At 59.6% G+C, this 56,763-nt stretch carries 56 protein-coding genes and 1 tRNA gene (1 of these 57 running past the window's edge); 33 read left to right on the forward strand and 24 right to left on the reverse strand.

Annotated elements, in window-relative coordinates:
• Positions 1–429, reverse strand: partial view of a permease gene (locus tag INR99_RS13700; RefSeq protein WP_194116928.1) — the beginning only. The gene continues 1,020 nt to the left of window position 1, outside the view; the window shows 429 of its 1,449 coding nt (coding positions 1–429); it begins with the start codon at positions 427–429; its stop codon lies beyond the left edge, outside the window.
• Between the two features lie 206 nt (positions 430–635).
• Here INR99_RS13700 and miaA point away from each other — a divergent pair, with 206 nt between their 5' ends.
• Complete coding sequence (gene miaA / locus INR99_RS13705) at positions 636–1,571, forward strand: tRNA (adenosine(37)-N6)-dimethylallyltransferase MiaA (protein WP_194116930.1); 936 nt, start codon at positions 636–638, stop codon at positions 1,569–1,571.
• Positions 1,572–1,830: 259 nt separating this feature from the next.
• Here the strand turns inward: miaA and INR99_RS13710 are convergent, their stop codons facing one another.
• Both INR99_RS13710 and INR99_RS13715 read right to left on the reverse strand, forming a co-directional pair.
• Entirely contained in the window at positions 1,831–2,517 is a 687-nt protein-coding gene (locus INR99_RS13710; protein WP_194116931.1) for a MarC family NAAT transporter, read from the reverse strand.
• A 408-nt stretch (positions 2,518–2,925) separates the two neighbouring features.
• The gene (locus tag INR99_RS13715; RefSeq protein ID WP_194116933.1) at positions 2,926–3,666 is read right to left on the reverse strand and encodes an alpha/beta hydrolase; all 741 of its coding nucleotides are present in this window, start codon (positions 3,664–3,666) and stop codon (positions 2,926–2,928) included.
• Between the two features lie 163 nt (positions 3,667–3,829).
• Here INR99_RS13715 and INR99_RS13720 point away from each other — a divergent pair, with 163 nt between their 5' ends.
• Positions 3,830–5,143, forward strand: a complete 1,314-nt coding sequence (locus INR99_RS13720) for a Na+/H+ antiporter family protein (protein WP_308431497.1) — start codon at positions 3,830–3,832, stop codon at positions 5,141–5,143.
• 169 nt (positions 5,144–5,312) lie between these two features.
• The gene (locus INR99_RS13725; RefSeq protein WP_194116936.1) at positions 5,313–5,555 is read left to right on the forward strand and encodes a hypothetical protein; all 243 of its coding nucleotides are present in this window, start codon (positions 5,313–5,315) and stop codon (positions 5,553–5,555) included.
• 70 nt (positions 5,556–5,625) lie between these two features.
• Here INR99_RS13725 and INR99_RS17835 read toward each other — a convergent pair whose 3' ends face one another.
• Positions 5,626–7,350: a glycoside hydrolase family 19 protein gene (locus INR99_RS17835; protein WP_194116937.1), complete on the reverse strand. Its 1,725-nt coding sequence runs from the start codon at positions 7,348–7,350 to the stop codon at positions 5,626–5,628.
• Between the two features lie 689 nt (positions 7,351–8,039).
• Here INR99_RS17835 and INR99_RS13735 point away from each other — a divergent pair.
• Positions 8,040–9,980 carry a glycosyl hydrolase family 18 protein gene (locus tag INR99_RS13735; RefSeq protein ID WP_228098320.1) on the forward strand — a complete coding sequence of 647 codons (1,941 nt, stop codon included), beginning with the start codon at positions 8,040–8,042 and terminating at the stop codon, positions 9,978–9,980.
• A 249-nt stretch (positions 9,981–10,229) separates the two neighbouring features.
• Here INR99_RS13735 and INR99_RS13740 read toward each other — a convergent pair whose 3' ends face one another.
• The 4 genes from INR99_RS13740 to INR99_RS13755 are packed head-to-tail and all read right to left on the reverse strand — an operon-like array spanning position 10,230 to position 15,792.
• Positions 10,230–11,186 carry a glycosyltransferase family 2 protein gene (locus INR99_RS13740; RefSeq protein WP_194116938.1) on the reverse strand — a complete coding sequence of 319 codons (957 nt, stop codon included), beginning with the start codon at positions 11,184–11,186 and terminating at the stop codon, positions 10,230–10,232.
• Positions 11,187–11,222: 36 nt separating this feature from the next.
• The gene (locus tag INR99_RS13745) at positions 11,223–11,660 is read right to left on the reverse strand and encodes a GtrA family protein (protein ID WP_308431498.1); all 438 of its coding nucleotides are present in this window, start codon (positions 11,658–11,660) and stop codon (positions 11,223–11,225) included.
• The gene (locus tag INR99_RS13750) at positions 11,642–13,681 is read right to left on the reverse strand and encodes a DUF2298 domain-containing protein (RefSeq protein WP_194116940.1); all 2,040 of its coding nucleotides are present in this window, start codon (positions 13,679–13,681) and stop codon (positions 11,642–11,644) included. Before INR99_RS13750 ends, INR99_RS13745 begins: the two co-directional genes overlap by 19 nt.
• Before the next feature lie 20 nt (positions 13,682–13,701).
• Positions 13,702–15,792 carry a DUF2298 domain-containing protein gene (locus INR99_RS13755; protein ID WP_194116942.1) on the reverse strand — a complete coding sequence of 697 codons (2,091 nt, stop codon included), beginning with the start codon at positions 15,790–15,792 and terminating at the stop codon, positions 13,702–13,704.
• A 768-nt stretch (positions 15,793–16,560) separates the two neighbouring features.
• Here INR99_RS13755 and INR99_RS13760 point away from each other — a divergent pair.
• The 12 genes from INR99_RS13760 to INR99_RS13815 all read left to right on the forward strand — a co-directional run bounded on the left by INR99_RS13760 (position 16,561) and on the right by INR99_RS13815 (position 27,947).
• The gene (locus INR99_RS13760; protein ID WP_373308292.1) at positions 16,561–18,579 is read left to right on the forward strand and encodes a glycosyl hydrolase family 18 protein; all 2,019 of its coding nucleotides are present in this window, start codon (positions 16,561–16,563) and stop codon (positions 18,577–18,579) included.
• A 250-nt stretch (positions 18,580–18,829) separates the two neighbouring features.
• Positions 18,830–19,267: a type II secretion system major pseudopilin GspG gene (gene gspG / locus INR99_RS13765; protein WP_228098321.1), complete on the forward strand. Its 438-nt coding sequence runs from the start codon at positions 18,830–18,832 to the stop codon at positions 19,265–19,267.
• A 17-nt stretch (positions 19,268–19,284) separates the two neighbouring features.
• Positions 19,285–20,463 (forward strand): type II secretion system F family protein, encoded by a 1,179-nt coding sequence (locus tag INR99_RS13770; RefSeq protein ID WP_194116943.1) that lies wholly within the window; start codon positions 19,285–19,287, stop codon positions 20,461–20,463.
• A complete protein-coding gene (locus tag INR99_RS13775; protein WP_194116945.1) occupies positions 20,460–22,118 on the forward strand; it encodes a GspE/PulE family protein in 1,659 nt (552 codons plus the stop codon). The genes INR99_RS13770 and INR99_RS13775 overlap by 4 nt, the downstream gene beginning before the upstream one ends.
• Positions 22,099–22,893, forward strand: coding sequence for a hypothetical protein (locus tag INR99_RS13780; RefSeq protein WP_194116946.1), 795 nt, complete (start codon positions 22,099–22,101; stop codon positions 22,891–22,893). Before INR99_RS13775 ends, INR99_RS13780 begins: the two co-directional genes overlap by 20 nt.
• Complete coding sequence (locus INR99_RS13785; protein WP_194116947.1) at positions 22,890–23,552, forward strand: PilN family protein; 663 nt, start codon at positions 22,890–22,892, stop codon at positions 23,550–23,552. Before INR99_RS13780 ends, INR99_RS13785 begins: the two co-directional genes overlap by 4 nt.
• Positions 23,549–24,079 (forward strand): hypothetical protein, encoded by a 531-nt coding sequence (locus INR99_RS13790; protein ID WP_194116948.1) that lies wholly within the window; start codon positions 23,549–23,551, stop codon positions 24,077–24,079. Before INR99_RS13785 ends, INR99_RS13790 begins: the two co-directional genes overlap by 4 nt.
• A 2-nt stretch (positions 24,080–24,081) precedes the next feature.
• On the forward strand, positions 24,082–24,615 hold the full coding sequence (locus INR99_RS13795) for a hypothetical protein (protein ID WP_194116949.1): 534 nt from the start codon (positions 24,082–24,084) through the stop codon (positions 24,613–24,615).
• Positions 24,612–26,594 carry a secretin GspD/PilQ domain-containing protein gene (locus tag INR99_RS13800; RefSeq protein WP_194116950.1) on the forward strand — a complete coding sequence of 661 codons (1,983 nt, stop codon included), beginning with the start codon at positions 24,612–24,614 and terminating at the stop codon, positions 26,592–26,594. The genes INR99_RS13795 and INR99_RS13800 overlap by 4 nt, the downstream gene beginning before the upstream one ends.
• A 12-nt stretch (positions 26,595–26,606) precedes the next feature.
• The gene (locus INR99_RS13805) at positions 26,607–27,080 is read left to right on the forward strand and encodes a type II secretion system protein (protein WP_194116951.1); all 474 of its coding nucleotides are present in this window, start codon (positions 26,607–26,609) and stop codon (positions 27,078–27,080) included.
• A 5-nt stretch (positions 27,081–27,085) separates the two neighbouring features.
• The gene (locus INR99_RS13810; protein ID WP_194116952.1) at positions 27,086–27,484 is read left to right on the forward strand and encodes a type II secretion system protein; all 399 of its coding nucleotides are present in this window, start codon (positions 27,086–27,088) and stop codon (positions 27,482–27,484) included.
• Positions 27,485–27,515: 31 nt separating this feature from the next.
• On the forward strand, positions 27,516–27,947 hold the full coding sequence (locus tag INR99_RS13815) for a type II secretion system protein (RefSeq protein WP_228098322.1): 432 nt from the start codon (positions 27,516–27,518) through the stop codon (positions 27,945–27,947).
• Positions 27,948–28,018: 71 nt separating this feature from the next.
• Here the strand turns inward: INR99_RS13815 and INR99_RS13820 are convergent, their stop codons facing one another.
• The 3 genes from INR99_RS13820 to INR99_RS13830 all read right to left on the reverse strand — a co-directional run bounded on the left by INR99_RS13820 (position 28,019) and on the right by INR99_RS13830 (position 30,730).
• Positions 28,019–29,077 carry a bifunctional nicotinamide-nucleotide adenylyltransferase/Nudix hydroxylase gene (locus INR99_RS13820; RefSeq protein WP_194116954.1) on the reverse strand — a complete coding sequence of 353 codons (1,059 nt, stop codon included), beginning with the start codon at positions 29,075–29,077 and terminating at the stop codon, positions 28,019–28,021.
• 59 nt (positions 29,078–29,136) lie between these two features.
• Positions 29,137–30,054, reverse strand: coding sequence for a quinolinate synthase NadA (gene nadA, locus INR99_RS13825; RefSeq protein ID WP_194116955.1), 918 nt, complete (start codon positions 30,052–30,054; stop codon positions 29,137–29,139).
• A 211-nt stretch (positions 30,055–30,265) separates the two neighbouring features.
• On the reverse strand, positions 30,266–30,730 hold the full coding sequence (locus INR99_RS13830; protein WP_194116956.1) for a hypothetical protein: 465 nt from the start codon (positions 30,728–30,730) through the stop codon (positions 30,266–30,268).
• A 104-nt stretch (positions 30,731–30,834) separates the two neighbouring features.
• On the opposite strand from INR99_RS13830, the gene INR99_RS13835 reads away from it, so the two are divergent.
• The 3 genes from INR99_RS13835 to INR99_RS13845 all read left to right on the forward strand — a co-directional run bounded on the left by INR99_RS13835 (position 30,835) and on the right by INR99_RS13845 (position 33,784).
• Positions 30,835–31,980, forward strand: a complete 1,146-nt coding sequence (locus INR99_RS13835; protein WP_194116957.1) for a pyridoxal-phosphate-dependent aminotransferase family protein — start codon at positions 30,835–30,837, stop codon at positions 31,978–31,980.
• A gap of 103 nt (positions 31,981–32,083) precedes the next feature.
• Positions 32,084–32,524 carry a YfbO family protein gene (locus INR99_RS13840; RefSeq protein ID WP_194116958.1) on the forward strand — a complete coding sequence of 147 codons (441 nt, stop codon included), beginning with the start codon at positions 32,084–32,086 and terminating at the stop codon, positions 32,522–32,524.
• A 36-nt stretch (positions 32,525–32,560) separates the two neighbouring features.
• Complete coding sequence (locus tag INR99_RS13845) at positions 32,561–33,784, forward strand: hypothetical protein (RefSeq protein WP_194116959.1); 1,224 nt, start codon at positions 32,561–32,563, stop codon at positions 33,782–33,784.
• 162 nt (positions 33,785–33,946) lie between these two features.
• Here INR99_RS13845 and gltX read toward each other — a convergent pair whose 3' ends face one another.
• The gene (gene gltX, locus INR99_RS13850; protein WP_194116960.1) at positions 33,947–35,338 is read right to left on the reverse strand and encodes a glutamate--tRNA ligase; all 1,392 of its coding nucleotides are present in this window, start codon (positions 35,336–35,338) and stop codon (positions 33,947–33,949) included.
• An 84-nt stretch (positions 35,339–35,422) separates the two neighbouring features.
• Positions 35,423–36,883, reverse strand: coding sequence for a membrane-bound lytic murein transglycosylase MltF (gene mltF / locus INR99_RS13855; protein WP_194116961.1), 1,461 nt, complete (start codon positions 36,881–36,883; stop codon positions 35,423–35,425).
• Between the two features lie 109 nt (positions 36,884–36,992).
• Here mltF and INR99_RS13860 point away from each other — a divergent pair.
• The 4 genes from INR99_RS13860 (at position 36,993) to INR99_RS13875 (ending at position 40,627) form a co-directional block, all read left to right on the forward strand.
• Positions 36,993–37,082 (forward strand) — tRNA-Ser (locus INR99_RS13860).
• A 387-nt stretch (positions 37,083–37,469) separates the two neighbouring features.
• Positions 37,470–37,658, forward strand: a complete 189-nt coding sequence (locus tag INR99_RS13865; protein ID WP_194116962.1) for a hypothetical protein — start codon at positions 37,470–37,472, stop codon at positions 37,656–37,658.
• Between the two features lie 544 nt (positions 37,659–38,202).
• Positions 38,203–39,771, forward strand: coding sequence for a GGDEF domain-containing response regulator (locus INR99_RS13870; RefSeq protein ID WP_228098323.1), 1,569 nt, complete (start codon positions 38,203–38,205; stop codon positions 39,769–39,771).
• 58 nt (positions 39,772–39,829) lie between these two features.
• Positions 39,830–40,627: a class I SAM-dependent methyltransferase gene (locus INR99_RS13875; RefSeq protein ID WP_194116963.1), complete on the forward strand. Its 798-nt coding sequence runs from the start codon at positions 39,830–39,832 to the stop codon at positions 40,625–40,627.
• A 279-nt stretch (positions 40,628–40,906) separates the two neighbouring features.
• On the opposite strand, the gene INR99_RS13880 is transcribed toward INR99_RS13875, so the two are convergent.
• From INR99_RS13880 to argJ, 4 genes are all read right to left on the reverse strand, one after another.
• Positions 40,907–41,227, reverse strand: a complete 321-nt coding sequence (locus INR99_RS13880; protein WP_194116964.1) for a hypothetical protein — start codon at positions 41,225–41,227, stop codon at positions 40,907–40,909.
• A 93-nt stretch (positions 41,228–41,320) separates the two neighbouring features.
• Positions 41,321–42,034, reverse strand: coding sequence for a Crp/Fnr family transcriptional regulator (locus INR99_RS13885; protein ID WP_194116965.1), 714 nt, complete (start codon positions 42,032–42,034; stop codon positions 41,321–41,323).
• Positions 42,024–42,560, reverse strand: coding sequence for a hypothetical protein (locus tag INR99_RS13890; protein WP_194116966.1), 537 nt, complete (start codon positions 42,558–42,560; stop codon positions 42,024–42,026). Before INR99_RS13890 ends, INR99_RS13885 begins: the two co-directional genes overlap by 11 nt.
• A gap of 105 nt (positions 42,561–42,665) precedes the next feature.
• Positions 42,666–43,892: a bifunctional glutamate N-acetyltransferase/amino-acid acetyltransferase ArgJ gene (gene argJ / locus INR99_RS13895; RefSeq protein WP_194116967.1), complete on the reverse strand. Its 1,227-nt coding sequence runs from the start codon at positions 43,890–43,892 to the stop codon at positions 42,666–42,668.
• A gap of 158 nt (positions 43,893–44,050) precedes the next feature.
• Between argJ and INR99_RS13900 the strand changes: the two genes are divergently transcribed.
• A complete protein-coding gene (locus tag INR99_RS13900; RefSeq protein ID WP_194116968.1) occupies positions 44,051–44,527 on the forward strand; it encodes a DUF4231 domain-containing protein in 477 nt (158 codons plus the stop codon).
• A 220-nt stretch (positions 44,528–44,747) separates the two neighbouring features.
• Here the strand turns inward: INR99_RS13900 and INR99_RS13905 are convergent, their stop codons facing one another.
• Positions 44,748–45,317, reverse strand: coding sequence for a hypothetical protein (locus tag INR99_RS13905; RefSeq protein WP_194116969.1), 570 nt, complete (start codon positions 45,315–45,317; stop codon positions 44,748–44,750).
• 122 nt (positions 45,318–45,439) lie between these two features.
• Between INR99_RS13905 and INR99_RS13910 the strand changes: the two genes are divergently transcribed.
• Entirely contained in the window at positions 45,440–45,652 is a 213-nt protein-coding gene (locus INR99_RS13910; protein ID WP_194116970.1) for a hypothetical protein, read from the forward strand.
• Positions 45,653–45,677: 25 nt separating this feature from the next.
• Entirely contained in the window at positions 45,678–46,055 is a 378-nt protein-coding gene (locus INR99_RS13915) for a hypothetical protein (RefSeq protein WP_194116971.1), read from the forward strand.
• A gap of 41 nt (positions 46,056–46,096) precedes the next feature.
• Here the strand turns inward: INR99_RS13915 and INR99_RS13920 are convergent, their stop codons facing one another.
• From INR99_RS13920 to INR99_RS13935, 4 genes are read right to left on the reverse strand one after another with little or no spacing between them, the layout of a single operon-like run.
• Positions 46,097–46,582, reverse strand: a complete 486-nt coding sequence (locus INR99_RS13920) for a GNAT family N-acetyltransferase (protein WP_194116972.1) — start codon at positions 46,580–46,582, stop codon at positions 46,097–46,099.
• Positions 46,572–47,027, reverse strand: a complete 456-nt coding sequence (locus INR99_RS13925; RefSeq protein WP_194116973.1) for a hypothetical protein — start codon at positions 47,025–47,027, stop codon at positions 46,572–46,574. Before INR99_RS13925 ends, INR99_RS13920 begins: the two co-directional genes overlap by 11 nt.
• On the reverse strand, positions 47,027–48,067 hold the full coding sequence (mutY, locus tag INR99_RS13930; protein ID WP_373308294.1) for an A/G-specific adenine glycosylase: 1,041 nt from the start codon (positions 48,065–48,067) through the stop codon (positions 47,027–47,029). The genes INR99_RS13925 and mutY overlap by 1 nt, the downstream gene beginning before the upstream one ends.
• Complete coding sequence (locus INR99_RS13935; protein ID WP_194116975.1) at positions 48,064–50,328, reverse strand: AsmA family protein; 2,265 nt, start codon at positions 50,326–50,328, stop codon at positions 48,064–48,066. The genes mutY and INR99_RS13935 overlap by 4 nt, the downstream gene beginning before the upstream one ends.
• Before the next feature lie 90 nt (positions 50,329–50,418).
• Here INR99_RS13935 and INR99_RS13940 point away from each other — a divergent pair, with 90 nt between their 5' ends.
• Together INR99_RS13940 and INR99_RS13945 are read left to right on the forward strand one after the other, a co-directional pair.
• On the forward strand, positions 50,419–50,838 hold the full coding sequence (locus INR99_RS13940) for an acyl-CoA thioesterase (protein ID WP_194116976.1): 420 nt from the start codon (positions 50,419–50,421) through the stop codon (positions 50,836–50,838).
• Positions 50,835–51,299, forward strand: coding sequence for an LEA/WHy family protein (locus INR99_RS13945; protein ID WP_194116977.1), 465 nt, complete (start codon positions 50,835–50,837; stop codon positions 51,297–51,299). Before INR99_RS13940 ends, INR99_RS13945 begins: the two co-directional genes overlap by 4 nt.
• Before the next feature lie 39 nt (positions 51,300–51,338).
• Here the strand turns inward: INR99_RS13945 and INR99_RS13950 are convergent, their stop codons facing one another.
• The gene (locus tag INR99_RS13950; RefSeq protein ID WP_308431499.1) at positions 51,339–52,103 is read right to left on the reverse strand and encodes a class I SAM-dependent methyltransferase; all 765 of its coding nucleotides are present in this window, start codon (positions 52,101–52,103) and stop codon (positions 51,339–51,341) included.
• Positions 52,100–52,918: a M90 family metallopeptidase gene (locus INR99_RS13955; protein WP_194116979.1), complete on the reverse strand. Its 819-nt coding sequence runs from the start codon at positions 52,916–52,918 to the stop codon at positions 52,100–52,102. Before INR99_RS13955 ends, INR99_RS13950 begins: the two co-directional genes overlap by 4 nt.
• Before the next feature lie 109 nt (positions 52,919–53,027).
• Between INR99_RS13955 and INR99_RS13960 the strand changes: the two genes are divergently transcribed.
• The 5 genes from INR99_RS13960 (at position 53,028) to INR99_RS13980 (ending at position 56,697) form a co-directional block, all read left to right on the forward strand.
• A complete protein-coding gene (locus tag INR99_RS13960) occupies positions 53,028–53,987 on the forward strand; it encodes a Nudix family hydrolase (protein ID WP_194116980.1) in 960 nt (319 codons plus the stop codon).
• Positions 53,984–54,421 (forward strand): hypothetical protein, encoded by a 438-nt coding sequence (locus INR99_RS13965; RefSeq protein ID WP_194116981.1) that lies wholly within the window; start codon positions 53,984–53,986, stop codon positions 54,419–54,421. Before INR99_RS13960 ends, INR99_RS13965 begins: the two co-directional genes overlap by 4 nt.
• A 236-nt stretch (positions 54,422–54,657) precedes the next feature.
• Positions 54,658–55,128, forward strand: a complete 471-nt coding sequence (locus INR99_RS13970; protein WP_194116982.1) for a DUF4124 domain-containing protein — start codon at positions 54,658–54,660, stop codon at positions 55,126–55,128.
• Between the two features lie 70 nt (positions 55,129–55,198).
• Positions 55,199–55,960, forward strand: a complete 762-nt coding sequence (xth, locus tag INR99_RS13975) for an exodeoxyribonuclease III (protein ID WP_194116983.1) — start codon at positions 55,199–55,201, stop codon at positions 55,958–55,960.
• Positions 55,961–56,028: 68 nt separating this feature from the next.
• Positions 56,029–56,697 carry a Crp/Fnr family transcriptional regulator gene (locus tag INR99_RS13980; protein WP_194116984.1) on the forward strand — a complete coding sequence of 223 codons (669 nt, stop codon included), beginning with the start codon at positions 56,029–56,031 and terminating at the stop codon, positions 56,695–56,697.
• Positions 56,698–56,763 lie beyond the last annotated feature (66 nt).

Consider the following 56,763-nt stretch of genomic DNA (forward strand, 5'->3'; position numbering starts at 1 on the left):
CATGCTCAGCCCGATGCCGATCCCGAACACCAGTGCCAGCAGCAGGCGAGCCAGCGCCAGATCCGCACCGATGACGCCTCCGGTATAGACCAGCGCCAGAATATTCGCCGCCGGCGCGAAGAACAGAAAGGTCACCGCCGGCCCCAGCCCAGCCCCCTTGCGATAGATTCCGGCAAAGAGCGGCACGATGGTGCATGAACACACCGCCAGCAAGGATCCAGCTGCTGCCGCCGCCGGATAGGCCAGCCCCCCCGGACTCTCACGCCCGAGGAAACGGGTCACCACCGATTGCGGAATCAGCGCCGCCATGGCTCCGGCAATGAAAAAGGCCGGCAACAGGCACAGGAGGACGTGGGCTGCCAGGTAGGCAGCCAGATTCGCCAGCCCGCCATGCAGCAGGGGCGTGAATGCCCCGAGTAGCGCAGACATAAGCCCTGTTCCTATTGTGGATACTTCAGCTTAGACCTTCTGCCGCAAAGAGAAATCGTGATCGTCCTCAGCGTGGCCCTGGGTATATCCAGCCATACTCAGCAAAATCCTATTCCGGCACATATACAGTGGCAGGTATATAAAAACTCCAGCCAGTGGCACGACAGGTCTGACTGTCCGGGACGAGAGCTGCTAGCATACGCGCCATGACTGCCCTGCCCCCTGCCGTATTTCTGATGGGCCCGACTGCCTCGGGCAAAACTGCTGCCGCCATTCATCTGGTCGAATCCGGTCTGCCGGTCGAGTTGATTTCGGTCGACTCGGCACTGGTCTTCCGCGACATGGATGTTGGTACCGCCAAACCGTCCGCCGATGAACTCGCACGCGCGCCACATCACCTCATCGACATCATCAGTCCCGAGGAAAACTATTCCGCCGGCCAGTTTCGCGACGATGCACTGCGCTTGATGGCGGAAATCACCGCGCGCGGCAAAATTCCAGTACTGGTGGGCGGCACCATGCTCTACTACAACACGCTGCAGCATGGGATTCACGATCTGCCGCAGGGTGATGCCGCCTTGCGTGCGGAGCTGGAAGCCGAGGCAGCCCGCTTCGGCTGGCCGCATCTGCATGCCAGATTGGCCGCACTCGACCCGGAAACCGCGGCGCGGCTCAAACCCACCGATTCGCAACGCATCGAACGCGCGATCGAAATCTGCCTGCTGGCCGGCCGGCCGATGTCGGCGATTCTGGCCGAACCCGGTTGTGCCCCGCTCCCTTACCGGCTGCTGAAAATCGCACTGGAACCGTCCGAGCGAGCCGTACTGCACGAGCGCATCGCGCAACGTTTTGACCTGATGCTCGCAAGGGGACTCGAAGACGAAGTGCAAGTCCTGCGTGCGAAATACAGTCTTTCACTGGATTTGCCGTCGATGCGCTGCGTCGGCTACCGGCAAATGTGGGAATACCTGGACGGCAACTGTGATCGTGAAGAAATGCGCTACCGCGGCATCGTCGCGACACGCCAGCTGTGCAAGCGCCAGCTGACCTGGCTGCGCGGCATGGATGATGTCGAGCGCATTGATTGTCTGGCCGACGACGTACCGCAGCAGATTGCGGCACGCATCCGCGCTTTAAGCTGATGCATACCGCATACGCCACGGTGTATTTAATGCAAAGTCAATATATAAAATAGTTCCAGCAGCATACCCTGAAACTAGCTACTCGCTGCATAATCTGCCGCCAGCTCCAGCAGTAGCGGGAAAAACCCGCTCATCACCATACACATGCCTAGTGCCCTCTTGTTTCGCGTAGCAGCAGTGTAGTCGGAAACCGGCCATCATAAAAAACAAACAAATTCAAAGTATCAATAGCTATTAGCAATCAAAACACCGGATGCGGCTAGGGGCTGGCGGCAACGCGCTGCGGCATGAAGGTCGGGTCGTGCAACAGATTGCTCACGCCGTTGATAAAAAACTGCACCCCGATGCAGATCAGGAAAAAGCCCATGATGCGCACCACGGCATTGATGCCGTTTTCGCCCAGCACACGATAGAGTGGCGCGGCGGCCCGCAGCGTCAGCCAGGCAACCCAAGCTGTCAGTGCAATCCCGGCGACCACGCTGGCGTAACCCAGTAAGAGCGGCATCTCGTTCTGCGCATGCAGGCCGGAGGACATCGAGATCACGACCGCAATCGAGCCGGGGCCGGACAGAAAGGGCATCGCCAGCGGCGTGAAGGAAATATCGTCCTTGTTATGCGCTTCCTCCTCGGCGGCATTGGTCAGCCCGGCGGGGCGCTCGACCGGAAACAGCATGCGAAAACCGATGAAGCTGACGATCATTCCGCCGGCAATGCGCAGGCCGGGAATCGAAATGCTGAAGAAATCCATGATCAGCGCCCCGGCCAGAAGGAAAGTGGTGAGGATGCCGGCCATGTAATAGCACGCTCGCCGGACTTGGCGGGCACGCTCGGCCTCACTCAGGTGCGCAGTCAGCCCGGGCAATACGCCGACCGAGATCAGCGGATTGCAGATGGGCAGCAGCGCCATCAGGGTGCCGAAAATGGTGGTGAAAATGGCAAACAGCATGGTGAATCCACAACGGGGAACAAGACCGGCTATTGTGCGCTGCACGCCTCGCCGATTCCAGACAAAAAAAGACCACCGCACGGGTGGCCTGAATCGGATCAATCAGAGGAGAGATGCAAAGAAGCGTATTGCCTGTCTTGCAGCTGAGATCATTATCCATGAGCACCGATCTGGAGGCGTGGCAGAAAGTCACACACTCGCTGCGCAAAATTACCCGAATGTCCTGAGAACTTCGGTGAGACCGGGCAAAAAAAAAAGACCACCGCTCGGGTGGTCTGCAATGACAATCTAGGAGAGAAGCAAGTTCAGCGCGTGTCCGGTGCTGACCTTGCAATGAAGTGCATTATCCGTGGAGGCCTAGCAGGTGGCGCCGCACAAAATCACAGCATTTGGTGGGAAAATTACCTGTCACCCCAGCGGCTGCTGCACCCAGTCCGCCAGCCGCTGCGCCAGCTCCCGCCGCCAGCTCAGTCGGGAAAAAGTGTGATCAGCCAGTGGCCAGATTTCGCGGCGGACAAGGGGCAAGGCCTGCGCCAAGGCTGCGCTGCTGCCGACCGGTACAGCAAGATCGCCCTCGCCATGCACAATCAGCACCGGCAGATCAAGCTCGCCCACCCCCGACAGTGGATCGTTTGCACGCAACTCCTCCAGCAGCGGCACACCAATCGGCATGCCCAGAAAATCACTGCTGCCATCCACCAGAGGCACCCCTTGCGCATGGGCCTGTGCGACCACATCCGCCAGATTCATTGCCGGGGCCAGCAAAACCAGCGACTGCAGCTGCCCCCCGCACGCCGTTGCGGCCTGCAGCGCGACACGACCACCCATGCTGAAACCCAGCAGATGCCATTCCAGTTGCGGATAACGCGGCGTCAATTCGCTTAGCAGAAACCGCGTCACCCCGGCCTGCTGGGCAAGCGTGATATCGGCAAAATTGCCGCCACTCTCCCCGCAACCCGGAAAGTCGAACCGGAACGTCGCAATTCCACGGCCTTCGAGCTGGCGCGCAAGTTCGGCAAAGAAGTACGTGTACTCGATGCGGTTACCGGTAAAACCATGCAGCAGCAACAGCCCTTTCCGGGCGCCAGGCGGCAGCTGCACACTGCCGGCAAGGGCAATACCATTCCACTCCAGCTCCAGGAAGTTCATGACGCTCTCCACTCGGTGAATGCACATACTACATCGCCACCAGCCCCCTTTGTTTATCCCGGGCTGCGCATCCGGCGGCCGCAGCAGCTACGGAAACTCCCGATGCCGGGCGCAAGCAAACCTACGTACAGTGCGGGTTTACCATGCGTTTCAGGATATTGCCGTGAATGCCGTTCTGCTGGCCGTTGCACTGATGCTCGGCCTCTCGCTCATGCGGGTCAATGTAGTCATCAGCCTGATTGTCAGCGCCGTTGTCGGCGGACTGGCCGGCGGGCTCTCCATCAGCGACACGCTGGGCGCCTTCCAGAACGGACTGGGAGGCGGTGCCGGCGTAGCGCTCTCCTATGCGCTGCTGGGGGCTTTTGCCATGGCGCTGGCCGAATCCGGACTGCCGCATGCACTGGCAGACCGGCTGGCCTTGCTGGTGAAACAGCAAGGTACCGGCGCCCGCGTCAAATGGGGCATCCTGCTGGCGGTGCTGGCAATGGCGATTGCCTCGCAGAATCTGCTGCCGATCCACATTGCCTTTATCCCGCTGATGCTGCCGCCTCTCCTGTATACGCTGACGCTGTTCAAGGTCGACCGTCGCATGGTGGCGTGCATCCTGACCTTCGGCCTGATCACCCCCTACATGTGGCTGCCAGTGGGATTTGGGGAAATCTTCCTGAAGCAGATCCTGCTGGGCAATATCGAAAAGGCAGGTCTGCCCGTGGCCGGCGTCGACGTGATGCATGCCATGCACATACCCGCGCTTGGCATGCTGGTTGGCCTGCTGCTGGCCGTGTTCGTCGCCTATCGCAAGCCGCGTAACTACAGTCTGGAAAAGCTGGCGGAAGTCGAACAGGAAAGCCGCCGCTATACGCCGCGATCACTGTGGGTCGCTGGCGCCGCCGTCATGGCCACCTTTGCGGTACAGCTGTGGCTGGATTCGATGTTGCTGGGCGCGCTGACCGGCTTTATCGTCTGTGTTGCCGGCGGCGCCGTACCGCTGCGCAACGCCGACAGCACCTTTACCGTCGGCATGAAGCTGATGGCCACCATCGGTCTGATCATGATCGCGGCTTCGGGTTTTGCCGAAGTGATGAAGGCCACGGGTGACGTGGCCCGGCTGGTTAGCCACTCGGTTGCCATGGTCGGCGGCAGCAAAGCCCTTGGCGCGCTGCTGATGCTGCTGGTGGGGCTGATCGTGACTCTGGGTATCGGCTCGTCGTTTTCCACCGTACCCATCATTGCCACACTGTTTGTACCGCTAGCGATGCAGCTGGGCTTCTCGCCGGTTGCGATTGTCTGTCTCGTGGGGGTCGCCGGTGCGCTGGGAGACGCCGGCTCACCGGCGTCGGATTCGACATTGGGACCGACCGCCGGCCTGAACGTCGATGGCCAGCACGATCACATGTGGGATACCGTCGTACCGACATTCATCTTCTACAACCTGCCACTGCTGGTATTCGGCTGGATTGCTGCAATGGTTCTTTGAAAGGGTATGGAAGCCTGTATTAATGCTATAGAAGCGTTCATGGTAATACCTAGTGACGTATAAAAGGCGGGCCAATCGGCCCGCCTTTTTCATTCACGAAACAATACAGTTATTGACATTCAAAGTCAGTTTTTGCATAAACTAGGGAAATCCCTGATGCGAGACAACCATGCGCCCGACTCCGCCCCTGCTGCTGCTGGCAGCCCTGCTCAGCGGCTCCGCTTATGCCATCTACGCAGAACATTCGCCTGCGGTCAGAGCACCAGATACAGGCACAATCACCGCCGACTGGCGTGCCCCTGCGCCCGTGTGCTGGCAAGACCAGAGCCCGCAGAGCTGCCTGCAGGCCAGCGAGAAATATCTGCGCACGCAGCAGGAGCATCGGGCCAGTCTGAAGCTCGCAGAGCAATAAGCACCAGGCAAACCCACCCATGAAAAAACGGGAGGCCAAGGCCTCCCGTTTCACTGTCAGACTTGCTGACTTACTTCAGGGTCACGCCCCAGTTTGCTTCGACACACTTGGTGTACTGGCCGTCGATGAGGGCATTGTACGGGGTCTGGTAGCTGACCAGCTGGCACTTGTTGTCACCGCCGACCTTCCAGTCCTTTTCCCAGTAGATGTTGAACGCTGCCGACGAACCACCGTCGAAGCGGCCCATGCCGGCGCACTTCATCGATTCCTTCTTGATATCCCAGCCCAGTTCGCGGGAGAACTCGGTGTAGTAGTCAAGACGGTTCTGCGCGGCGGCCTTGGTCGGGCTGTCCTGGCACTCGGCGTTGATGATCTGGATGGTGGTCGGGAAGTCGTTACCCAGTTGGCGTGCCTTGTCGAAGTCGTTCGGCACCCAGGTACCATCGATCACGTGCAGCATCGAGGGCTTCGGCGGTTGCGGGTAGATGAAGAAGAACACGGCAGATGCCAGGTTCAGCCAGGTATCCGCTACCAGCTCCGGCTCGTTCAGCAGCTTGAACTGGTCGCCGTCAAACATGGCCTGCGAGAACGGACCATAGTTGTAGTTGTAGGAGAGCTGCTTGGCGCCACGGCCGAAGTAGCCCTTGAACTTGCCGTCCGGCAGCTTGCCGCAGGTCCAGGTCTTGTTGAATACCGGGTCGTTGCACTCGGCGTTGTAGCCGGACATGCCCTCAGTCCAGCCCATTTCACGCACGTGCACCAATGCCTGGCGCCATTCCGGAATGCCGAACTCGACGATGCTGTGACCACCGGTTTCCTGCGCGAAGTGCGCAAACATGCCGGCGAGCGAACGGCGGCAGATTTCGTCGCTGTTGCGGCCATCGGTGTAGGTGTCGCAGAAGCCCGGGAACTTGGCCACGGCCTGCAGGAAGCCCTGATAGGTATAGGCCTTGTTGCGCACCTGGAAGAAGTAGTCGAACTTCTGCTGCGAAACCAGCGCTTCGACGCGCTTCACGTTCTCCGGATTGGTCGCCTTGCCCGGCGCAACCGCTTCGACCACGCTATTGGGCAGGGTGCGCACCGATGCCTTCACCTTGCGGAAGATATCGGAGTTGGTCAGCGTTGCTGCATAAGCTTCGGCTTCGGCCTTGGTCGGCACGCCGCCCGGAGCCGGTGTCGGAGTCACGGTACCGCCACCACCGGTGGAGCCGCCAGAGCAAGCCCCGCTGCTCACCCATACACCGCCTTGCGACGGATCGTTGCCTTGTGTCCACCACTTGGCGCTGTAGTTGTAGCCCAGGTAAGAAACCTTGGCGCCGCCCTGATAGGCGGTCGCCGCACTCCAGCCGGCTTCACACGGCCCAGTCACCACCGGAGGCTGTGTCGGGGTAACAGTCGGAGTGGCTGTCGGAACCGGAGTTGCGGTCGGTGTCGGAGTGGCCGTTGGCGTCGGGGTAGCGGTCGGAGTCGGCGTGGCACTCGGCTTCGGGGTCGGCGTTGCAGTCGGAGTCGGAGTCGGAGTCGCGGAGGGCTTCGGGGTCGGCGTAGCGGTCGGAGCCGGGGTGGGGGTGGCCGTCGGGGTCGGGGTGGCCGTACCGGCTACTTCACCCCACGCGCCCCATTGCTGGGATCCCGGAATCTCACCCTGGGTCCACCACTTGGCTTTCCAGGTCTTGCCCTGATAAGTCACCGTCTGGCCGGCGGTATACACGGCCTTGGAATCCCATTCGGCCGACAGCACCGAAACACTCAGGAAAAGTCCGGCAATCAGCGCGGACAATTGGTATCGCTTCATCTTTTCACACTCCATCTCCGGATTCATCTGCGCCGCGGGCATATGCCCTGCTCCGCAGGCTTCCGGAACCTGCAGACGGCTGTTCTTGGAGTGTGTGAGGGTAGGACCAGTCCCTGTGCGTCCGGTTTGTACCGGCCTTGTTTGCGCTGTGTTTTGAATTAGCAGAGCGCCCAGCCATCACACTGGCGCGTATGGTATCAACTTGTAGTCCCCCGTCAATAGTTACTTACAGCAAGCGCTGCCAATCCGGCGACAATCGGTATTCCAGCCAATCCGGAACCAGACCAGCTACCACTCGACCCCTGTATAAACAGGCACTGATAAACCATGCATTAGAAAATGCTTTTATTGTTTTTTTTCAACACACTAACTATCAAGTGCAACGCCCATGCCGCGACGAGGCACGACAGCCAAAAAATGCGGCACTGCAAAAACCACTTCGCTTACAACACGTCCGAAAAGATCGTTGACAGCCCCGCCCAAACATGAAAAATTCCGCCTTGCCTACACGTTCGAAAAGAGGCTCAGGATCAGCCCTAGTCCAGCATGATTCCGAAGAAATGCAGCGCCCGAGCGCACAACAAGCAACTCGGGCCAGCAGCACACTACATGCTACCGACTGGCGGGCATCGCCCGCCCGACTGACCCCGCAAGGGAAAACAACGAAACGGAAGATGAGGAAGTTCAACATGAAAATGTTCCGATTGGCCGCACTGCCGGCGGCCCTGGCATTTGTCTGCGTAAGCGCCTTTGCTGCCGAATGGCAGTCCGGTACCGCCTACACTGCAGGCGCCCAGGTGAGCTACCAGGGACAAACCTGGGAAGCCAAGTGGTGGACCCAGGGCGAAATCCCGGGCTCGCAGCAATACGGCGCCTGGAAGCTGGTTGGTGCAATCAGCCCCACCGCCACCCCGAGCGCAACCCCGACTCCGGCTCCGAGCGCCTGCTACCAAAACTGGAGCACGGACACGGCCTACAATGCCGCCACCCGCGTTACCTTCGGTGGCCGCAACTACGAAGCCAAGTGGTGGACCAAGGGTGATGACCCGAGCAAGTCCGGCGAATGGGGTGTCTGGAAAGATCTCGGCGCCTGCGGCAACGTAACGCCGACCGCCACCCCGACACCGACTGCCACCCCGACACCGACTGCCACCCCGACGCCGACCGCTACCCCGACGCCGACCGCTACCCCGACGCCGACGCCGACCGCTACCCCGACGCCGACCGCTACCCCGACGCCGACGGCAACCCCGACTCCGGTTGTTACTCCGACTCCTGGCGGCACCAGCACCCGCCAGGTTGGCTCCTACTTCACCCAGTGGGGTGTGTACGGCCGTAACTATCAGGTCAAGGACATCGACACCAGCGGCGCCGCTGCCAAGCTGACTTTCATCAACTACGCCTTCGGCAACATCTACCAGAAGAACGGCGGCTACGAGTGCGGCATGGTGAACAAGCTCGAGCCGGGCGCCACCAACCCGAACGATCCGCAAGCCGGCACCGGCGGCGACAGCTGGGCCGACTACCAGCGCGGCGTATCTGCCGCCCAATCCGTGGACGGCGTCGCCGATCTGTGGGGCTGGGAGAAGTGGGATGATCCGCGCAATGGCAAGGAAGGCCCGCTGAAGGGCAGCTTCAACCAGCTGAAAAAGCTGAAAGCCAAGTACCCGGATCTGAAGGTCTACATCTCGCTGGGCGGCTGGACCTGGTCCAAGTGGTTCTCCAAGGCCGCAGCAACCGATGCACTGCGCAAGCAACTGGTGGCTTCGTGTATCGACGTCTACATCAAGGGCAACCTGCCGTTTGACAATGGCTCGAACGCTGGCGGCCCGGGCTCTGCAGCCGGGGTATTCGACGGTATCGATATCGACTGGGAATTCCCGGGTGTAGTCGGTCAGCCGTACAACACCGTTTCGCCGGACGACAAGAAGAACTTCACGCTGCTGCTGAAGGAATTCCGCGACCAGCTTAACGCCATCGGCGCCAGCAACAACAAGCACTACGGCCTGACCGTTGCCATCGGCGCGGGCAAGGACAAGATCGAGATGACTGAAACCAGCGAGTACCACAAGCACCTCGACTGGATCAACGTCATGAACTACGACTACAACGGCGCTTGGGCAGCCACCGGCCCGACCGACTTCCAGTCGCACCTGTATGCTGATCCGAACAGCCCGCAGTATCTCGATCCCAAGACCGGCGGTCGCAGCGTGGTTTCCTGGTACAACACCAACGACGCCATCCAGCTGCTGCTCAAGGGCGGCGTTCCGGCCAACAAGCTGGTAGTCGGCATTCCGAAGTACGGTCGCGGCTGGACCGGCGTTGCAGCCGGCCCGAACGGCGACGGCCTGTACCAGAAGGCCGCAGCCGGTGCCAAGGGTACCTACGAAACCGGTATCGAGGACTACAAGGTGCTGAAGAATGCGCCGGGCAAGCTGTACTACCACCCGGTAACCAAACAGTCCTACAAGTTCGATGGCAACAACTGGTGGAGCTACGACACCCCGGCCGACATCGCGCTCAAGGCACAATATGTGCGCGACAACCAGCTGGGTGGTCTGTTCAGCTGGTCGCTTGACGGTGACACGGCCGATGCCGAGCTGACCAAGGAAATGGCCAAGGTCAAGTAATCTGCTCCGCAGACGGCTTGAAGCAGAAACCCTCCCGGCAACGGGAGGGTTTTTTCATACCCTAATCTGGGGTATATCCACACAGAATGCGAATTTTCTGGACTTCATGGCAATACAGATGCATGTATTACCCTGGCCGCCCGGCGACCGGCAGCAAATATCGCTTATGTTCAGCCTGCTTGCAGGCCACACACAGCAAAACAGCGCCCGCAGGCGCTGTTGGGGGGGGGGGGAAATCAGGTCAGGAAATCAGCCACCATCCCTGCTCGCGGCAGACTGGTGATAGCCCTGCACGAAATACAGCGGGCGCTGCTTGGTCTCGCCGAAAATGCGGCCGAGATATTCACCCAGCACACCGATAAAGAACAACTGTACCCCGCCCAAGAACAGCACGGTCACCAGCAGCGTCGGATAACCGCGTACCGCCTCACCCCAGATCAGCGTCTTGCCAATGATCCACAGGCCATTGCCGAAGGCCAGCACCGCCGTCAGCAGTCCGAGGTAAGTAGCGATTTTCAAGGGCGCGATGGTGAACGAGGTGATGCCTTCCAGCGCAAAATTCCACAGTTTCCAGTAGTTGAATTTGGTTTCGCCAGCTGCGCGCGGGTCACGCCGGTATTCGATCGCCTTGGACGGGAAACCGACCCAGGCAAACAGGCCCTTCATGAAGCGGTGCTGCTCGCGCAGTTGCAGCAGGGCATCTACCGAGCGGCGACTCATCAGGCGATAGTCGCCAGTATCACGCGGGATTTTCACCTTGCCGGACACCTTGTCCATCACCTTGTAGAAGGCACTGGCGGTCACCTTCTTCAGCCAGGTTTCGCCATCACGATGCGTGCGCTTGGCGTAAACAACGTCGTAACCGTTCTTCCATTCGCGGATGAAATCATGGATCAGCTCGGGCGGATCCTGCAGATCAGCATCGATCACGATAACCGCATCGCCATTGGCATGATCAAAGCCGGCAGTCATTGCGATTTCCTTGCCGAAATTGCGCGAGAGGTTCACGCAGGCCACGCGTACATCGCGCCGGCAGAGATCATCGATAATCGTCTGGGTGCGATCACGACTGCCGTCATTCACGAAAATCATTTCGCAGCGGTAATCCGGCAATTCATCAAACAGCGCGCTCATGCGGGAATGAAAAACCTCGAGCACGGCCTCTTCGTTGTAGGCGGGGACGACCACGGAAAGCAGCGGTTTCATCATTTCAACTCCATCCACGGCCGTCGGGCGGCCTCGTTATTGTTGTGTTGCCGGGTGGCGAAACGCCCAGAGCTTGCTGCCGGCAAAATTCCACAGCAGACACAGGCCGGTGACCAGCAACTGTGCCAACCAGTGATGCCAGCCCCAGTACCCGGCAAACAGCGCCATCAGCCCGGTATTGATCACCCAGCCTGAGCCGGCAATCACGTAGAACTTGCTCGCGGCCTCCAGGTGGCTCTTGCTGCTGGCAAAGGTGAAATAGTAATTCAGCAGGTAGTTCACCACCGAGCCCAGCAGGTAACCCAGTGCCGAGGACCACGTTGCCGAAGCCCCCAGCAGGTCCGCCCCGACAAACAACACGCCATACTGTGCCAGGGTACCCGCCACCCCTACCAGCGCAAAACGCAGGAATTGTCTGAATCCTGGCGGCATACGTCGCCAGAGCCCCTGCATGCTCACTTGCGACGCACCCACAGACCCACCTTGTTTTCCGGATTCTGCTGGAATTCGATCCAAGCATACTTGCCGCCAATCGCCTGATTCACCAGCGCCCAAGCTCCCGGCGTCGCAGTGTGGTCACGGTAGTTCCAAACGATGTATTCAACCTTGTTGGCGATCAGCCAGTCAGCCGAATCCGCCAGGGTGCCGGCATAGAACTGGCGGATCTGCTCCTTCAGCGCCCAGGCCTGTCCGACGCTGCCATGCCAGGTCATCAGGTGCGAGGGCCAGCCCAGCAGACTGGGCTTCACCGCAAAGACGGCGTAGATGCCCGAATCGGTGTAGGCGTCGCCATACCAGTTTTCCAGCACGATGCCGTAGGGGGCCTTTTCCAGATACCGGAACATGTCGCGCACGGTGGCATCACGGGTGTAAACGCTATGCGCCTCCATCTTCCCGGCGGCATCCTTGTTGGTGTAAATCACATAACGCGCGACATCCCAGGCGTAGAGATTGATCAGTAGCAGCGCGGCGACCGCCACCGCCTGCACCCAGCGCCTGGCGCTCATCAGCAGCGTGACACTCAATGCCACTGCGGCACCACTCCAGATCCAGCCCCACCACTTCATCGTGGTATTGGTACGCTCGAAGCGCCCGCCAGTGGGATCATCGACATAGATCAGCTCGGAAATCAGCAACAGTCCCAGGAAAACCACGGCGAACAGCAGCCCCATGCGGCGGGTTTCCTTTTGCCACAGTGCCAACGCACCAAACAGCAAAATCGGCCAGTGCTGCGCCATGAACTGCATGAATGGTGTGTGATCCTGCGCAGTGACCAGCTTGATCGGCGTGGAGAGCGACTTGGCAGCAAAGCCGGCCAGGAAGGGATACAGCAGCAAGAAGCCGAGCAGGCCACCGGCAATCAGGGCGCGCCAGCAAGGTGGCTGGCGGTTCAGATAGCGCCAGGCAATCCAGCCCAGCACCAGCGCGCCTTGCAGGGGGAAGGTCCAGGTATTGGTCGCGATCATCACCGGAACGGTCATCGCCAACAAGGCGGTTGGCAGGAAGGTCGATTCCGCCACCTGTTCCGGCGCCGACTCGGTCGCGGGCCGTGCTGCACGGGCCGTCTCGATCACGCCAATTGCAGCGATGGCCAGCAGCAGCAGGAAGAAACCACCCAGCGGCGGGTGATAATCACCCACGTAGTACTGGTAGCCAAAATCTTCGGAGGGCAGCTCGCGTGGCTCCCAGCCATTGACCGCCTTGTTGGGGAACCAGCTGTGGCCAAATTGTGTATTCAGGCGCTGATCAAACAGGCCGATAAAGCGCTGACTCGCCCACATGCCATCATTGGCGATGTAGACCATATCCTGCTCGCTGGCATTGGCCGGGGCCTGATGCGACAGATGCACAAAAGGCGTGGCGCCGGTGCCACCCAGCGTGAACGTGATGACCACCAGCCAGCGCTTCCAGCTCTCGGCCAGAAAACGGGCCGCAAAATCCCACGCCAGCGTAATCGGCAGGGCCATCAGCAGCGCAAAGGCGATGTTGTAGGTCAGCCCTGGGCCCATTCCGAAAATCCGCCCCATCAATGCGGCCGCATAGTGCTGGAAGGCGTAATAGAAATCGAACTTGTTCGGCGGGAACCAGTGATCCAGCGGCGGCAACTGCGCCCCGGGCAGGTAGTTGCCAATGAAGAACAGATCGGTCACCCGTTCGGAGGTCGGGTAGATGATCGGAAACATCCACTTCCAGGCAATTCCGTAGGCAAAAGCCAGCACAAACACCAGTTCGGCACGCAGGAAGCCACCTTGCAACAGACGCTGCCGTTCGGCATACAGCAGAAAGACCGACACGGCCGTGGTCATGGGCCAGAGCCACGTCAGCTTGCCCAATCCAAGAAAATGCTCAAGGAAGAACATGCCCAGGCAGAACAGCAGGACGCCCGCCGAGCGAGCCAGCGCGTACGAGCCGATCCAGCGGCTAACCAGCGCGGTAAGCCCCGCAAGATTGACCACCAGCAGCAGCAGGGTAAACAGGAAATAGATCAGATTCATGAGTGTTCTCGTTGCGTGTCTTAGCGGGCGCTGCGGCGCTCCCAGATACCGGCTTCCTGCGCACCATTCTGATAGAACGGCCGCCAGTGATAATCCCTACCAATGGTCACATGCAGTTGCTGGCGTACCCCCGGCGCACGGCTTTCATCGCCCCAGGTCCAGACGATGTACTGCACCCTGTTCTGATTCAACCATCCCAGCGGATCAGCCAGCTGCCCCCGATAGAAGGCGCGAATATCATTGGCAAGCTGCGGAATCTGCGCCGGCTGGCCACGCCATTGGCCAACGTGATCCGGCCAGCCCAGCACCACGCCCTTGCCGGCATTCAGCGCAATTGCCGACGAGGGCGAATAGGCACCCTGCTCGACTGCCTCCAGCACAATACCATCCGGCGAGTTGCGCAGATGGGTAATGATGGCGCGCGCGGTATCGTCCTGCTTTAGCCACCCATTGCCGGCAAGCTGCCCCTTGTTGGGTTTGTCGGTATGCAGCCAGTAGGATGCAATCGCCACGGCATAAACCAGCAATGCGGCACACAGCACGATACCCAGCGCACGCACCAGCAGATTGCGACATCCCAGCACAACGCTCCCCAGCCCAACCAGTGCAGCCGGCCACAACCATGACCACCATTTCAGCGTCGTATTGAAGCGCTCGTACTTGCCTCCCAGCGGGTCATCAACCACAACCAGCTCGCTCATGGCCAGCAGCAGCAGCAAGGAAATGGCCAGCCAGCCAGCCCAGGGCTTCGTGCGGCCCAGCAGCATCCCCAGCAGGGCCAGCAGCAAGAAGGGCCAGTGGAGCGCCAGGAAATACGGCAGAGGCGAATGATCGCGCATGCTCACCCAGGCCAGCGGCGTGGCCAGCGAAGCCGGTGCGAAATGACTCAGAAATGGGTAAATCAGCGCCAGAGCCAGCAACAAGCCACCGAGGAATGGGCGCCAGATCCGGGCAAGATCACTCCGCCTAAAGAACAGCCATGCAGCCAGTAGCAACGCCTGCAGCGGGAACACCCATGCATTGGTCACCAGAACCAGTGCAGGACTGGCTCCCAGCAAGATACACACCAATGTATTTTGCCGCAGGCCAGAATTAACTACTGCTTCAGCCTCATACTCCTCGTGCTGGCTCGCATTGACCCGATAGGCCAGCGTCAGTGCCAACGCCCACAGAAGCAACACCAGTCCACCCAGCGGGGGATGATAGTCGCCGAGATAGCTCAGATAGGCTACGGTTTCCAGCGGCAACTCACGGTTTTCGCGGAACATGGGATTCGCGGGATCTCCCGCCACCGCACGCCCCAGCGAGGTATTGACCCGCTCGTCGAACATACCGGCAAAGCGGGTGCTTTCCCAGAGCCGATCCTGGGCAGCAGCCTGCGCCTTGCCACGTTCATAGCCGCGCAGCGCTTCGGCGTCCAGTCCGGCCGGTATTGGCTGCTCAACTGGTTTGATCATGAAAGGCATCAGCGGAGAGAGACCGTTCCCCCCCAACAGCAACGTGGCCACCAGCAGCACCCGCAAGCCGCGCGCGGCTATAAAGCGGGAGGCAATTTCCCAGGCCAGACTACCCAGCAAGCCGATCAGCAAGGCCCAGCCCAGATTCATGGCCATGCCCGCGTCCAGATTGAAGATTCGCGCCAGCAACGCGGCACCGTAATGCTGGAAGGCATAGTAGAAATCGAATACCCCGCCCACCAGCCAGCGATCCGTTGGCGGCAGGGTGGTGCCTGGCATGTAGTTACTGATGAAATAGAGATCGGTCAGATGCTCTGAGCCGGCATCGATATTGGGAAAGGCAAAGCGCCAGGCCAAACCATAAAGAAAGCACAGTACAAAGACCGCTTCACCAGCCCAGAACTCACGATGCGTTCGCCAGTCCCGCCGCCCAGCCAGCACCATCCCGGACAGAACGGTCGCCAGGGGCCACAGCCACGCCAGTGCCCCCAACCCATGAAAATGCTCCAGCGCAAAGAAGCACACGGTCAGCAGCAATATGCCCGCCGTACGAGCGGCAGCACTGGCGGGCAGCATGCGCCACATTAACGCTGTCAGGCCAGACAGATTAAAGAGGATCAGCCCCACCGTAAGGAGCAGATAGATCAGATGCACGCTTACAACCTCCCCCATCCTGCCGCCCCCGGGCGGAGAGGCCGCACCGGTTTCTTGCCAGCGATGTCTTGTTGCAGATTTTCTGTAGTAATTCGGGGCATTCTACGAAACACGACAGCCCACGGGCAAGGCTTGCTTACATTCGCTCCGTTGTAAACCACAATTACCGGCCATCCCAATGGCGCGATACATAGCCGGAACAAAACAATCACGTGCAACCACAGCATGCGACTGCAACGGATACGCCACAGAAGCCATGCATGACAAGGGCTTGACCGAATCAACCCGCCTCTCATCTTCTGCGCCAGCGTGGTGCAGGCACAGGCTCCTGCATAGCCAGCGCCCGGATATAGCCGTGAATAACACAGCACCAAAAAGTGCTGCAATGCACCAATACCGAATGAATTAGTAATTGCTAATTTTCCAATTTATGTAGTCTTTTTTTTTTGCATACATTTTTATTGACAGCCTCGAAACAATCTGTAAAAAATACGCCCACGCCACACGACAAGGCTCTGGAATGATTGCCAAGGCAAACAACCAGATCCTTATCCGGTGATTGCATTTCGCTTACATATTTATAAAGAGCCACCCAAACGGTTGAGCCATACGTCCAATATTGACGGCCAGACAAAACCGGCCGCAATTAAAAGCGAGACGCGAATAACCAGGCCCAGTAACTGCCAAGCTGATCTGACAGCAAAGCAGACAAGTCGGGGATCAACAATAGATACCCCGGATAAAAACAGGAAGATGAGGAAGCTCTAAATGAAGATGTTCCGTCTGGCCGCTCTGCCGGCCGCTCTGGCGTTCGTTTGCGTGACTGCTTTCGCTGCCGAATGGCAAGAAGGCAACACCTACTCTGCAGGCACTCAGGTCACCTACCAAGGCAAGACCTATCAGGCTCTGGTTACTCACACCGCGTATGCGGGCACCGGCTGGAATCCGGCCGCCAGCCCCACTCTGTGGAAGGAAGTAAGTGGTTCCGTTACCGCCACTCCGGCTCCGACTGCTACTCCGGCTCCGACTGCTACTCCGGCTCCGACTGCTACTCCGGCTCCGACTGCTACTCCGGCTCCGACTGCCACTCCGACTCCGGCCGCAGGTTGCTACCAGGCCTGGAACGCCAGCACCGCTTATGCCGGTGGCGCACAAGTCACCTTCAACGGCCGCAACTATCAGGCCAAGTGGTGGACTCAGGGCGATGACCCGACGAAGTCCGGCGAATGGGGTGTCTGGAAGGATCTGGGCGCATGCGGTGCCACTCCGACTCCGGCTCCGACCGCTACTCCGGCTCCGACTGCTACTCCGGCTCCGACTGCTACTCCGGCTCCGACTGCTACTCCGGCTCCGACTGCTACTCCGGCTCCGACTGCTACTCCGGCTCCGACTGCTACTCCGGCTCCGACTGCCACCCCGCTTCCGACTAACGTTCCCGGCGGCGAAGTTCCGGCCCCGACCAGCATGCAGGTTGGCTCCTACTTCACCCAGTGGGGCGTTTACGGTCGTGACTACCAAGTAGCCGACATCATCAGCAATGGCTCCGCCAACGACCTGACTTTCATCAACTACGCATTCGGCAACATCTACGAAAAGAATGGCGGCTATGAGTGCGGCATCGTCAACAAGCTGGAACCGGGCGCAACCAACCCGGATGCTGCCGGCGCTGGCACCGGTGGTGACGCTTGGGCAGACTTCGGCCTGACCGCCAAGCGCCGCGTCGACCCGTCCGACACCATCAAGTGGGATGACAAGCTGGCTGGTAACTTCCGTGAATTCCAGGCCTACAAGAAGAAATATCCGAACACCAAGCTGTTCATCTCGCTGGGTGGCTGGACCTGGTCCAAGTGGTTCTCCAAGGCCGCCGCAACTGACGCCCTGCGCAAACAGCTGGTTTCCTCGTGTATCGATATCTATATCAAGGGTAACCTGCCGTCCGTCGATGGCCGTGGTGGTGCCGGCGCAGCGCCGAACATCTTTGACGGTATCGATATCGACTGGGAATTCCCGGGCGTGATTGGCCAGCCGTACAACACTGTTTCTCCGGCTGACAAGCAAAACTTCACCCTGCTGCTCGCAGAATTCCGCAAGCAACTGGATGCACTGAGCGCAGCCAACAACAAGCAGTACTACCTGACCGTGGCGATCGGTGTCGGCAAGGACAAGATCGACATGACCGAGCCGGCTGCGTACAGCAAGTACCTGAACTGGATCAACATGATGTCGTACGACTTCAACGGTGCCTGGGCAGCTCAAGGCCCGACCGACTTCCAGTCGCACCTGTATGCTGACCCGTCCAACCCGACTTACAAGTGCTCCGGCAAGCCGACAGACACCTGCTACGTCGACAAGAATGGCAACAACCGCAGCCTGGTTTCCTACTACAACGTCAACGATGCAGTTAACCAACTGCTTGACGCCGGTGTGAATCCGAAGAAACTGGTTGTTGGCATCCCGTTCTATGGCCGTGGCTGGACTGGTGTGACCAATGCCAACAATGGCCTGTACCAGACTGCAACTGGCGCTGCTCGTGGCACCTATGAGGCAGGCATCGAGGACTACAAGGTACTGAAGAATGCAGCGGGCACGGTTTACACCCACCCGACTACCAAGCAGTCCTGGAAGTTTGATGGCTCGACCTTCTGGTCCTATGACACTCCGGAAGTGATCCAGACCAAGATCGACTACACCAAGGCCAAGGGTCTGGGCGGCATGTTCAGCTGGTCGCTCGACGGCGATGACAGCACCGCCACCCTGATGAAGGCCATGGGCAAGGTCAAGCAGTAAGGGTCTGCATGTCACTGAAAACCCTCCCGTTCGCGGGAGGGTTTTTTTTAGCCTGAAGGTCTTCTCCGGGCCTTGCTGACAAACTAGCGACACTTTCCCGCCGCCAAACTCACGAACGGGCTGAAACCCGCGTCAAATCTGGCTTTTTTCGGAAAAATGCTTGCGTGGAAAGCTTACCGACGGTTAGCATGAACAATGGTTCTGGGCTGTTTTCCCACCCGGGCCACCGTCAAAACAGCGCGAGATGGTTATGACAATGAAGTCCCCCGGCAAACGCCCGCATCTGGGCTTTACCCTGCTTGAATTGCTGGTTGTTCTGCTGATTATTGCCTTGCTGGCAGGCTATGTTGGACCGAAGCTGTTCGGAGAAGTCGGCAAAGCGAAATCCAAGACTGCCAGGAGCCAGATGAAATCGATCGCAGGGGCACTTGACCAGTATCGACTGGATACCGGCCGCTACCCCAGCACCGAAGAAGGCTTGCAGGCATTGACACGCAAACCGGCAAATGCTGGGAACAAATGGGCTGGCCCCTATCTGATGAAGGATGCCCCCAACGATCCTTGGGATCGTCCATACGTATACAAATATCCTGGCGATAATGGCCAGGACTATTCGCTGATCACCTACGGCTTGGATGGCCGTGCCGGTGGAGAGGGCGAAGACGCCGATATTGATTACTGGCAATAATAAACTACAGTCTTCCGATGCGTTATCACGTCAAAGCCATTGCTAGTGGCAGCATGCAGGAGCTCGTTGTCGAAGCCGGCAACAAGCAGGATCTGCGTGAACAGTTGCGCCAGAAAGGCATGCAGCTGGTTTCTGCTCGCCCGGCCAAAACGCTACGACTGAGCTTCAGCAAGAAAGGCTTTCAGCTCTCACTGTTCACTCAGGAGCTGATTGCGCTGCTGGAGGCAGGCCTGACACTGATCGAAGCCGTAGAAACACTGAAAGACAAGGCAGCAGCCGATGAACATGGCGCAGTACTCAGCCGGCTGATCGAGAGCCTGTACGAGGGCCTTCCCCTTTCCAAAGTCATGGGCAAGATGCCGGAACATTTCCCCCCGCTATATATCGCCACCGTTGGCTCGGCGGAGAAAACCGGTCACCTTGCCGACGCTTTGAAGCGCTATCACCATTACGAAACACGTTTGCAGGGTGTTAAAAAGAAGATCATTTCCGCACTGGTCTACCCGCTCGTCATCATCACGATTGGCGGCGCCATCATGCTCTTCCTGCTTTTCTATGTGATTCCCAAATTCAGCCAGATCTATGCCTCGATGCGAAATCTGCCTTTTGCCGCGGAAGTGATGCTGTGGTGGGGCGAGCTGGTACATCAGCATGGCCTTTGGCTCTTTCTGGGTATCATTCTGAGCATCACCATGGCTGTAGTATTGCTGCGAACTCCGGCTATCCGCGAAAAAATCAAACAAGCATTCTGGCGCCTGCCCAAGGTGGCGCAGTATGAGCGACTATTTGCCCTGACCCGTTTTTACCGCACGGTGGGTTTGCTGCTCTCTGGTGGCCTGTCAATTGTTGCCGCAATGGAACTGGCGGCACAACTGCTACCCGGCTCGATGAAGCTGGCGCTTAATCAAGCGATTACTGACATTAAAACCGGGCAGTCCGTTTCAGCCACGCTGCCACGCTATGGACTCACCACACCGGTTTCCGAACGCTTGCTGCGTGTTGGCGAACAAAGTGGCGAACTTGCGACCATGAGCGAGCGTGCAGCGCAGTTCTGCGATGAGGAATTGGACCGCGCCATCGAAATGTTCACCCGTTTGTTCGAGCCACTGCTGATGCTGGTCATCGGGGTATTAATCGGCACGATCGTATTTCTGCTGTACATGCCGATTTTTGAGCTGGCAGGCAATATGCAATGAGCACACTTACTCTGGATTTTATCCTGGCATTGCGCCAGAACGCAGAAGGACGAGACCTTCCTCCGCTGATCAGCCAGCTGCTCGGGCTGGATGCCAAAGGCTATATCGCCGAGGTTTCTGCGCTGCTAGGCATGCCCGGTTTTCTCCGTGCAGAACTGGATTCGCTGAAAATCCGCTACGACCTGCTCAACTTCACCGATGCCGTTGCAAGACGCTGTGTGGTAGCCGAACTGCCCCAGGGTGGATTCCTGCTGATTGTCGCCGATCCTTTTGATCCGCTGATCCGTAACTGGGCCATGCAAAATCTGGGCGTACCATTCAGCATGGCCTTTGCATTCCAGGACGATTTGCAGGCCTATTTTGCCGAACTGGAAACATCGCATCGGGCAATGGCTCAGCTTGCCGTCGGAGAAAGCTCGGAAAGCAATACCGACGGCATTCCGGAAATCTCGCTGGCATCGTTGTCCAAAGACAGCAACCCGGTTGTAAAGCTGGTGAATTCGACGCTTTACGATGCACTGAAGTCCAAAGCCTCGGATATCCACCTGGAAAGCACGCCACAAGGACTGACGATCAAATACCGGATCGATGGTGTCATCCTAGGTGCTGGCGGTGCCAGTGGCATCGAAACCGCAGAACAGGTGATATCCCGGTTGAAGGTGCTTGCTGATCTGGACATTTCGGAGCATCGCGTCCCGCAGGATGGCCGCTTCAAAGTGCTACTGAATGGTCGTGAAGTGGACTTTCGTGTGTCGATCATGCCATCGATTCATGGCGAGGATGCGGTGCTGCGGATTCTGGACAAACAAAGCAGCAACAGTTCTTTCAAGTCGCTGCAACTCGATATCCTCGGGCATGAAGCATCCACCATGGAAGCCATCCGCTCGCTGGCTCGCGAACCCTATGGGTTGCTCCTGGTTACCGGTCCGACCGGCTCCGGCAAATCCACGACGCTTTATGCCACCCTATCCGAGATCAATACGGGTGATGAGAAAATCATCACAATCGAAGATCCAGTCGAATATCAGCTTCCCGGGATTCTGCAGATTCCGGTCAATGACAAGAAAGGCCTGAGTTTCGCCCGCGGATTGCGTTCGATTTTGCGCCATGACCCGGACAAGATCTTGGTCGGCGAAATCCGCGATGGCGAAACAGCGAACATTGCCGTTCAGGCGGCCCTGACGGGTCACTTGGTATTGACTTCCGTACACGCCAACAATGTATTTTCGGTACTTGACCGTTTCATGCACATGGGCGTCGAACCGAATTCATTTGTTGATGCACTGATCGGCGCCGTGGCCCAGCGCCTCATTCGCAAAGTCTGCCCGCATTGCGTTACCGATGATTACCCGACCAATGAACTACTGACACAATCAGGCCTTAGCCCGCAGGATGTCATCGGCTGGACATTCCGCAAGGGGGTCGGCTGCCCGCAATGCCGGGATACCGGTTACCTCGGCCGCAAGGCAATTGCCGAGGTCCTGCGCTTGAATGACGACTTGCGTGAGGCCATTGCCGGACGCGCACCGGTTGTACAGATCAAGCAGCTGGCCAAGGAATCCGGTTTCCAGTCAATCCGCCAGATCGCCCTGATGTCCGTTGCCCGTGGCGAGACCACCTTGCAGGAAGTAAACCGTGTCACATTTGTTGATTAGACACACCATCTGGCTCAATGGCCAGGAATGCTACATGGTCAGCTATCCTCTGGGACAGCGCACGCCATGTTGGCAGGGTGACCAGCTCATCGACCATGAAGGCGCCATGCTGCTGACCCAGCTGCAGGACCTGGTCAACTCGGCCCCTCGGGGAAAGTTTGGCCAGGACAACCTGACCTTTGTACTTGGCGCCCCCATGGTTCGACATACCCTGCTGCCGTGGCAGGACAGCCTGCATAGCCAAGATGACTGGAACAGCTACGCAGCCGCCCTGTTTGCGCAGCAATATGGTTCGGATATCAGCAACTGGCGCATCCAGAGCTCGGAGGCGGGTTACGGTCAGCCCCGACTGGCAGTTGCCATCGATGAAGTGCTTTACCAAACAGCGCTGGATGTGGCTCGCAATGGTGGCCTGCGCCTGCAAGGCGTCGAACCCCTGCTTGCCCACACGGTTAATCACTATTTCCGGCAAATTCGTGACCGGGACTTCGCTCTGCTTATTCTGGGCAAATTCTACGCACACGTTGCGTTTTGCCGTGATGATCAATGGCAATCGGTTTCCTGCCAGCCCTTTATTCATCCGCAGCATCACGACCCTGCCGCCCTGCAGGCCCTATTACGTGACACGGCCATTCTGTCCGGGCAAACCGTCCCCGATACGGTCTATCTCAGCTCGACCGAAACGGACGCGGCCATGGTCGACCAGCACTCGGATCAGATGATCTGGCTGGGCCACCCCTTGCCTGCGTTTGCTCGGCAACAGGTGACGCGATGAAGCCTCTTTACCTGGATTTTCATCGTTCACGTCAGGTTGTTCCCTGGCTGGGTCTGTTACTGATCGCCGCTGGAGTGGTGGCGCTGCTCAGCGTCATGACACAACTGGATGTTGTCGCCCAGCAACGCATCCAGCTGCAACAGGACGAAGACAATATTGCCCTGCAACTGCGACGCACTCAGACTCAGCAGCAGAATCAGCAGGCATCCTCCCCGCAGAATATGAAGCAGGTCGAATTGCGTACTGCACAGCTTTATTCTCCCAGGCCGTTACTGGATGATCTCGGCGCGCACTGGGCATCTGATGTGGCCTTCCTGCGCCTGGATCTGGACAGCACAGCCCGCAATGCCAAACTGGAACTCGAAGCCCGCGACCTGAATCAGCTGCTGCTGTTTATCGACCGGCTCGAGGCCACACCAGGCATCGACCTCGTGACACTGGCGCGTAGCGGCGCCAAACCGAATGATCCATTCCGGCCTGTGCAGGCATCGCTGGAAGTCAATTGGCGCAAAGCGTCTGAATTTGCGAACACTCACAACCCCTTTGCCAGCGCAGCATCGGCTGCATCCAAAGCATCGGCGGCATCCCTAGCCCTGCGGGCAACTCCGGCAGCGGGCAGCAAACCCGCTCAGGGCTCCAGCGCGCGAGGCGGCCGATGAACAAGTCACAACTGCAATGGTATCTGCGTCAGCTACCGCGTTATGGCGGTTTGCTGGCACTGGTCGGCCTCGGCCTGCTCGTGCTCTCCGGGATTCTGTATCTGCAGAAATTGCAGCCTGCCCAGCTCTCGCTGCAGACTCGCGAGCTGGATCTGGAGCGCCAGTTCAACCGGCTGCGCAGCATGCCAGTAGCAAGTGCTGCCGCACCAGCACTCGGAGAAATGCTGCTCAACCAGCCGGAAACCTACACGTTCTTCCTGCGACGACTCAATCACCTGAATGAACAATACCGGATTGTTCCCGTACAGATGGATTACAAGACCAGCCTGGAACAGGATGGTCACTTTGTGCGCTACAGCATCCAGTTCGGCGCCACGACCACCTACATGCAACTCGACCTCTGGGCTCGAACACTGGAAGCTATCCCCGGCGTACGCATCGAATCCATCAACCTGAGCCGCAGCCAGATTGGGGATGAACAGCTTACCGCACAGATTCAGCTCTCCTATCTGACGGAGGTGCGCTGATCATGATGTCAAAACCGCTGCTGGCCGCATTGCTCGTGACCGCCGGACTAACCATCTTTGCCTGGTGGCAGGATAAGGAAGAAGCAGCCCCGGAGCTCGATGCGCCTGCACGCCCGGCCCGCACCGCAGCGAGTTCGGCAAGCCATGCCAGTATGGCAAGTGCGGCACAGCACAGCACAATAGCCAGTCGAGCCAGTGCTGCAAGCTCTGTCATTGTGAACCTTTTCCCCCGGCAGAACTGGGCGCCACCGCCAACACCGACTCCAGTTCCACCACCACCACCACCACCGACCGCGCCACCACTTCCCTTCGTAATAGTGGCTAGCTGGCACGATAGCGGGATTGACCAGTATTTCGTTGAAGCCCAAGGCCAGCAGATCTTGCTGTGCAATACCTGTAACAGTATGGGGCGGATTCACCCGGGTGAAACCTTGCTAGGCGTCTATCGGCTCGACAAGCTCGAGCGCAACATGATCACCTTCACCTATTTGCCTTTGAATCAGCAGCAACAGCTGCCCACAGGAGGAACGCCATGAAGCGTGCCCTGATTTATTCGATGCTCAGCGTAAGCATCCTCGCCGGCTGTGCTGCCGATATGGCGCGCAAGGAGGCCGAAAGCCTGATCGTACAGGGAGATCCTGAAAGCGGCCTGCGCGTACTGAAGGATAAGATCGCCAGCTATCCGGAAGATATTCCGCTACGAACCGCCTATGCGTCGCAACTGAACAATTACCTGGCCCGGCTGCAGGCCGAGGGTGATGCCGCGCGTCTGGCCGGCAATACGGCGGTTGCCATCAGCAAATACCAGCTGATCCTCTCCTGGGATCCGAACAATACCCGGGCCCGCGAAAGCGTGCGCATGATCGAACTTGGCGTCCGGCATAACTCCATGCTGGCCTATGCCAATTCGGTCAAGGACACCCAACCCAAGGAGGCACTGGGAATAGCCCAGCAAATTCTCAAAGATGATCCAGGCAACAAACAGGCCCGTACACTCTACTACTACGCTGAAGGAAAACTCAGCAAGCAAGCACTCAAGCCGACACTGGCCGCCAATCTGCAAAGCCCCATTTCGCTGCAGTTCCGCGATCAGCCGCTGATGAGCGTGTTCGAGATCATTTCCCGCGCCGCCAATGTCAACTTCATCTTTGACAAGGATGTGCCGCCCAACCTCAAGGCCACCATCTTTGCCCGCAATACCACGGTTGAGGATGTCATCAATCTGTTGTTGACCACCAACCAGCTTGATCGCAAGATCCTCAACGAAAACACGATCCTCATTTTCCCGAAGCGGCCGGACAAGGACCGGGATTACAAGGATCTGACCATGCGCACCTTCTACCTGAACAACGCCGACCCCAAGCAGGTTCTGGCGATGATCAAGCAGATGATCAAGACACGGGATGTCTACATCGACGAACGCCTCAACATGCTGGTGATGCGCGATACGCCTGAAGCCATTGCGGTCGCGGAACGCCTGATTGCAGCCCAGGATCTGCCGATGCCGGAAGTTGAGCTCGATGTGCAAATCCTTGAAGTCAACAGCTCAGACGTACTCAACTTGGGTATCGAATATCCAGGATCGGTATCTGCGACTGTGTTTGACCCTAACTACGGTACATCTGGCCCTATAAAGGACTTGCTCGCAGCCGGCAAAGTGATGCTTAACCATATCAATAACATCAACAGCAGTGATGTATTGGTCAATCTCGGAAGCCCGACGGTTACAGCCAACCTCCAACAGGTCAGCAATAACGGCAATATTCTGGCCAACCCCAAGATCCGCGTGAAAAACAAGGACAAGGCCAAGGTGGTCATTGGTGAACGCGTACCAGTAGTAACCACCACCAACTCCAACGGGGTGGTGACCGAGAACATCAATTATCAGGATATCGGCCTGACGCTGAATGTTGAACCGGCGCTGTCGCAGGATACCGATGTCAGCGTCAAGCTGAGCCTGGAGGTCTCGAACATCACCAAGCAGATCGTGACCAAGAGTGGCCTGGTGGCGTACCAGATCGGCACCCGACGCGCAGAAACCAATATGTCGGTACGTGATGGCGAGACACAGGTACTGGCAGGGCTGCTGAACAAGGTGGACAAGAACGATGGCTCGGGGCTGCCCTTCCTGAGCTCGATTCCGCTGCTTGACCGGATTGCCGGCACCAAGAAAACCCAGAATGACCGCACCGAAATCGTCATGCTGATCACCCCGCGTCTCGTCAAGACACTGAATCCGCCGCCGTCGCACATCATGGAGTTTGAGAGCGGCACCGAAGGAGGCATCAATACCGATGCCCTCCGGCTGCGCTCCGCATCCACCATCAGCATCTCGTCACAGGGCGGGCAAAGTAATTATGTCCCGCCGGCTCCGCCCCCTGCTCCGGCACCGGTTCAGGCTGCAACACCCGCGCCGGCGACACAGAGCATACCGGCCAATGCGGAACCGCAGCATCCGGCACCGACTCCCACACCTGAAAACAAGGGCTATGGTGGTGGCATGGGACGGCGCTAAACCGTGAGCATGATGGCAAATCAACGCGGCTTCACGCTGATCGAGCTGATGGTAACCCTCACCATTCTGGCCGTACTCGCCAGCGTGGCGCTGCCCTTGTCGCAGATTGCGGCCACCCGCAACCGCGAGGATCAGCTGCGGCAGGCTCTGGCTCAGATACGCACCGGCATCGATGACTACAAGAAAGCTGCCGATGAAGGCCGTGTGCGCAAAAACCTCGACGATACCGGCTACCCGCCAACGCTGCAGACACTGGTTGACGGCGTGAAGGATGCCAAGGACCCGTCCGGCAAAATGATCTACTTCCTGCGTCGCATTCCACGTGACCCCTTCTGCGACTGCCCGCAGCAGAGCAATGCAGAAACCTGGGGCTTGCGCAGCTATGCCAGCGCGCCCGATTCGCCGGAAGCAGGCAAGGATGTATTCGACGTGTATTCCAACTCGCGCGCCATCGGTCTGAACGGCGTGCCGTATCGCGAATGGTAAAGCGCATGTTACGCAAGCCCACTGCCCGCTCTTCGCGCCTGCTGCGCATGGGCTTCACGCTGATCGAACTGCTGGTGGTACTGGCCATCATGGCCAGCTTACTCACGCTGGTGGTACCACGCTATTTCCAGCAAACCGACCGCGCGGCCGAAACGGTGCTCAAGCACAATCTGGTCGCGGTGCGCGATGCGATTGACAAGTTCTTTGCCGACACCGGCCGCTACCCGGCTTCACTACAGGAGCTGGTTGACCGCAAGTACCTGCGCGAGATCCCGCTGGATCCGGTAACCAATCGCCGCGACAGCTGGGTCATCGTTCCGCCGGAAAATGGCACGGGGGTATATGACCTGAAATCCGGGGCCGACGGGGCCGACAAGAATGGTTCGCCGTACAACAGCTGGTAAGCAGCAGGGCTTCGCCTATGGCTGGGTCCTGATGTTGGTTCTGGTCATGGGCGTTTACCTAGCCGAAGTCGGTGAAGTCTGGCAGACACGCATCAAGCGCGCCCGTGAAGCCGAGCTGATCCGCATCGGCGACGAGGTTCGCCGTGCAGTCAAAGCCTATACCGAGCAGAACACCGGTCAGGGTACACAGTACCCCAAGGAACTGGCCGATCTGGTCAAGGATCCGCGCATGCCCGTAACCAAACGCTACCTGCGCCGGGTGTATAAGGATCCGATTACCGGCGAAGATTTCCAGCTGATTCCTGCTCCCGGCGGGGGCTTCATGGGTGTGTACAGTAAATCGACGGAAAAGCCGCTCAAGCAGGACAACTTCCCCTCCGAGTACAGCTCATTCAAGGACAAGCCCAGTTACACCGAATGGCGCTTTGCCCACTGGCCACAGGGCAATAGCGGCAGACGATAGTACATGGCACTGTATATGCACACAGGCTTTTATTTAAAAAGCCTGCAGCAGCATACCCAAACACCTGCCGATCAGATCTGGCCGAGAAACCAGTTCACGATGTAGAAGTGATCCTCGAACAGCTCCGCTTCCATACGCTGGAATTCGTACAGCGGTACCCATTTGGCACGATCCGCATCGTCGCTGCCGCGCACCTTGGGCAACCCCTCCCCGGTCGGCGTCAGCTCGATCAGATAGGCATGCGTGATGGTACGGCCCCGCAAACTGCGCCGGGGGTGATCGAACACCCGGCTGGCGCGTATCGATCCCGCCAGTACCGGAGCCGGCACTTTCAGCCGGGTTTCCTCGCGCAATTCGCGGATCGCCGCATCGCGGATCGGCTCGTTCTGGTCGACAAAACCGCCCGGCAAGGCCCACAGCCCCTTGCCCGGCAGATTCTTGCGCCGGATCAGCAGAATATGGCCGGAATGGATGACCACCGCATCGGCCGTGACAAAGGTTGGCGGGTATGGCGCTACGGCCCAGGACTGGCGAAAAGCCTGTACATAGCGCCATTCTTCCTCGAGCTGGGCATAGGTTTCCGTATGCCGGAAGGCGTCGAGCCAGGCAAACACCGGCACCGGCAACTGCGCCACGCAATCGGCAAAGCCACTACCCTGCTTATCCCACAACACCCAGCGGATCGCTGAAGCCTGCACATCCGCCACCTCGGGTACCTCGACACGCGGCCATTGCGGAAACAGGTCCAGATAATACGAGGCGCGGCTCTGGCTGCAGCCAATGATGCCCACCCGGAACTCGGTCGCACGCTGCTCGACACTGGCGGTATCTACCGCCACCACCTTGTCGACCAGACTCTGTACCTCGGTGACCCATTGCTGGTCGTTGTACATGCGATCCGAGCAACCTACGACGAACACGCGCGCCTGCTCCTCGGTGGTCAGTGCCGCGCGGATCAGCTGCTCACGTTCGGCGACATTGAAGGGATTGCGCGGGCTGCGCGCCTGCCGCGCCGAGCCGCAGATGATGATGAGCTTGCCCGCCTGCGCCAGCGCCTGACGCACCACGGCAAGATGGCCGGCATGAAAGGGCTGGAAGCGGCCGATGAACACCAGATAATCGAATTTCATGTTCTTCCTGTTCCTGATCGGCAATGAAAAAGGGCGACCGAGTCGCCCTTTGCCACTGATTACTGGTAGTAGCGCTTGGAGAAATCGAGCATGCGTTCGATCGGCAAGCGCGCGGCGTCCATCAGCTCCGGCGTCAGGTAATCAATCTCGATGCCACCCTCGCCACGTTGTGCGCGCTCGACTGCGGCAATGGTGTTCATCTTCATGTACGGGCAGGAATTGCACTGGCAACCGGCGTAGATCGGCGCCTGCTGGATGTTCAGGTCCGGACGGGCCTGGTGCATGTTGTAGAGAATGCCGTCCTCGGTCGCGACAAAGATCGTCGCATCGGGCTCTTTATCGAATGTCTTGATCCAGTTGAGCATGCCGGAAGTCGAGCCGACGTAATCGGCCTGCTGCAGCACGGGCAGCGGGGATTCCGGGTGCGCGATCAGGTATTTGGCAGTAGAAACTGCGGCAAAGGCTTCATCCAGTGCCGCTTGGTTGAATTTGTCGTGCACTTCGCACACCGCCGACCACAGCGGCATGTCGTAGCCGTACTGGAAGTTGAGATACGCGCCCATATTGCGGTCAGGCGAGAAGATCACCTTCTTGCCCTCGGCGTAGATGCTGGCAATCAGGTCATCGACGTTGCGGCTGGTACAGATCCAGTCAGACAGTGCCTTGTGCTCGGCCGAGCTGTTGATGTACGACACGTGCACGTAATCGGGGTGTTCTTCACGCCACTTTTTCAGCGCAACCACATCGGTTTGCGTCACCAGCGAACAGGTCGAACCGGAATCAGGGAGGATCACCTTGGCGCCCGGGTTCAGAATCTTGGCGGTTTCGGCCATGAAACGCACACCGGCAAACACGATGACATCGGCGCCGCATTCCTTGGCATACAGCGACAATTCCAGACTGTCGCCGACCTTGTCAGCCATCTGCTGAATTTCGGGATGGGTATAGTAATGGGCAAGCGTGACCACTTTGGCCATGGGAACTCCTCCGGGCAAGAATGGGCGGGCTATCCCGCACCAGGCAACGCCCTTGCTTGCTCAATAAAATGAGAGAACGCGGCAAGGGCAACAGGGTATGCCCTCGACAACCGCACTGCGAATCCCGCAGCACCCGAGCATGGCCGCGATCATACGCCGATTTGCCGCCCGCGACAGCCCGCCGGAATGCAACAAAGCGTAGCCTGGATGGTTAAATCGCCGCCGCTGCTGCCCGATATCGCAGTTCGATCCAGCAATCCAGATTCTGCAATACCGTGCGCACCAGCACCTCGCCCCAGGGCAGGTGAAAGCGGACGACCGGATTACTGCGCTCATCCGGCCCGCGCCCGAGCTGGCGGGACAACAGGCGTACCAGCAGATCGCGCTCCGCCTCACAGCCCGGAGCCTGTGGTTTAACCGAGTCATCCCAGACCGCCTGGCAATAACCGTCCAGCCAGCGCAAGTGCACACTGCACCGGCCCTCCTCGTCGCGCAGCAGGATGACCCGCCAGCGCTTGCCGGCCCACAGGCCTGAGCCATCGAGCACATAATCTCCCTCAGCATCTCGTAGCCACGGCCTGGCCGGCTCTGCACCGTTCAGCAAAGGGCCGGATAATGGGAACTCTGACGCGCTCACCTCGCCCGTCGCCAGATCAATCGCCAAAACGTGGTTCATCACCCCCCCTGTGTTGCGCCCTTGCTGCATGGCAGCAGATTTGTTTTACCCTGCGGCAAGGCCAGCCATAATAAAGCCGTCGCCCTCCTTTCGCCGAGATTATCATGCAGCCGCCCCTTTCCCAGCCGCATATCCAGCCCTTCTTCCCGCCGCAACGCACGCTGATGGGGCCCGGCCCCTCTGACGTCTATCCTTCCGTGCTGGCCGCCTGCGCCAAACCGACCCTGGGCCACCTCGACCCGCTGTTCGTCGGCATGATGGATGAAGTGAAACAGCTGCTGCAATATGCCTTCCAGACACGAAACGAGATGACGCTGGCCGTGTCAGCGCCCGGCTCGGCCGGCATGGAGGCCTGCTTCGTCAATCTGGTTGAATCGGGCGAAAAGGTTATCGTTTGCCGCAACGGCGTGTTTGGCGAGCGCATGCGCAGCAATGTCGAGCGCTTGGGCGCGGTCGCCGTAACTGTTGACGATGATTGGGGCAAGCCGGTGGACGTGCAGAAAGTTTCTGACGCCATCAAGGCCAATCCGGATGCGAAATTCCTCGCCTTCGTGCACGCCGAAACCTCGACCGGTGCACGCTCGGATGCAAAGGCGCTGTGTGCACTGGCCAAAGAACACGGCCTGCTCACGATTGTCGATACCGTCACCGCGCTGGGCGGAATCGAGCTGCGTGTCGACGACTGGGGGATCGACGCCGTGTATTCGGGCAGCCAGAAATGCCTGTCCTGCGTACCCGGCCTGTCGCCGATTTCCTTCTCGCCGGCGGCAGTCGAAAAACTGAAAACGCGGAAAAGTCTGGTGCAGAGCTGGTTCCTTGATCAGACACTGGTCATGGGCTACTGGGGCAATACCAGCGGCGCCAAGCGCACCTACCACCACACCGCGCCGGTTAACGCCCTGTACGCGCTGCACGAGGCGCTGCGGCTGCTGGCTGACGAAGGCCTGGAAAACGCCTGGGCGCGCCACGCCATGCTGCACACCGAGCTGCGCGACGGCCTCGCGGCCCTCGGCATCGAATTCGTGGTCGAGGAAAAGTACCGGCTGCCACAACTGAATGCCGTGCACATTCCGGCTGGGGTTGATGACGCGGCGGTACGCAGCTGGTTGCTGAACGACTACAACCTGGAAATCGGCGCCGGCCTGGGCGCGCTGGCCGGCAAGGCCTGGCGCATCGGCCTGATGGGCTACGGCGCGCGCCGTGAGAATGTCGCGGTGCTGCTGGGTGCGCTGGGTGAAGTCCTGAAATAGTCAGATCGCCCTGGCACAAAAATGATCTGATGGAATGCCCAGCTTGTTTGAGCCTCCCCCCTGACTGTGGGCTTCTCAAACACACATCAGTAAGGTGAAAAACATGCGTGATTACCGCAAGCAATTGCTGAATAAGCTGCTCGCTCTGGACGAAATCGATAGCGAACATTTACCCGTGGTCACGCTAGATGAGTATTTCACCGGCAACGAACAGGAAGAATCGATTGCACCGAATCAGTGGGCATTTGGACGCCCCTCAATTCGGGAACTGTATGCGCATTTCAGCCAGATCCAAGCCCGCGATGATGTCCAGTGTGTACTGGTTGGCCTGCATCAGGACTGGGGCATGGCCTTGGAGAATGACACGGACTGGCCTGCCGCCGAGAACATCCACATCATTTCCACGGCCCCCTCACACATCGCCGAACAATGGGCAGAAGGACTCGAATCAGACGGCATCGGGGTAGGCTGGCCATATGGCAAACATAGCGCGGCGCCAGATCCGCAAAATGGCGCTCAGGTCTATACCGTCTTTTGGGACTGAGTCCCTGCTCGCTCTCCTCATTTGGATCAGAACATCATGCGCTGGCTTACCGACACTCCCGCCCTTCCCGATGAAACAGCCGCCCGTGAGGCCATCCAGTCCCGCATCGCTGCGTGGTGGAATGCCTTCGAGCGTGACCACGCCCGAATCAACGCCCTGTTCAGTGGCAATAGGGATCCGGAAGCCGATCTCGCCAGACGGATGGAGACTGAATTTGATCTCCCGGCTTGGATGCAGACTCACCTCAGTTCTATCCATGACGGTATCTACTGGGAATTCGGTCCGGCCATCCGGCAGTCCGGCCACCGGCTGGCGATTACAGCCGAAGATGATCTGGCGCTGCGCCCGCTGATCAGCGCCATTCTGGAGGCCGCTCCCAAGCTACCTGGCTGGGAGTTCTATCCCGAGCGCATTGCCGAATCCGCCGAACAGGTCAGGCTGACAGTCGAGGCACGTACCGGCACGCCATTCGGTGTTGTCGGAATTGCCTTTGTTCCGGGGGAATGGGGGCGCATCGATGCTCGCATCCAGATCACCGAGGAACTCGCCGCCGATACTGAACTAGCCGACGACCAGGCTTGGCTGACTCTGCTTACTTTGCTGGGCGAGCATGCCACCTTTGACTGGTTTGGCTATTTCGACTTGTTCACCGAAGGTGATGACTTCATGGCGCTGGATGCCGCCCGGAGCCACTGGCATGTACTGCAGGCAGAACGACGGGCGGCCATTGCCCCCGTGCCAAGGCAGATCCATGACGATCAAACGGGATGCGGCGTTTACGAGCTCAATCCGGATGCCGCCGACGATTACCCAAAACGCCGGGATCTGCTGGTCGGCATTTACACCCAGCAGGAACTGGTCGACTCGCTGCTGCGAGACCGAGACTTCCACTCGCCCAGGCTGCTGCCGGCCGGCTACCTACTGTGCTATCTCAAGATCGACGGCTGCGAGGGGCTGGACGACTGCGAGTTTGCCGATCGCGGCGAGATTGAAGACGCTGTCACGGAAGTACTGGAAGCCAGTGGATACGGCATTGTCTGTGGCGGCGGCACCGGCCTGCGCTACAGCTATATCGACCTGATCCTGAACGACTGGCGTGCTGCCGCTCCGCTACTGCGCCAGCGCCTGCAGCAAGGGGGAATCAACCCGCGCAGCTGGCTGCTGTTCGCCGATGCTGCGCTGGAGAAGGAATGGATCGGCATCTATGACCACACTCCCTGTCCGCCGCGAGAAACAGATCATCTGCCATGTAACGCCTGAACCGGCATTGTCAGTCAAGCAAGCCTCAATCCGGGCGACACACCTGGCTCATCGCCATCCTCTGCTTCTGCGGGCAAATGCGACAGAGCAAATAACAAGGGGATACATACTAATGTATCCCCTTGCAGCACTTTACAAGAATAGGCTATCGCCCCATACCCATCAAGACAGACGACGCAGCACTTCCTCACGGCCGATCAGCGCCAGCACGGCGTCCACCGACGGCGTGTTGGTAATCCCGCAAACCTTGGCGCGCAGTGGCATGCCGACTTGCGGCATCTTCACGCCCTGCTGCTTGACGAAGTCCTTGATGAAGGCGCCAAGGGTCGCGGCGTCCCAGCTTTCGAGTTTTGCCGCACCTTCGGCAAACAGCTTCAGGCGCTCTTCGTCTTCCGGCTGCAGGTGCTTTTCGACAATTTCGGCCGTCGGGTTCAGCGGCTGGTAGAAATACTCGGCCTGATTGGCCATCTCGATCAGCGTCTGGCTGCGGTCCTTCAGCAGCGTGACGACGTCGGCGAGCGCCGGGCCGCTGGAGGTGTCGATAGTGCGCTCGGCCAGGAAGCCGGCAACGCGTTCGGCCAGTCTTGCTGCATCGGTCGCCTTGATGTGCTGGGCATTCAGCCACAGCAGCTTTTCGCGGTCGAAGCGGCTCGGCGCACTGGATACGTCCTTCAGGTCAAACCATTCAACGAATTGCTCCATGCTGAAGAATTCGTCGTCGCCGTGCCCCCAGCCCAGGCGCGCCAGATAATTCAGCAGCGCCTCCGGCAGAATGCCCAGCGCATCGTAATCCACCACCGACACTGCATCGCGGCGCTTGCTCATTTTCTGGCCCTGATCGTTGTGGATCATCGGCAGGTGGGCAAAGGTCGGCACCGTGGCGCCCAGGGCCTGATAGATCACGATCTGGCGCGGGGTGTTGTTCACGTGGTCGTCGCCACGGATGACATGGCTGATCTGCATGTCGTAGTCGTCCACCACCACGCAGAAGTTGTAGGTCGGTGTGCCGTCCGGACGGGCGATGATCAGGTCATCAAGTTCAGAAGCGGCAATCTCGATACGGCCCTTGACCGCATCATCCCAGGCAATCACGCCATCCAGCTGGGTCTTGAAGCGCACGACCGGCGGCACGTCCGCAGGGGGCGCAGGCAGGGTCTTGCCGGCTTCGGGGCGCCAGCGGCGATCATAGCGCGGCTTTTCGCCACGCGCTTCGGCTTCGGCACGCATCGCTTCCAGCTCGTCCTTGCTGGCGTAGCAGTAATAGGCGTGGCCGCTCTCCAGCAGCTGGGCGATGACTTGCTTGTAGCGGTCCATGCGCTGCATCTGATAGAACGGGCCTTCATCGTAATCCAGCCCCACCCAGTGCATGCCGTCCAGAATGGCCTTGACCGATTCCGGCGTCGAGCGCTCCAGATCGGTATCCTCGATGCGCAGCACGAAAGTACCGCCGTGCTTGCGGGCATACGCCCAGGAGAACAGCGCGGTGCGCACGCCACCAATGTGCAAGAGACCGGTGGGGGACGGGGCGAAACGGGTACGGATGGGGGTAGTCATGGATACAGTTCCGGATAGCCAGAAAAACGCAAGGCTGCCATTTTAGCGGCAGCCTGCGGGATTGGGGGGAGAGTTTGCGACGACTTACAGTGCCGCCTGCTGCTGCGGCCGTGCCGCACGCAGACGGCTGTTGATGTTCAGCGGCAAGTTGCCCGGATTATCGATGACGACAAAATCGGCAGCTTGCGGCTGTGCGGCCTGCTGCGGACCGGCTTCATGACGCGCCAGAATGTCATAGAACGTGCGCAGCTTGCCGACGTAGTACACCGGCTCGGCACCGCGCGCGTATCCATACTTCACGGTACTGAAATATTCCGGATTGCGCAGCAGCGGCAGCGTGGTTTTCACGTCTGTCCAGGAATCAGGATTCTTGCCCTGCCGCCGTGCCAGAGTCCGTGCGTCTTCCAGGTGGCCGATACCGACGTTATAGGCCGCCAGCGCCAGCCACGTCCGATCCGGCTCAGCAACATCCTTGCCCACCCGATCGCGCAATTCGTTCACCAGCCGTGCCGCGCCCATGATGCTCTGATAGGGATCAAGCCGATCCACCCCCAGATACGTGGCCGTGCTGTTGGTGAGCATCATCAGCCCACGCACACCATACGGAGATACCGCGTCAGGGTTCCAATGCGATTCGGTGTAGCCAAGCGCAGCGAGCATGCGCCAGTCCATGTCATATTTGCTGGCAGCCTCTTCGAACCATTTACGGTACTTAGGCAGCAGTGTATCGATACGATCCTGGAAGACCTGGGCATCACCCAACCCGATCCGATTCACATGGCCGTAATACCGGTCAAGCAGAATACGCAGCGAACCATCCGTCACCTGCTTGCCGATGAACTGGTTAATCCTGCCCTGCAGCTCAGGATCATCGGCAGCAACAGCCCAGGCAAGTTGCTGAGTAGCACCGCGCTGTTCGGCGATGGCGACATTCGGGAAATAATTCTGTGCTACTTCCGCCGCGTGCGATTCGACAAAGGCATAGTCGATTTCACCGCGGGCGACGCGTTCGATGAGTGATTCGCTATCGCCATCACCGATCACCTCCCAGTTCAGGCTAGGGTTAGCCGCCTTGAGCTGGTTAAGTGATTGCACATACTGGGGCAATGTCTTGATGACGGCATTACCGGCATACAAACGTTTCCATACGCTTGCCTCGTTCAGCTCGGACTTGTAGACCAGCACCGGCTGGATGCTCTGGTATGCTGGACCAAACGCCAGCCCCTCGCCTTCAAAGCCCTTCTGCAAAGCCACACCCAGATGCGCTTCACCGCGCTTGAGGCGTTCGCGCACATCATTATGGTTGCTGGTAACGACAAAACGTACCTTCATGCCTTGCTGCTCGGCAAAGCGGGTCACTAGGTCATACTCCAGGCCGGCATAGTTGCCTTCCGCATCCACATACAGGGTAGTCGGGCCATTCTGGACCAGCACCACCAGTTCCTTGGATTCAACCCAGGGGAGTACTTTCTGAGCGGGAGCCTCCTTCAGCTCACCGCAGCCCGCCATCAGCAGAGCAGCCAGTGCCAAAAGAAATCGTTTCATGCATCTTCCGAAAGTCTTGACCGGGCGCAGTGTGCCAAAAAGACCTCATATCGACAAACAAAGCACTTGGCCTAATCCAAAAAGTTGGTTACAATTCCGCCTCTTTGCTGGAGAGGTGGCAGAGTGGTTGAATGTACCTGACTCGAAATCAGGCGTAGGTGCAAGCCTACCGGGGGTTCGAATCCCCCCCTCTCCGCCAGCATTCAAGAAAAGCCGCGCTTTGCGCGGCTTTTTCTTTGCCCATCCGGCACAGCCACCCCTCACAACCTGTTGATTACTAATCAGGAATTGCCCAGTGTAGGCAAAACATTCTGCTTTACTAGTGTTTTTTGCACTGCAGCATTTCGCCTTGCAAGAAGCCCATACCCCCTATCGCCCGGAGCACCAGAGCCCCGCAGCGCTGGAGCGACACACCCCTCCCTAGCGCACATTGACAGGCCGACAAACGGCACGCAGCGAGTTCCACTGCGGTGGCCGCCTTATCTGGCAACGCGCCCCAGTCCAAATACTTTCATATCTATGTCCACCCAAGTCAGCAAAAATGCGCTGTCCGGCCCGTATCACACAGCAGAATCAGCACAACAGCATGCCAACCACCCTGCCAGCCCTTGCCTCACTTGGCGAGCATGCCAAGCCTTGCCCCAACAACAGCCTTTCACAAACTCCACTGTCGCGCGCCAGCGACGGCTACGGAATGGGCAAAACAGCATGGCTATATCGCAAAATGCTGATTTATAAGGACTTCAAAATTTGGTTACAAATTGACGACTACTAGAGGCTGGTGCTAGATTGGTTTTGCCGGTGTGGCATGGGGCCGCAGCGGACGTTCGGTTGTGTTAACAGGCCGGCATCCCCAAAGGATGTCCGCGCGGCCGGAGACGACACTCCGGCAACGAGTCGCCCGATCCTGCGGTCGGGTCGCAAGACCCTCCCGGTGGGGGCGACACCTGTCAGCAAAATCTGCGACGTAGATAGTGAAACCTTCGTTAAAAGGGAGATCGCCATGCGATTCGACTTCATGGAAGGCTTAGCGAGTACGGTCAACGATGCGTTGATGAACTTGTTTCGGGCCTTCAAACCCTCTACTTATCTGGACCACGACGATTCGAGGAATCTGGATCTCGAAGTAGCCGAACCATTCCGGTGAGTGCTTTGGACTGAAACATGAATCCCGCAAGGGGCATGGGGGCGCAAGCCCCCTTGTTTTTGATCGGCAGGCCTTCATATACCCTGCAAGTCAAGCAGTTCACACTGCACAATAACGACAGGCGGCATTATCTTCCGTAGAATCAGGCATTTCGCCCATCCAGCGAGCCGGGATGTCCGCCGTCAATACCCGCACCAAACTCAGCACCTTGTTATCCGCCTGGCAGGCCTACTGCAATGAGCCGCATTTCGATCACTTTGTCGAATTCGCCTTGGGCGTGAATTCGCTCGCGGAAATCCTGCGCAACGGCAGCAGCGTGGGGCTGGCCAGAATCAGTCAGGATCTGGAACAGGAGGCACTGGGTCTGTTCGGCAGTCCTGAAAGCCACCCCATCAGCCCACTGGCCCGCGACCAGCTTGCCGGCCATATCGACGGACTGGTACGGCTACTGAACGGCGACGCACCGTCAGAGCGCCCCGACCGCCGTGAGCATACCGGCACACCCTGCCCGGTCAACCGGCAACCGGATCTCTTTCTCGTTAGTGACAGCCAGCAGGCCTGGCAGGATCTGCAAGCCCAGCTGGGGTATTTTGGCCTGCAGGTGCAGCGCCTCGGCTGGCAGGCTTTGCCTGATGGCAGCCGCGCCATTTTTCTGCTGGACCTGGGAAGCGGAAGCGATTGGCAGCAGGCTCTCGCGCAATTGCGCCGCCGCAACCCGGCTAGCCAACTGATCGCGCTGGGACTCGATAGCGAATTCGCCCTGATGCGTGATGCGTTACGGCATGGCTGCGATCACTGTTTCCCGCGCCAGATGAGCCATCCGGCCATCGTCGCGCACATCCTCGAACTGCAGGACAGCCAGCAAGAAGATGCCTACCGTGTGCTGATCGTCGACGACTCGGTCACCGCTCACGCGCTGATCCGTCGTGCACTGGCCGAACAGGGCGTGGAAACCCGGGCGTTGACCGATCCGGCGCAGGTACTCGATGCCCTGCGCGATTTCCAGCCCGATCTGCTGCTACTGGATATGTATATGCCCGGCTGCAACGGCGTTGAAGTCGCACGCATCATCCGCCAGCACCCCGAATACCTCTCCACCCCCATTGTCTACCTGTCCGGCGAAACCGATCTGGCACTGCAGGTCGAGGCATTGCGGCTGGGCGGAGATCATTTTCTCACCAAGCCCTTCAACCCGGTCTTTCTCAATGCCATTGTGAAAAGCAAGATCGAGCGCTACCGCGCACTGCGCCGCTCGATGCTGCACGACAGTCTGACCGGCCTGCTGAACCATACCAGCAGCAAGAGCCAGCTCGACATGGCGCTGGAACAATGCCGGCAGCAGCAAAAGCCATTGTGCGTGGCGATGCTGGACATCGATCATTTCAAACAGGTGAATGACCGCTACGGCCACCCTGTTGGCGACCAGATCATCCGCAGCCTGGCCTGGCTATTGAAAAAGCGTGTGCGTCATTCCGACATTCTTGGCCGCTACGGCGGGGAGGAATTTCTCCTTGCCCTTCCCGGCGCCAGCCTCAGCCAGGGATTTGCGGTGCTGGAACTGCTGCGCCAGGATTTTGCCGCCATTCACCACCCCTATGGCGACGGCTATTTCCAGCTCAGTTTCTCCTGCGGCATGGCGGCATTCCCGGCCATCAGCAGTCGCGAAGACTTGATCCAGGCCGCCGACGATGCGCTCTATCGCGCCAAGCGGGGCGGTCGGAACCGGGTCGAGTGCGCCTAATCAATTGATACTGATTATCATTTGAAATATAGTGGTGGCTCCACCTCAGGAGTCGCCCATGTCCACCGGTTTGGCCCTCCCCTCGCCTGGGCTGCTCAGTTCGGTACTGGCTCGCGCCAATGCCGCGCGACTTTGTCCCGAACTGGGCTTTCATGATCCGATGGCCGAGCGCCTGGCGTACCGCTGGCGTGAACAGGCAAACACCATCAGTCATCGCCTGCGCGAAGTACGCCACTGCTGCCTCATCAGCGCCTGGCTGGATGCGCAAACCCGCCAGTTTCTCAATCAACACCCGGACGCCCTGTGCATCAATCTGGGCGCGGGGCTGGATGCCTGCCACGCCCGACAGCCAGCCGGACTGGCGAGCCCTCTGGCTGACTGGATCGACGTGGATTTGCCGGACGTTACAGCCATCAAGGCTCGCCTGCTACTGCCGCGCCGCGGCTATAGCCTGGTCAGCGCCGATATCACCCGTAGCGGCTGGACTCGCCAGCTCCCCCCGGTGCGCAAGCGCGCGGTGCTGTTACGAGCCGAAGGTCTGTTCGGCCAATTGGAGCGCGCGCAACTCCTCAGGCTGCTTGATGAACTGACACACTGGAGCCAACAGGCCTGCGCTGTCTGGCTGATCTATGACTGGCAAAGCCGCTTAGCACGACTGGGGGGCCACGGCTGGCGGGCCACTGCAATCAACGAGCTCAGCCGTGCGCGGCCGCAATGGCAGCGTCATGCCGATTTTGACATCATGGCTACCAGCGCATTCCCGCATCCGGGCAACTGGCTGCATAAGCATTGCCTAGGGCTACCGCTGCGTGGCTGCCAGACCCTGAGATACACCCACCCAGCCCATGCAAGATAGGCACCATGGTATGGCCCGAAATCGCCCTCCATTCGGAGGATTTGGCCACATACCCACGGCAACCTAAAAGCGCCCGGGCGCAATACGGTGGGCCATCTGGCTCTGCAGTTATGGCATGCAAACAGCCAGAGCCGGCTCAGCCGTCAATAGCAGCGCGGCGGCGATCATCACACAGAGCCACTGGCTCTTCCGGATCCCCATGGACATGCGTTTCTCCTTTAGGTGTATGCGCCTTGCCGGCAGCGACTGACTGCACGACAAGAAGATGCCGGACATTGCTTAATCCCAACGGGATTTACGGATCTCGCGACGAATTTCCCGGCGTGCCTCGCGGCGCTCGGAGCGCACTTCCCGCTCAGCCTTGCGTTTGGCCGCACGGACTTCGCGAGCACCTTCGCGGATTGCCTGACGGCGCTCCCAGGCATTGTCGGCGTTGTAATAATCACGGGCGGCTTCGCGGCGTTCAGCCATGACTTCACGGGCACCATCCACCTTGGCCCGGTGCACTTCACGGGCACCCTCTCGGACTTCGGAGTGAATCCCGGCCATGGCCGGGGCAGCCAGCAGTGCAGCGGCCAGACAGATCAACAGTTGTTTCATGATGGGCTCCTTGCAACATTCGGATTGCGATGGAACCCATGCTAAGCGCATGAATGAAAATGCTTAATAGCGTGTGCGGTTTCGCACACGCGCTCAGAACGCGTGCGGCAGCGGTTTAAGGATGAGAAAACGCCCGCGCTCGTCCTGGGTCAGGTAGCCGCCGCTGCGCAATTCTCCCAGCATGCGGTTGACCATCTCGCGCGACAGGCCGATGCGCGCCGCCAGCTCCTGCTGGCTGAGCGCCACCCCGCTGATGTCGTGCGAATTGCGTGCACGCCGGTCCAGCCGCACCAGCAGCCGGCGCAGGCGCTGATAGCCATTGCTCTGCCCCAGCAGATTGAGTGAATTGACCAGATGGTAGACCCCTTGCGCCAGCTCGCGCGCCACCGCCTCCCAGGCTGCGGGATGCGCGTCCAGTGCGCGGCGCAATGCCGTCAGCGGCAAGGTGAGATAGCGGCAGTCTTCCTGCACCACCAGATTGACCTGCGCGACCGGCTCGGTAAACAGAACATGCAATCCTGCAACCGCGCCGGCCGCCATATGGCCGTACAGATAGGCGCGCGGGCCATCGTCGGCGTTGGCGGTTGCCCGCACGACGCCACTGCTTAGCAGCAGCAGGCCGGTTATCGCATCGCCTTCCTGCCAGAGCAGTTCGCCTGCTCTGGCCGAATGCCAGTCCCCTTCCGCCAGCAGCGCAGCTCGAACATCCCCGGGAAAGGCATGCAGCAAGGGAAAAAGCAGCAGCAGCAGCGTGCTGTCGGTCTCTGCGCCTTCTGCGGCGTCCCCCGCCAGAAAATCAATGGCCACTGCTACGCACCCGGGCCAATACACGTTGCAAACCACCCGCCCCGAGAATCAGGGCCAACCCGACCAGCAATTCGACTGCCGAAGCGACCAGATTGCCATAAAGCTCGCTCGCCATTTCGATTGGCAAGGGCAGGCCCGGAGCCTGCTCGGCAAAGTAATTCAGGATGGCGCCGCGCTTGATCAGCCCGAAGACCAGATCAGACATTGCCCTTGAGAGCAGATAGATGCCCAGCAGACCAAGCAGGATACGCTCCAGAATTGCCGGCCAGTTGGGCGGCAATGACTGACCATCCCCGGCTGCAGGCAAGCCGCGCTGGCTGATGACACTCGGAAACAGAAACAAGCCCAAGCCTATCAGCAGCGGCAATGCGACCGGTAATAGGGCATTACCCACGAAAGCCAGTGGCGCATGCGGCAGCAAGCCAAGTGCCGCCTGGATGTAACTGGGCCACCAGGCTAATGCGGTCGTCATGATGAAGGCGCCCGAGAGGCGCACAATCAGGCGCGAGAGATCATGAAAATTCATAGCCGCTACACCTCCAAGCAAGACGAAGCCTGACTTAAACAGACCGCATGAAGAAAGACAAGAAAAAGCCCCGCTGCGCGGGGCTTGCTGGCAACACCGTGTCGCTCAGCTACGATAATCGGCGTTGATCTTCACATAGTCGTAGCTGAAGTCGCAGGTCCACACAGTCGCCGCCACGTCGCCGCGGTTCAGCTTCACCGTTACCGCAATTTCCGGCTCGTTCATCACGCGCTGGCCCTGTTCTTCGGTGTAGCTGGCCGCGCGGCCGCCCTTCTCGGCCACCAGCACGTCACCCAGCCACACCTCCAGCGTATCGACATCCAGCTCGACCGGCGAGTAGCCAATCGCCGCCAGAATGCGGCCCAGATTGGGGTCGGACGCGAACATCGCGGTCTTGATCAAGGGCGAGCGGGCAATCGCGTAGCCGACGTCCTTGCACTCGTCCCACGTTTTGCCGCCTTCGACGTTGATGGTGATGAACTTGGTCGCGCCTTCGCCATCGCGCACGATGTATTGCGCCAGTTGCTGGCTGATTTCCAGCACGGCATCGCGCAGCGCGGCGAAATCGGCGTGGTTTTCCGAATCGATTTCGGCATTGCCGGCCTGGCCGGTCGCCATCAGGATGTAGCTGTCGTTGGTCGACATGTCGCCATCCACCGTAATGCAGTTGAACGAACGGTCGGTCGCCCAGCGCAACAAGGATTCCAGCACCGGCTGCGCCACGGCGGCATCGGTGGCCAGATAGCCCAGCATGGTCGCCATGTTCGGGTGGATCATGCCGCTGCCCTTGCTGATGCCGGTCAGTGTTACGGTCTTGCCGCCCAGCACGATCTGCTTCGATGCCGCCTTGGGAACGATGTCGGTCGTCATGATGGCATTGGCTGCATCGGCCCAGTTGGCCGGCTTGAGGTCGCCAATTGCTGCGGGCAGCGCACCGATGATCTTGTCCGCCGGCAGCGGCTCCAGAATCACGCCGGTGGAAAACGGCAGCACCTGCGCCGGTGCCACGCCCAGCAGCTCGGCCAGTGCGAAGCACACCGACTTGGCGCGCTCGTGGCCATCCAGGCCGGTGCCGGCATTGGCGTTGCCGGTATTCACCACCAGCGCGCGCATGTCGGCGCGATCAGCAAGATGCATCTGGCAGATGCGCACCGGCGCGGCGCAGAACTTGTTGCGGGTAAACACGCCCGCCACGCGGGTGCCTTCGGCCAGCCGCATCACCAGCACATCGCGACGCCCGGGCTTCTTGATGCCTGCCGAAGCAATCCCCAGCTCGACCCCGGCAACGGGATGCAGGGTCAGCGATTCAAGCGAAGGAACATTTACGGGCATGGCAGGCTCCAGAAAAGCGGCAAAAGAAACGATTGTAACGCGGGTGGATGACAAGGGGCAGTCCGCCCGATGCGTCATGGCAACACTGGGCGTTCGGCACAGCGGCTCAAGTCGGTCGAGCCGGATATGATGCGGAACATTTTCTTGGTGGATACGCGATGCACAACGATCTCCTGCAGCACATCGAACAGCAGCACCCCGACAGTCGCGTGCGTTTTCTGCTGGCGCGCATCAACCACTTCGAGCACTACGCCTCGCTGAAAAGCAAGAAACTCAAACGCATCACCTACGTGCTGCGCTTCTCTCTGCTTGGGCTTGCAGCGATCTCCACCATCGTGCTGGGGCTGGATGTGGCCGGGCTGGCGCCGTACGCCAAGAACATCGCGCTGGTGCTCGGTGCGGTGATGACGTTTCTGGGAGGCGTCAGCAGCTTTCTCAACATCGAGGAATACTGGATGCGCCACAACACCATCCACCTGCGCCTGAAGGCGCTACGCGACCGGCTGGCCTTCCAGTGCAGCAATCTGCAGCTGATCGAGGACGAGGCGCTCAATGCCATTCTCAGCGAATACCACGCGATCACCGAGAGCAACATCAAATACTGGCAGGATGCCATTGCCGAGCAGAAAGCCTAGGTATTACAACGTAAGCCAATCTATACATAGCCCACCAGGCATTACAGTAGCAGGTATATCATCAGACTGCCGCATCCAGCGCCCGCCGCATGCGGGCATTGTCAAGCCTGTGCCCGCGGCACTGCACGCGCTGACTCTGCTCGATCACAAAACCATGCCAAAGAAAGACTACCCGGCTCTCAAGGTTGTCTGATTGGGGATACGATTCGTCATACGCCTGTCAGATCAGCCGAAGCGTAGGGCCATTGGACTTAAGGAACCATTGATGAGTGCGTGCCTGAACCTGCATGTCGGGGCCGATGCGGTAACCATTCACGGGGCGCCCACCTGTAGTCTGGAGCTTGGCAGGCAGAGTACACTTGGTCAGCAGACTAAACATCGATTTAACCTGTGCAGCCATGATGGCTTGCTGTTGCTCGTCGCCATCCTGCTTATTCCAGCGCACAGCCATATCCCCATACCCAACGAGTACCCCATCTGGCGGGTAGACGAAATCGGGGGAATAGTTATCTTTGTGATTGGCTGTGGATTGTCGATTACCGGCAATATGTCGCTCAGGATCGTGAAAAGAAACCGAGCCCAGCGCCAAGTGGCAGTAAGCACTGCCCGTGCCGTAATCCAGTGCTTCAATCAGGGAAGGAAAGTTGCGGGACGAATTCAAGTGATGCGGGGAGAGCAGCGAGGCGCTCCAAGGCAAATCCAGCTGCTGCAGCGCTGTACTGAACTGAACGATATCGCGCTCGCTCATCCAGAAGAGGCATTGTCTGGATATTTGCCCTTGTTCCCACATGGCCACTGTCGTGCTTGCTGAAAAGTAATGGCACGCATGGTATGCCAGAGCCTTGCCACGAATCAACGGACTATGTCAGGCGCGTCCACCACAAAGCATCTATTTTCGAGAACCCCTGCAACGTGACAATCAGCAACTACGAGTATTTCTATTCGCCGTTCGAAGCAGATGGGCAGCTGTCTGACGATGAGTTTTCCCAACTCAATACCGCTGCCCGCGTTTACTCCCAGTTTTTTGGCAGCCTGCCCGATGCCCCGCCCTATAGCGTCAGCAATATGGGCGCATTCATGTCTGTGGCTGAAGCGAGAAACTGGGCGCAGAAGCACCTACCCTAATCGAGGGCTGGCAGTAATCGGTACCATGAATCCTATGCAAATACTCATTTCTCTCCTGCAAACCCTCAGAGACTGGCTCTGGTCCGAGTACTCGCTCGACATTGCCCTGCACGATGAAACCACCTTGCAGATCCAGGCAGGCAGCCGGTTGATTGAGTTCACGTTGCGCAGTCGCAGCGTATGGAAGGCAAGTCGCCGACTGGCCAGGTTTCACGATATTCGTTCGATTGATCTGACGCATTACGCCGCCACCAGCGACAGGCCTGAGTACTGGAAAGTATCCCTGAAACTCAATGGCTGGTTCAGATCAGTGCTGATAGGCAAATCATTGAGCGATGTCGATGCCTCCATTGCCGCCGCCCGGATCAGCGCAGTCACCGGGAAGCCGGTGCGCTCCCTATGAAGTTCTGCCAGCCGGCGCTGCTGCAGCCAGCTAAGGCACGCTTAGCAGCTCGTTCCCAGTGTTAACCGCATTCGGGCATTGTCGAACCACTGCCCACGGCACTGCACGCGCAGCGCCTGCTCGATCACGAAACCATGCCGCAGAAAGAAAGGCTGCGCGCTCAGGCTGACTTCGCTATATACATCAGCCAGTTTCATGACAGAGGCTTTTGCTATCAGAGCCTGCAGCAGCATACCCCCATAACCCCTGCCCTGCTGCTGGCCGTGCACATAGAAGCAGTCGATCTGTCCGTCGGCCTGCAGATCGGCAAACGCGACGACTTCGCCAGCCACGTCAATCACCAGCGGTTGCAGGGCGAGGATGCGCGCATGCCAGTCCGGCGCATCCAGCGTTGCCGGCGCCCAGGCCGCGCACTGCGCGGGGGTGTAGTCGCGGCTGCACACCTGATGCACGGCCGAGTAAAAGACGGCGAACAGTGCGGGGCCTTCGTCAGCGCCGGCCTGACGGATGCGCGGCTCACACGCCATGGTAATAGCTGAGTATCCAGCGCCGCGCCGCTGGCGAGGGGTCTTGGGCCGGACGAGCCGGCCAGGCCTGCAGGGCTCGTGAACGATAGGTGCAGGCCTGCCCGGGCTCGGGTTCAAGCCCGCGCCCCATCTGACCAAAGAAAAGAATCTGCTGCCGCAGCTGCGCTTCGCGCAGCACCTGCAGAGCCTCGGCATGAGCCACAGAATTAACTGAGGCAGGCCAGCGCTTGCCTGACCACCAGCCCCATGGCTCGAAACGGCTAAGGATGGTGAGCCGCGGACAATCGCCACTAACCACGCCAGTGGCCGTCGTGTGCCCTTGCAGCACGATGCGGTGCTCCTCGCCACTCTGGGACAGCGCCAGCACCCGGTAATACGCGCCATCGCCGCCGGCGTGCGCCAGTGCGCTCAGGCCAAGGAGCAAGCCAGCAAGCTGCCTGCGCATCAGCGCTCCAGCAGACTGCGCAAGGGCTTGGGGATGCCGGCCGCCAGCGCATCAGGGATCGCAAACCACTGCAGTCCAGCCTCGCGCGCCTGCGGGATTTCGCGCAGCAGGGTAGCGTATTGCGGGGTGATGGTCAGGCGGTAGTGGCTGAAGACGTGGACGAAGTCCTCGCCGGTTTCATCCAGCTCGATTTCGCAGCCCAGCTGTGCTCGCGCGTCGGCTACAGCCGCCAGCGTGCTCGGCACTTCGGGCAGGCACCACAGCCCACCCCAGATGCCGTTGGGCGGGCGCTGCTGCAGCAGGATGCGGCCAGCTCCATCGCGGATCAGCAGCATGACGGTGGTTTTGCTCGGGATGATTTTTTTGGGCTTGGGCGTCGGCAGCTCGGCTTGCCGGCCGTCGCGCTTTGCCACGCAATCGTCCTGCAGCGGGCAGGCGAGGCAGGCCGGTTTTTTCGGCGTGCAGACGGTGGCGCCCAGATCCATCTGCGCCTGCGTGTAGGCTGGCATGTCGGGGCCATCGGGCAGCAGCGATTCGGCCAGCGCCCACAGCTGCTTCTCGATAGCCTTCTGCGCCACCAGCCCGTCGATGCCGGCCCAGCGCGCCAGCACGCGCTTGACGTTGCCATCCAGAATCGCTGCGCGGGTGTTGAAGCTGAAGGCGGCAATCGCGGCGGCAGTCGAGGCACCAATGCCGGGCAGCTCGCTGATTGCGGCGGGGCTGCGCGGGAATGCCCCGCCATGGCGTTCAATCACCGCCTGCGCGGCCTTGTGCAGGTTGCGCGCGCGGGTGTAGTAGCCCAGCCCGCTCCACAGTGCCAGCACGTCGTCCACCGGGGCGGCAGCGAGGCTGGCGACATCGGGAAAGCGTTCCAGAAAGCGCTGGTAATACGGAATGACGGTGATCACCTGCGTCTGCTGCAGCATGATTTCCGACAGCCACACGCGGTAGGGGTCACTCACCTGCCAGGGCAGGTCATGGCGGCCGTGCGTAGCGTGCCAGTCCAGCAGCCTTCGGGAAAAGGGGGCGGCCGACATCAGTTTTTCTTGCTGCCGGCGGCCTTGAGCGGCGGCTTGGCAAGCGCTGCGGCCTGCTGCTTCTCCACCTGCTCGCGCAGGCTGGCGTAATCGACTTCGTAACGAGGCGTGGCCAGCGGCCCGCGCACCGATACCGGGACGGTCATGCCACGCAGGCCGGCCAACTCGGGCACCTGCGGGTTGGGACTGGCATTGATCAGGTAATCGATCTCGCCAGCAGCAAAATCGACCACACCATTGCCACGCAGCTTGACGATGCCCGCATCGATACTCATGTCGCTGTTGGTAGCCACACCGTGCCGCAGAACAAAGCCGGCATTCAGTTCACTGAACGACGTCGCGGCATTGAGCCTGCTGAAATCAACCGGTTCGCCGTTGAGTGCTTTGATCTGCTGGTTGATTACCCGCAGCGCGGCGGGGAAGTCGACCCCGCGGATCGCCCCCTTGCTGAGCTGCATGTGCACGCTGCCACCCGCAGTGCGGCGGAAGTCGCTCATCCGGTCCCCCACTGCCGCCACATCCAGTTGCAGGGAGCCGAAGCCCTCGAAACGCCGCGTATCGAGCAAATCATTCAGCAGTGCATTGATATCCATGCGGCTGAGTGTTTGCTGAACACGCACGGTTGCCTCGGGCTTGCTGGTGTCCAGCTCGAGCCGTCCGGACAAACGTCCGCCGTAAAGGCGTGCAGCCAGCGGATCCAGCACCAGCTTGCGATCGCTGGCATGCAGGCGGAACGCGAGGTCATTGATGTGCATTTTCTGCAGCACCAGTTCGCCGATACGAATGCTGCCGGTCGCATTCATGCGCTCCAGCCACCAGAAATCGAAGGGGCTATCCTGATCCGCAGTCTTGGCACCTTCGGTTACGGCAGGCAGATACGGGCTCAGATCAAGCCGGTCTACACCCAGATCAACCGAGTACGCCGGATTCACGAAATTCTCGATACCGATGCGAGCATTGAACGGAGAATTATCCAGCGCACCCGCATTATCGAAATACAGGGTCTCACTCCCCAGATCGAGTTCGCCACGTCCCTGCAGATCAAAGGGGATGGCTCCGCGCGGCAGACTGCGGTTGCTGTAGTTACCCTGCAGGCGGTAATCCGGCAGGCGCAGCAGCGAACCATTATGCACTTCCAGCGGGCTGCTGAAATTCAGCGCTAGCGTCTGCTGCGGGCTGCCCAGCTCGACCTGGATGCGGGCGGCATCGGTGCGCAGAATGCCCTGCTGTGTTCCAGCAAGTGTGGGGACTTCGAATGCGGCCAGGAAGCGGCCCGCCTGGCTCTTCATGTTCACGAGCATTTTCAGACGGTGCAGGGCCAGCACGCCATTGGCAATGCGGATCTCGGGAACGACCAGCTCCCCGGTCCAGTTCTGCTCGGCCCGCTTGCCCGACGAGGTCACTTTAAGGTCACCACCGACAAAGCGTAGCGGATTCCAGCTGAAATCCAGGTTGCCCAGCATCGACACCTTGGTGTCCTTCAGCTGGAGGCTGGGGGCACTGGCACCTTCTTGCTGGACGTCAATCTGCAGATCGGCAATCCGCAGACGGCGTTCCTTCTCGGAATAGCGCATCGCGGCATTGGCAGTGAGGATACCCTGCCAGAGCCGGGTCTTTTCGTCAGGGCCGACCTGGACAATGCCATTCATGGTCAGACGGCCGTTTTTCGGATCGGACAGATTCTCCAGACTCACATCCAGCGCCGAAGAGCTGAAGGTCTGGCGGGTAAATTCATCACTGATGCGCATACGCATGTCGTTGAAACGCACGACGTTGAGCGCAACGCGGATTCCGGAGCCTTCCAGTCGCAGGAGGTCATCGAAGTTGAATGCGCCCTCCCGATCGCGGCGGATGCGCAATTCGGGGCGCTCGATTTCCAGCTCGCGCAGTTTCGGTTTGCCCCGCAGCAGCGACCACAGATCAAGACGCGCTTCCAGCGAATCCGCCAGGGCGAAGGTTTCGTCCGGACGGTTGGGTTCACTCAGCGAAACCTGCTCCAGCAGGAGCGCCGGGCGCGGCAGCAGTACCGCACGGGCACGACCATCGATGCGCAGGGTGCGGCCGGTATCGGCACTCAGGCTGCTGACCAGAAACTGCTTGAGCGTATCGAAAGAGAGGAAGTAGGGAATGCTGCCGATCAGCAGCACACAGGCCAGAACGGTGAGCAGGCAGGAGCGAAAACGGCGGGCGTGCCGCCACTCGAGATGCACGTGGTGCTGCCAGTGCCGCGGGTTATGCCAGTCCATGCCGGCTGTTGCTGTCATTCTGCATTCGCGGGATTATGTCCAACACCGAGCAGAATTTCAAAGCTAAGATGGCAACTTTACGTCAGCTGCGCCTCGGCGGTGCATCTCATGAGCCATCTTTCGACCATCAAGGTACGCGGTTTTCACCTCGATCTGTACGGCCACGTCAACAATGCACGCTATCTCGAATTCCTGGAAGAAGCGCGCTGGAACTTCCTCGAAGATGCCGGCAGCCTGGCATGGTTCATGGAGCACGGCTATTCGCTGGTCATCTCGCGCATTGCGATCGACTATCTGCGCCCTGCCACCATGGGCGACGAGCTGCTGATCGAAACCACGCTGGCCGGGCTGGCTGCCCGTAGCGGCCACATCCATCAGACCATTCGCCGCAAGGACAACCGCAAGGTTGTGGTCGAAGCCGACATCACCTTTGCGGTGCTGCATGCCGATCAGCGCGGCGCGCTGAACATCGATGGCGAGATTGCTTGCCGCCTGCAATCCTGCCAGCCCGAAGGAGGGTCGCGATGAAAAAACTGCTTCAACCCCTGATCCTGCTGGTGGCCCTGGTGCTGGCTGGCTGTGCGGCCAATACCGGCCTGTTCCAGAGGCCGCAGGTGAATATTTCCGGGATCCGTATCGAGGAGCTGGGGCTCCTGGAACAGCGTTTCGAGCTGCAGCTGCGGGTCAGCAATCCCAATGGCTTTGCCATTCCGCTCGACGGACTCAAGGCCAGCCTGGAGGTCAACGGCAAGCCGTTCGCCGAGGGGCTGAGCAACCAGAAAATCAGCCTGGCAGCGCTCTCGGATACCACGGTCAAGATCAAGGTGACGTCAAATCTGGCCAGCGCCCTGAAGACGCTGAACCGGCTGATGGCCGCGGATCAGCCGCTGAACTATCGCGCCACCGGCACGCTCTATCTGCCGATGGTGCCGGGCGGAGTGGACTTCGACCGCAGCGGCGAAGTACCGATTCTGGACAAACTCAAGTAGGTATCGCCCTGTAGCCTTTATACATAAAAGGCCAAACCCCTATACCCCAAGAGGCAAATAAGCATCAAAGCGCGTACTTTCGCCCGGGTACTGGAACGATGGCTGCGCACCCGCAAGAAACGGCGCGAGCTTCGGCCGTTTGACGACCACACGCTTGCCGGCCACATGGCGAGCGGGGATCAGCAGTGCATCGGCGTCGCGATCGCCACCGATCAGCGTCTGGAAGGCCGCCATTTCTTTCTTGACCTTGGCGCGCTTGTCCGGCTCGGGAAACATCGGATCAAGAAATACCACATCCCAGCGCTCGCCGCGCCCTGCAGCCTCCTGCAGAAAACCCAGCGCATCGCGATGCACCAGCGTCATGCGCGCGGCAATCGCCCGCACCGCGTCATCGTCACTCACTGCGGCCCGCGCCAGCCCGTCTGCGAGCAGCGCGGCAGCCACCGGGTGACGCTCGACCAGCGTCACGCTGCAGCCCAGACTCGCCAGCACAAAGGCATCACGCCCCTGCCCTGCCGTTGCGTCCAGTATCCGCGGGCGGTAATCGCCCTTGACGCCGATGGCCCGGGCCACCGGCTGCCCCGCCCCCCCGCCGAACTTGCGCCGGTGCGCACTTGCCCCGCCAGCAAAATCGACGCCGACCACCCCTTTTTCCCCACGACGACACAGCACCAGGGCGCCTTCCTGCCAGAACAGCGCACTGTCGGCATCTGCTGGCCAGCTCTCCCAGAGCGGTAGGCCGTACGCCTCGGCCAGTGCCAGCACAGCCGAGTCGGCACCTTCACGTATCAGTCCGCAGCTCACCACAGCACGCTCTCCATCTCATCCGGAACGGCACGATAGCGGATATCCGGCAGGCGTGCAGCCGGATCCTGCCGGTAAAATTCGGCCAGTTGCTCATAGACAGCAGGGTATTCGCGCCTGAGCGTATGCGGCCATTCGAAGAAATATTCGCTGAATACGGCAAAACACTCGGCCGGTGATTCGGCTGCATAGGGATCAATACTGGTGTAGTGCCCCAGATCGGCGCGTTGCTGCAGATGCGTGTACGCCTGCTGGAATACCTGCTGCCAGCGCATACCATCCATGCCGGCATGCAGTGGCGGATTGCCATTGGGGTAACCGTTGCGCATATCCAGCTTGTGCGCCAGCTCGTGTATCACCACATTCCACGCATCCAGCTCGGGCGAGGCTTGTGCATCCTGCCAGGACAGCACCAGCGCGCCACCCTGATGGGCCATTCCGGAATACGTTTCTTCATACTCATGCACCACGCCGATCGGATCAGCCACCCGCATGCGACCGCGGAATTGCGCCGGATACAGCACCACTTCCTGCCAGTCGTCGTAGGCCTCCTTACCCAGATTCAGCACTGGTAAGGCGGCCTGCGCGGCGAGTCGCGCCAGCCCGGCAGCGTCCGGCTGCAAGCCATCCAGCGCGGTAAACACCTTGCTGGCCAGAAAGTGATCGGCAATGGCCCGTAGCCGCAGCAATTCATCACTTGTCAGGCCACGAAACAGCCCGCAGGCAGTTGCATGCTGCCAGAGCGAATCGTCGAGCTGCAGCGCCGGTTGCGCGCCGGCTGCGCCGGAAAATACCCGTTTCAGAAAGGACAGCATGCTGAGTTCCGCGAGTGGCCACGTCGGCCCTGCTTACGAGATCGGGGCTCCGCGCCAAAGTGCAAGGCGGCTTGCGCTACAATTGCTCCTTTTTGCTGTGCGAATCTCAATGAGCCATACCGCCCACGCCAAACTCACCCGTGTCGCCGCCGGTATTCTGCTGGACGGTCAGGGGCAATTCATGCTCGCGAGCCGCCCGGCCGGCAAAGTCTATGCCGGTTACTGGGAATTTCCCGGCGGAAAACTGGAGGAAGGCGAAACACCGCTGGCGGCACTGGAACGCGAGCTGCACGAGGAAATGGGCATCACGGTAAGCATGGCTACTCCCTGGCTGGTGCAGCGTTTTGTTTATCCGCACGCGCATGTCGAGCTGCATTTTTTCCGCGTGACCGCCTGGCAAGGCGAACCCCACCCAAAAGAAGGCCAGCAGTTTGCCTGGCAGCGCCCCGGCGCGCTGTCTGTCTCGCCCATCCTGCCCGCCAACGGCCCACTGCTGCGCGGGCTGGCACTGCCACAGCAACTGGTGCTCTCGAATGCCTCCGAATTGGGCTGCGCCTTCCTTCCGGCCTTAAAGCGACGGCTTGATGATGGACTGCGCTGGCTGATCCTGCGCGAGCCACAGCTACCCGTCGCCGAGTTCGCCGCACTGGCGAAACAGGTACAGGCGCTGACGCGGCCTGCCGGCTGCAAGCTGCTGGTGCATGGCGACGTCGCGCTGGCTCGCGAGATTGGCGCTGATGGCGTGCACTTGAGCAGCCGGCAATTACTGGCGCTGGATCATCGCCCCTCAGGTCTGGACTGGGTCGGTGCATCCACGCACAACACGGCCGAGCTGGCCGCAGCCGAATCACTGGGGCTGGATTACGTGCTGCTCGGCCACGTCTGCGAGACGGCCAGCCATCCGGGTGCGCCACCGCTGGGCTGGGATGGCTTCGCCGCTTGCCTCACTTCCGGCTGGTCAGTGCCGGTATATGCACTCGGAGGCATGCACCCCGGCCTGCTGGCAACCGCATTGCAGCACGGCGCACAGGGCATCGCCACACTGCGCGATGGCTGGGCGCTCGCATGACGAAAGCAAAGTTGGCCCTGTCGCTGCTGGCGGCCATCCTCCTGCCCGTGCTGTGGTTCAATGGTGCAGCCATCCGTGAGCAATGGGAAGGCGCGCCCGCGATGACGCTGCAAGCCCGCTGTGCCAACCCGCAGCTGGGCTGCAGCTTCACGCTGCAAGGACAAGCATACCGGCTAAGCAGCGATCAGCCACTTCGTGCGGGGACTCCTTTCTTCCTGACCCTGGAAGGGCCTGGGCACAAGGTCAGTGCCTCGTGGCAAATGCAGGGCATGGAAATGGGCCCCAATCGCTATCAGTTACAGGCAATCGGCGATGGGCAGTGGCGGACACGGACTGCCTTGCCAGTGTGCAACCAGCAACGGCAAGACTGGGAACTGCATCTGCTGATCGACCAGCATCGGGTGGTATTGACGCTCTCTGAGAGAGCAGAATAATCAATCGCCATATACATAGCCCCCCATTTAGCGGAATATCTTTTTCATAAACGCTCTGGAGCACATACCCCTCACCAGCGACACCGGACGGCAGGCCATGCCGGAAATTCACAGCGGCAAGCTCGAAAATCGCGCCATGCCTTTCCTTGTTTGACATATTCGCGTCATCGCCAACCTCTTGCAGAAATTCGCATAGCTTGTAGATTTAAGGCATTGCCGCTGCTTACGAGCTACCGATGTCCCGCCTCCCCCACCTTGCCCTGTTGCTACTCACCATCAGCTGGATGCCGCTTGGGAGCGCTGCGGTTTATCAGTGGCGCGACTCGCAGGGCAATGTGCACTACACCGACCAGCCCCCGCCAGGAGAAACGGTACGCCAACGCTCCATCCGCAGCAATGTGGTGAGCACCGCCAGCGAAACGGCACAGGGTGCAACCGGAAAAACAGCGCCTAACAGCAGGATCACCCTGTGGATCGCGCCGGGGTGCGGTGCGGCATGCGAAGACGCCATCGCCCTGCTCGATCGTCGTAAAGTCAGCTACGACGTGAAGAATTTTGCTTCGTCCGAAAAGCTCACCATCGAGTTTTTCAACGTGACTGGCACCATGCAGGCGCGGCCACCAGTGCTGCAGATCGGCAGCAATGTCGTTCAGCCCTGGGACAGTGCCACCTGGGCCGCGGCACTCAGCAGCGCGGGTTACCGCTAACCCGGCACCAGGCCGCAGCGAGTACGTCGGAAATCCGGTATCCTGCGCACGCCCGCAACCGGAGACCGCCATGCAACTCGCCACCTGGAACGTCAACTCGCTGAAAATCCGCCTGCCGCAAGTGCTGGACTGGCTGACCACCCATCCCGAGGTGACTGCGCTGTGCTTGCAGGAAACCAAGATGGATGACCCCGTGTTCCCGCGCGAAGCCATCGAAGCCGCTGGATTTCGGGTAGCCTTTGCCGGGCAGAAGACCTACAACGGCGTAGCCATCATCGCGCGCGATGAGCTGGATGAAGTGATTGTGAACATTCCAGGCTTTCCCGATGAGCAAAAGCGCGTCATCAGCGCCACCATTGCCGGCGTGCGAGTTGTCTGCGCTTACATCCCCAACGGGCAGGCACTGGACTCGGACAAATATCAGTACAAACTCGCCTGGCTGGATGCCCTGAGCACCTGGCTGGCCGGCGAACAGCTGCGCTTTGCCCGGTTGGCGCTGCTGGGTGATTACAATATTGCCCCCGAGGATCGCGACGCACATGCCAAATGGAGCGATCCACTGCTGGTTTCTCCACCCGAGCGAGCCGCATTCCAGCGTTTGCTCGATCAGGGCTTCAGCGATGTCTTCCGCCAGTTCGAGCAAGCGGAAAAATCCTTCAGCTGGTGGGATTACCGCGGATTTTCTTTCAAGAAGAACGCCGGCTTGCGGATTGACCATATTCTGGCCACATCCGAGCTGGCCAGTCGCTGCCGCTCCTGCGTGATTGACGTCGAACCTCGGCGGCACGAGCGTCCGTCCGATCACACCCCTGTGATTGCCAGCTTCGAATAAGAGCGGCGTCATGTACTGCTGCCTTTTTTTGCGGCACAATGACCGGATTCTGTGAAGCAGGTCACACCATGGACAAAGCCCGTCTCCTTTCCGGCAGCACGCTGTTCTGCGAGCTGGACGAAGCCGAATTACAATCCCTCGCCGCCCGTGCTGAACTGCGCCACGTAGCTGCCCGGCACACCATCCTTCAGCAAGGCAGCAAAGGACATGAGATGTACGCGCTGATCCGCGGGCGCTTGCGCGTCTACCGCTGCACGGACGAGGGGCGCGAAATTACGTTGAGCCTGCTCGAAGCCGGAGATGTGTTTGGCGAAGTTGCCATGCTTGATGGCGGCCCCCGCTCGGCCAGCATCGATACGCTGGAAGCCTGCGAGCTGCTGGTGCTCAAGCGCGAAGATGTGATGGATTATCTGGACAACCATCCCAAGGTGATGCGCCAGCTGATCAGCGCGCTGTGTCAGCGACTGCGCAATGCCGACGAAATGGTCCAGGACACGCTGTTCCTGCCGCTCCCGCAGCGCCTTGGGAAATGCCTGAAGACACTCGCGGAACAGAATGGCAATGACGTGAATGGCTGGATCGAAATCGACCTGAAATTCACCCAGCAGGAAGTCGCCAATCTGGTTGGGGCCAGCCGCGAGAGCGTGAACAAGCAGATCAATACCTGGGTGGATCAGGGCAAGATGCTGATGAGCAGCGGCCGCATCCGCATCAAACCGGATGCCGAGTTACTCTAACGGGTATCTCTCCGAACACCAATAAACAAAAAGCCTTGGGCAACATACCCAAGGCTTTTTGTTTGG

It is taken from the genome of Chitinilyticum piscinae (assembly GCF_015223195.1).
Taxonomy (GTDB): domain Bacteria; phylum Pseudomonadota; class Gammaproteobacteria; order Burkholderiales; family Chitinibacteraceae; genus Chitinilyticum; species Chitinilyticum piscinae.

Bases quoted from the DNA above. Each gene is read 5' to 3' on its own strand.
- miaA (WP_194116930.1), top strand. From the start codon at position 636: ATGACTGCCCTGCCCCCTGCCGTATTTCTGATGGGCCCGACTGCCTCG.
- INR99_RS13710 (WP_194116931.1), bottom strand. From the start codon at position 2,517: ATGCTGTTTGCCATTTTCACCACCATTTTCGGCACCCTGATGGCGCTG.
- INR99_RS13715 (WP_194116933.1), bottom strand. From the start codon at position 3,666: ATGAACTTCCTGGAGCTGGAGTGGAATGGTATTGCCCTTGCCGGCAGT.
- INR99_RS13725 (WP_194116936.1), top strand. From the start codon at position 5,313: ATGCGCCCGACTCCGCCCCTGCTGCTGCTGGCAGCCCTGCTCAGCGGC.
- INR99_RS17835 (WP_194116937.1), bottom strand. From the start codon at position 7,350: ATGAAGCGATACCAATTGTCCGCGCTGATTGCCGGACTTTTCCTGAGT.
- INR99_RS13735 (WP_228098320.1), top strand. From the start codon at position 8,040: ATGAAAATGTTCCGATTGGCCGCACTGCCGGCGGCCCTGGCATTTGTC.
- INR99_RS13740 (WP_194116938.1), bottom strand. From the start codon at position 11,186: ATGAAACCGCTGCTTTCCGTGGTCGTCCCCGCCTACAACGAAGAGGCC.
- INR99_RS13750 (WP_194116940.1), bottom strand. From the start codon at position 13,681: ATGAATCTGATCTATTTCCTGTTTACCCTGCTGCTGCTGGTGGTCAAT.
- INR99_RS13760 (WP_373308292.1), top strand. From the start codon at position 16,561: ATGAAGATGTTCCGTCTGGCCGCTCTGCCGGCCGCTCTGGCGTTCGTT.
- gspG (WP_228098321.1), top strand. From the start codon at position 18,830: ATGACAATGAAGTCCCCCGGCAAACGCCCGCATCTGGGCTTTACCCTG.
- INR99_RS13770 (WP_194116943.1), top strand. From the start codon at position 19,285: ATGCGTTATCACGTCAAAGCCATTGCTAGTGGCAGCATGCAGGAGCTC.
- INR99_RS13775 (WP_194116945.1), top strand. From the start codon at position 20,460: ATGAGCACACTTACTCTGGATTTTATCCTGGCATTGCGCCAGAACGCA.
- INR99_RS13785 (WP_194116947.1), top strand. From the start codon at position 22,890: ATGAAGCCTCTTTACCTGGATTTTCATCGTTCACGTCAGGTTGTTCCC.
- INR99_RS13790 (WP_194116948.1), top strand. From the start codon at position 23,549: ATGAACAAGTCACAACTGCAATGGTATCTGCGTCAGCTACCGCGTTAT.
- INR99_RS13795 (WP_194116949.1), top strand. From the start codon at position 24,082: ATGATGTCAAAACCGCTGCTGGCCGCATTGCTCGTGACCGCCGGACTA.
- INR99_RS13800 (WP_194116950.1), top strand. From the start codon at position 24,612: ATGAAGCGTGCCCTGATTTATTCGATGCTCAGCGTAAGCATCCTCGCC.
- INR99_RS13805 (WP_194116951.1), top strand. From the start codon at position 26,607: ATGGCAAATCAACGCGGCTTCACGCTGATCGAGCTGATGGTAACCCTC.
- INR99_RS13810 (WP_194116952.1), top strand. From the start codon at position 27,086: ATGTTACGCAAGCCCACTGCCCGCTCTTCGCGCCTGCTGCGCATGGGC.
- INR99_RS13815 (WP_228098322.1), top strand. From the start codon at position 27,516: ATGTTGGTTCTGGTCATGGGCGTTTACCTAGCCGAAGTCGGTGAAGTC.
- INR99_RS13820 (WP_194116954.1), bottom strand. From the start codon at position 29,077: ATGAAATTCGATTATCTGGTGTTCATCGGCCGCTTCCAGCCCTTTCAT.
- nadA (WP_194116955.1), bottom strand. From the start codon at position 30,054: ATGGCCAAAGTGGTCACGCTTGCCCATTACTATACCCATCCCGAAATT.
- INR99_RS13830 (WP_194116956.1), bottom strand. From the start codon at position 30,730: ATGAACCACGTTTTGGCGATTGATCTGGCGACGGGCGAGGTGAGCGCG.
- INR99_RS13835 (WP_194116957.1), top strand. From the start codon at position 30,835: ATGCAGCCGCCCCTTTCCCAGCCGCATATCCAGCCCTTCTTCCCGCCG.
- INR99_RS13840 (WP_194116958.1), top strand. From the start codon at position 32,084: ATGCGTGATTACCGCAAGCAATTGCTGAATAAGCTGCTCGCTCTGGAC.
- INR99_RS13845 (WP_194116959.1), top strand. From the start codon at position 32,561: ATGCGCTGGCTTACCGACACTCCCGCCCTTCCCGATGAAACAGCCGCC.
- gltX (WP_194116960.1), bottom strand. From the start codon at position 35,338: ATGACTACCCCCATCCGTACCCGTTTCGCCCCGTCCCCCACCGGTCTC.
- mltF (WP_194116961.1), bottom strand. From the start codon at position 36,883: ATGAAACGATTTCTTTTGGCACTGGCTGCTCTGCTGATGGCGGGCTGC.
- INR99_RS13865 (WP_194116962.1), top strand. From the start codon at position 37,470: ATGCCAACCACCCTGCCAGCCCTTGCCTCACTTGGCGAGCATGCCAAG.
- INR99_RS13870 (WP_228098323.1), top strand. From the start codon at position 38,203: ATGTCCGCCGTCAATACCCGCACCAAACTCAGCACCTTGTTATCCGCC.
- INR99_RS13875 (WP_194116963.1), top strand. From the start codon at position 39,830: ATGTCCACCGGTTTGGCCCTCCCCTCGCCTGGGCTGCTCAGTTCGGTA.
- INR99_RS13880 (WP_194116964.1), bottom strand. From the start codon at position 41,227: ATGAAACAACTGTTGATCTGTCTGGCCGCTGCACTGCTGGCTGCCCCG.
- INR99_RS13890 (WP_194116966.1), bottom strand. From the start codon at position 42,560: ATGAATTTTCATGATCTCTCGCGCCTGATTGTGCGCCTCTCGGGCGCC.
- argJ (WP_194116967.1), bottom strand. From the start codon at position 43,892: ATGCCCGTAAATGTTCCTTCGCTTGAATCGCTGACCCTGCATCCCGTT.
- INR99_RS13900 (WP_194116968.1), top strand. From the start codon at position 44,051: ATGCACAACGATCTCCTGCAGCACATCGAACAGCAGCACCCCGACAGT.
- INR99_RS13905 (WP_194116969.1), bottom strand. From the start codon at position 45,317: ATGTGGGAACAAGGGCAAATATCCAGACAATGCCTCTTCTGGATGAGC.
- INR99_RS13915 (WP_194116971.1), top strand. From the start codon at position 45,678: ATGAATCCTATGCAAATACTCATTTCTCTCCTGCAAACCCTCAGAGAC.
- INR99_RS13920 (WP_194116972.1), bottom strand. From the start codon at position 46,582: ATGGCGTGTGAGCCGCGCATCCGTCAGGCCGGCGCTGACGAAGGCCCC.
- INR99_RS13925 (WP_194116973.1), bottom strand. From the start codon at position 47,027: ATGCGCAGGCAGCTTGCTGGCTTGCTCCTTGGCCTGAGCGCACTGGCG.
- INR99_RS13935 (WP_194116975.1), bottom strand. From the start codon at position 50,328: ATGACAGCAACAGCCGGCATGGACTGGCATAACCCGCGGCACTGGCAG.
- INR99_RS13940 (WP_194116976.1), top strand. From the start codon at position 50,419: ATGAGCCATCTTTCGACCATCAAGGTACGCGGTTTTCACCTCGATCTG.
- INR99_RS13945 (WP_194116977.1), top strand. From the start codon at position 50,835: ATGAAAAAACTGCTTCAACCCCTGATCCTGCTGGTGGCCCTGGTGCTG.
- INR99_RS13955 (WP_194116979.1), bottom strand. From the start codon at position 52,918: ATGCTGTCCTTTCTGAAACGGGTATTTTCCGGCGCAGCCGGCGCGCAA.
- INR99_RS13960 (WP_194116980.1), top strand. From the start codon at position 53,028: ATGAGCCATACCGCCCACGCCAAACTCACCCGTGTCGCCGCCGGTATT.
- INR99_RS13965 (WP_194116981.1), top strand. From the start codon at position 53,984: ATGACGAAAGCAAAGTTGGCCCTGTCGCTGCTGGCGGCCATCCTCCTG.
- INR99_RS13970 (WP_194116982.1), top strand. From the start codon at position 54,658: ATGTCCCGCCTCCCCCACCTTGCCCTGTTGCTACTCACCATCAGCTGG.
- xth (WP_194116983.1), top strand. From the start codon at position 55,199: ATGCAACTCGCCACCTGGAACGTCAACTCGCTGAAAATCCGCCTGCCG.
- INR99_RS13980 (WP_194116984.1), top strand. From the start codon at position 56,029: ATGGACAAAGCCCGTCTCCTTTCCGGCAGCACGCTGTTCTGCGAGCTG.